General features: G+C 64.3%; 53 protein-coding genes and 2 tRNA genes (1 of these 55 only partly in view). 33 read left to right on the top strand and 22 right to left on the bottom strand.

The genetic code is table 11. The features are described from left to right. Together HYH08_RS24970 and HYH08_RS24965 are read right to left on the bottom strand one after the other, a co-directional pair. Nucleotides 1-98 carry the beginning of a sulfotransferase family protein gene (locus HYH08_RS24970; RefSeq protein WP_220012491.1) on the bottom strand. It extends 922 nt beyond the left edge of the window, so 98 of the gene's 1,020 nt are visible here — the first part of the coding sequence; it begins with the start codon at nt 96-98; the stop codon falls past the left edge of the window. Nucleotides 99-250: 152 nt separating this feature from the next. Beyond that, nucleotides 251-1,966 carry a methyl-accepting chemotaxis protein gene (locus HYH08_RS24965; protein ID WP_220012490.1) on the bottom strand — a complete coding sequence of 572 codons (1,716 nt, stop codon included), beginning with the start codon at nt 1,964-1,966 and terminating at the stop codon, nt 251-253. 650 nt (nt 1,967-2,616) lie between these two features. On the opposite strand from HYH08_RS24965, the gene HYH08_RS24960 reads away from it, so the two are divergent. Together HYH08_RS24960 and HYH08_RS24955 are read left to right on the top strand one after the other, a co-directional pair. Then, complete coding sequence (locus HYH08_RS24960; RefSeq protein WP_249782291.1) at nt 2,617-3,516, top strand: methyltransferase domain-containing protein; 900 nt, start codon at nt 2,617-2,619, stop codon at nt 3,514-3,516. A gap of 168 nt (nt 3,517-3,684) precedes the next feature. Then, nucleotides 3,685-4,275 carry a thermonuclease family protein gene (locus HYH08_RS24955; protein WP_220012487.1) on the top strand — a complete coding sequence of 197 codons (591 nt, stop codon included), beginning with the start codon at nt 3,685-3,687 and terminating at the stop codon, nt 4,273-4,275. Nucleotides 4,276-4,341: 66 nt separating this feature from the next. Here the strand turns inward: HYH08_RS24955 and HYH08_RS24950 are convergent, their stop codons facing one another. Then, a complete protein-coding gene (locus HYH08_RS24950) occupies nt 4,342-4,857 on the bottom strand; it encodes a L,D-transpeptidase (RefSeq protein ID WP_220012486.1) in 516 nt (171 codons plus the stop codon). Between the two features lie 422 nt (nt 4,858-5,279). Continuing rightward, nucleotides 5,280-7,226, bottom strand: coding sequence for an acetate--CoA ligase (acs, locus tag HYH08_RS24945; RefSeq protein WP_220012484.1), 1,947 nt, complete (start codon nt 7,224-7,226; stop codon nt 5,280-5,282). A 399-nt stretch (nt 7,227-7,625) separates the two neighbouring features. Here acs and HYH08_RS24940 point away from each other — a divergent pair, with 399 nt between their 5' ends. Then, nucleotides 7,626-8,795 (top strand): DNA topoisomerase IB, encoded by a 1,170-nt coding sequence (locus HYH08_RS24940; protein ID WP_220012483.1) that lies wholly within the window; start codon nt 7,626-7,628, stop codon nt 8,793-8,795. A gap of 85 nt (nt 8,796-8,880) precedes the next feature. On the opposite strand, the gene HYH08_RS24935 is transcribed toward HYH08_RS24940, so the two are convergent. The 4 genes from HYH08_RS24935 to tsaD form a co-directional block, all read right to left on the bottom strand. Then, on the bottom strand, nt 8,881-9,294 hold the full coding sequence (locus HYH08_RS24935) for an EVE domain-containing protein (RefSeq protein WP_220012583.1): 414 nt from the start codon (nt 9,292-9,294) through the stop codon (nt 8,881-8,883). A gap of 101 nt (nt 9,295-9,395) precedes the next feature. Beyond that, the gene (locus HYH08_RS24930; protein WP_220012482.1) at nt 9,396-10,511 is read right to left on the bottom strand and encodes an alpha/beta hydrolase; all 1,116 of its coding nucleotides are present in this window, start codon (nt 10,509-10,511) and stop codon (nt 9,396-9,398) included. Between the two features lie 109 nt (nt 10,512-10,620). Then, nucleotides 10,621-11,601 (bottom strand): NAD(P)H-dependent glycerol-3-phosphate dehydrogenase, encoded by a 981-nt coding sequence (locus tag HYH08_RS24925; RefSeq protein ID WP_220012481.1) that lies wholly within the window; start codon nt 11,599-11,601, stop codon nt 10,621-10,623. 2 nt (nt 11,602-11,603) lie between these two features. Further along, nucleotides 11,604-12,677, bottom strand: coding sequence for a tRNA (adenosine(37)-N6)-threonylcarbamoyltransferase complex transferase subunit TsaD (tsaD, locus tag HYH08_RS24920; RefSeq protein WP_220012480.1), 1,074 nt, complete (start codon nt 12,675-12,677; stop codon nt 11,604-11,606). Between the two features lie 152 nt (nt 12,678-12,829). Between tsaD and HYH08_RS24915 the strand changes: the two genes are divergently transcribed. The 6 genes from HYH08_RS24915 to HYH08_RS24890 all read left to right on the top strand — a co-directional run bounded on the left by HYH08_RS24915 (nt 12,830) and on the right by HYH08_RS24890 (nt 19,167). Beyond that, nucleotides 12,830-13,576, top strand: coding sequence for a uroporphyrinogen-III synthase (locus HYH08_RS24915; RefSeq protein ID WP_220012479.1), 747 nt, complete (start codon nt 12,830-12,832; stop codon nt 13,574-13,576). 65 nt (nt 13,577-13,641) lie between these two features. After that, nucleotides 13,642-14,874, top strand: coding sequence for a COG4223 family protein (locus HYH08_RS24910; protein WP_220012478.1), 1,233 nt, complete (start codon nt 13,642-13,644; stop codon nt 14,872-14,874). Between the two features lie 36 nt (nt 14,875-14,910). Continuing rightward, a complete protein-coding gene (locus tag HYH08_RS24905) occupies nt 14,911-16,683 on the top strand; it encodes a heme biosynthesis protein HemY (RefSeq protein WP_220012477.1) in 1,773 nt (590 codons plus the stop codon). Between the two features lie 111 nt (nt 16,684-16,794). Then, nucleotides 16,795-16,870: transfer RNA gene (locus HYH08_RS24900), tRNA-Thr, on the top strand. Nucleotides 16,871-16,985: 115 nt separating this feature from the next. Then, nucleotides 16,986-18,650: a glycosyltransferase family protein gene (locus tag HYH08_RS24895; RefSeq protein WP_220012476.1), complete on the top strand. Its 1,665-nt coding sequence runs from the start codon at nt 16,986-16,988 to the stop codon at nt 18,648-18,650. 109 nt (nt 18,651-18,759) lie between these two features. Continuing rightward, nucleotides 18,760-19,167, top strand: coding sequence for a hypothetical protein (locus HYH08_RS24890; RefSeq protein WP_220012475.1), 408 nt, complete (start codon nt 18,760-18,762; stop codon nt 19,165-19,167). A 73-nt stretch (nt 19,168-19,240) separates the two neighbouring features. Here HYH08_RS24890 and HYH08_RS24885 read toward each other — a convergent pair whose 3' ends face one another. Then, nucleotides 19,241-20,299: a polysaccharide deacetylase family protein gene (locus HYH08_RS24885; protein ID WP_220012474.1), complete on the bottom strand. Its 1,059-nt coding sequence runs from the start codon at nt 20,297-20,299 to the stop codon at nt 19,241-19,243. A gap of 254 nt (nt 20,300-20,553) precedes the next feature. Between HYH08_RS24885 and HYH08_RS24880 the strand changes: the two genes are divergently transcribed. Both HYH08_RS24880 and HYH08_RS24875 read left to right on the top strand, forming a co-directional pair. After that, entirely contained in the window at nt 20,554-20,862 is a 309-nt protein-coding gene (locus HYH08_RS24880; protein WP_220012473.1) for a hypothetical protein, read from the top strand. 192 nt (nt 20,863-21,054) lie between these two features. Next, nucleotides 21,055-21,270, top strand: coding sequence for a hypothetical protein (locus HYH08_RS24875; protein ID WP_220012472.1), 216 nt, complete (start codon nt 21,055-21,057; stop codon nt 21,268-21,270). Between the two features lie 10 nt (nt 21,271-21,280). On the opposite strand, the gene HYH08_RS24870 is transcribed toward HYH08_RS24875, so the two are convergent. Continuing rightward, nucleotides 21,281-22,975 carry an MFS transporter gene (locus HYH08_RS24870; protein WP_220012471.1) on the bottom strand — a complete coding sequence of 565 codons (1,695 nt, stop codon included), beginning with the start codon at nt 22,973-22,975 and terminating at the stop codon, nt 21,281-21,283. 139 nt (nt 22,976-23,114) lie between these two features. Between HYH08_RS24870 and HYH08_RS24865 the strand changes: the two genes are divergently transcribed. The 6 genes from HYH08_RS24865 (at nt 23,115) to HYH08_RS24840 (ending at nt 30,059) form a co-directional block, all read left to right on the top strand. Continuing rightward, on the top strand, nt 23,115-24,479 hold the full coding sequence (locus HYH08_RS24865; protein ID WP_220012470.1) for a hydrolase: 1,365 nt from the start codon (nt 23,115-23,117) through the stop codon (nt 24,477-24,479). 35 nt (nt 24,480-24,514) lie between these two features. Continuing rightward, a complete protein-coding gene (locus HYH08_RS24860) occupies nt 24,515-25,882 on the top strand; it encodes a cytochrome P450 (RefSeq protein ID WP_220012469.1) in 1,368 nt (455 codons plus the stop codon). A gap of 50 nt (nt 25,883-25,932) precedes the next feature. Continuing rightward, nucleotides 25,933-27,342, top strand: a complete 1,410-nt coding sequence (locus HYH08_RS24855) for an adenylate/guanylate cyclase domain-containing protein (protein ID WP_220012468.1) — start codon at nt 25,933-25,935, stop codon at nt 27,340-27,342. Between the two features lie 297 nt (nt 27,343-27,639). Then, nucleotides 27,640-28,128, top strand: a complete 489-nt coding sequence (locus HYH08_RS24850; RefSeq protein ID WP_220012467.1) for a tellurite resistance TerB family protein — start codon at nt 27,640-27,642, stop codon at nt 28,126-28,128. Between the two features lie 229 nt (nt 28,129-28,357). Continuing rightward, nucleotides 28,358-29,137 (top strand): SDR family NAD(P)-dependent oxidoreductase, encoded by a 780-nt coding sequence (locus tag HYH08_RS24845; RefSeq protein WP_220012466.1) that lies wholly within the window; start codon nt 28,358-28,360, stop codon nt 29,135-29,137. Between the two features lie 127 nt (nt 29,138-29,264). After that, nucleotides 29,265-30,059, top strand: coding sequence for a glutamine amidotransferase (locus tag HYH08_RS24840; protein WP_220012465.1), 795 nt, complete (start codon nt 29,265-29,267; stop codon nt 30,057-30,059). 160 nt (nt 30,060-30,219) lie between these two features. Here the strand turns inward: HYH08_RS24840 and HYH08_RS24835 are convergent. Next, a tRNA-Ala gene (locus HYH08_RS24835) sits at nt 30,220-30,295 on the bottom strand. A gap of 205 nt (nt 30,296-30,500) precedes the next feature. On the opposite strand from HYH08_RS24835, the gene HYH08_RS24830 reads away from it, so the two are divergent. The 3 genes from HYH08_RS24830 to HYH08_RS24820 are packed head-to-tail and all read left to right on the top strand — an operon-like array spanning nt 30,501 to nt 32,046. Further along, nucleotides 30,501-30,791, top strand: coding sequence for a YggT family protein (locus tag HYH08_RS24830; protein ID WP_007598721.1), 291 nt, complete (start codon nt 30,501-30,503; stop codon nt 30,789-30,791). 15 nt (nt 30,792-30,806) lie between these two features. Next, nucleotides 30,807-31,160 (top strand): DUF167 domain-containing protein, encoded by a 354-nt coding sequence (locus HYH08_RS24825; protein ID WP_220012464.1) that lies wholly within the window; start codon nt 30,807-30,809, stop codon nt 31,158-31,160. A gap of 1 nt (nt 31,161) precedes the next feature. Beyond that, nucleotides 31,162-32,046: a bifunctional methylenetetrahydrofolate dehydrogenase/methenyltetrahydrofolate cyclohydrolase gene (locus HYH08_RS24820; protein WP_220012463.1), complete on the top strand. Its 885-nt coding sequence runs from the start codon at nt 31,162-31,164 to the stop codon at nt 32,044-32,046. A 131-nt stretch (nt 32,047-32,177) separates the two neighbouring features. Here HYH08_RS24820 and ppa read toward each other — a convergent pair whose 3' ends face one another. Together ppa and HYH08_RS24810 are read right to left on the bottom strand one after the other, a co-directional pair. After that, a complete protein-coding gene (gene ppa, locus HYH08_RS24815; RefSeq protein WP_220012462.1) occupies nt 32,178-32,714 on the bottom strand; it encodes an inorganic diphosphatase in 537 nt (178 codons plus the stop codon). A 180-nt stretch (nt 32,715-32,894) separates the two neighbouring features. Next, nucleotides 32,895-33,404 (bottom strand): GNAT family N-acetyltransferase, encoded by a 510-nt coding sequence (locus HYH08_RS24810; RefSeq protein ID WP_008539229.1) that lies wholly within the window; start codon nt 33,402-33,404, stop codon nt 32,895-32,897. 266 nt (nt 33,405-33,670) lie between these two features. Between HYH08_RS24810 and HYH08_RS24805 the strand changes: the two genes are divergently transcribed. The 4 genes from HYH08_RS24805 to HYH08_RS24790 are packed head-to-tail and all read left to right on the top strand — an operon-like array spanning nt 33,671 to nt 36,760. After that, nucleotides 33,671-34,561 (top strand): alpha/beta hydrolase family protein, encoded by an 891-nt coding sequence (locus HYH08_RS24805; protein WP_220012461.1) that lies wholly within the window; start codon nt 33,671-33,673, stop codon nt 34,559-34,561. After that, entirely contained in the window at nt 34,558-35,025 is a 468-nt protein-coding gene (locus HYH08_RS24800) for a DUF2269 family protein (protein WP_220012460.1), read from the top strand. The genes HYH08_RS24805 and HYH08_RS24800 overlap by 4 nt, the downstream gene beginning before the upstream one ends. Nucleotides 35,026-35,033: 8 nt before the next feature. Further along, nucleotides 35,034-36,353, top strand: coding sequence for an SDR family oxidoreductase (locus HYH08_RS24795; protein WP_220012459.1), 1,320 nt, complete (start codon nt 35,034-35,036; stop codon nt 36,351-36,353). Next, complete coding sequence (locus HYH08_RS24790; protein WP_220012458.1) at nt 36,353-36,760, top strand: thiol-disulfide oxidoreductase DCC family protein; 408 nt, start codon at nt 36,353-36,355, stop codon at nt 36,758-36,760. Before HYH08_RS24795 ends, HYH08_RS24790 begins: the two co-directional genes overlap by 1 nt. A 6-nt stretch (nt 36,761-36,766) precedes the next feature. Here HYH08_RS24790 and HYH08_RS24785 read toward each other — a convergent pair whose 3' ends face one another. From HYH08_RS24785 to HYH08_RS24770, 4 genes are all read right to left on the bottom strand, one after another. Continuing rightward, nucleotides 36,767-37,594, bottom strand: a complete 828-nt coding sequence (locus tag HYH08_RS24785) for a protein NO VEIN domain-containing protein (RefSeq protein ID WP_220012457.1) — start codon at nt 37,592-37,594, stop codon at nt 36,767-36,769. Nucleotides 37,595-37,640: 46 nt separating this feature from the next. Next, nucleotides 37,641-38,888, bottom strand: a complete 1,248-nt coding sequence (locus tag HYH08_RS24780) for a flavin monoamine oxidase family protein (protein WP_220012456.1) — start codon at nt 38,886-38,888, stop codon at nt 37,641-37,643. A gap of 172 nt (nt 38,889-39,060) precedes the next feature. Beyond that, on the bottom strand, nt 39,061-40,887 hold the full coding sequence (gene typA, locus HYH08_RS24775) for a translational GTPase TypA (protein ID WP_220012455.1): 1,827 nt from the start codon (nt 40,885-40,887) through the stop codon (nt 39,061-39,063). Between the two features lie 289 nt (nt 40,888-41,176). After that, nucleotides 41,177-41,953, bottom strand: a complete 777-nt coding sequence (locus tag HYH08_RS24770; RefSeq protein WP_220012454.1) for a Crp/Fnr family transcriptional regulator — start codon at nt 41,951-41,953, stop codon at nt 41,177-41,179. A gap of 182 nt (nt 41,954-42,135) precedes the next feature. Between HYH08_RS24770 and HYH08_RS24765 the strand changes: the two genes are divergently transcribed. Then, nucleotides 42,136-42,516, top strand: coding sequence for a response regulator (locus tag HYH08_RS24765; protein ID WP_220012453.1), 381 nt, complete (start codon nt 42,136-42,138; stop codon nt 42,514-42,516). 4 nt (nt 42,517-42,520) lie between these two features. Here the strand turns inward: HYH08_RS24765 and HYH08_RS24760 are convergent, their stop codons facing one another. The 3 genes from HYH08_RS24760 to HYH08_RS24750 all read right to left on the bottom strand — a co-directional run bounded on the left by HYH08_RS24760 (nt 42,521) and on the right by HYH08_RS24750 (nt 46,487). Beyond that, nucleotides 42,521-43,258 carry a hypothetical protein gene (locus HYH08_RS24760; RefSeq protein ID WP_220012452.1) on the bottom strand — a complete coding sequence of 246 codons (738 nt, stop codon included), beginning with the start codon at nt 43,256-43,258 and terminating at the stop codon, nt 42,521-42,523. A gap of 115 nt (nt 43,259-43,373) precedes the next feature. Next, nucleotides 43,374-44,915 (bottom strand): alkaline phosphatase D family protein, encoded by a 1,542-nt coding sequence (locus HYH08_RS24755; protein WP_220012451.1) that lies wholly within the window; start codon nt 44,913-44,915, stop codon nt 43,374-43,376. Nucleotides 44,916-45,041: 126 nt separating this feature from the next. Beyond that, the gene (locus tag HYH08_RS24750) at nt 45,042-46,487 is read right to left on the bottom strand and encodes a TAXI family TRAP transporter solute-binding subunit (protein ID WP_220012450.1); all 1,446 of its coding nucleotides are present in this window, start codon (nt 46,485-46,487) and stop codon (nt 45,042-45,044) included. A 152-nt stretch (nt 46,488-46,639) separates the two neighbouring features. Between HYH08_RS24750 and HYH08_RS24745 the strand changes: the two genes are divergently transcribed. Together HYH08_RS24745 and HYH08_RS24740 are read left to right on the top strand one after the other, a co-directional pair. Then, a complete protein-coding gene (locus HYH08_RS24745; protein WP_220012449.1) occupies nt 46,640-46,939 on the top strand; it encodes a 4a-hydroxytetrahydrobiopterin dehydratase in 300 nt (99 codons plus the stop codon). Nucleotides 46,940-47,040: 101 nt separating this feature from the next. After that, nucleotides 47,041-47,418, top strand: coding sequence for a YkvA family protein (locus tag HYH08_RS24740; protein ID WP_220012448.1), 378 nt, complete (start codon nt 47,041-47,043; stop codon nt 47,416-47,418). A gap of 169 nt (nt 47,419-47,587) precedes the next feature. Here the strand turns inward: HYH08_RS24740 and HYH08_RS24735 are convergent, their stop codons facing one another. After that, on the bottom strand, nt 47,588-48,562 hold the full coding sequence (locus tag HYH08_RS24735) for an NADPH:quinone oxidoreductase family protein (RefSeq protein ID WP_220012446.1): 975 nt from the start codon (nt 48,560-48,562) through the stop codon (nt 47,588-47,590). 216 nt (nt 48,563-48,778) lie between these two features. On the opposite strand from HYH08_RS24735, the gene HYH08_RS24730 reads away from it, so the two are divergent. The 6 genes from HYH08_RS24730 (at nt 48,779) to argG (ending at nt 54,509) form a co-directional block, all read left to right on the top strand. Then, nucleotides 48,779-49,630, top strand: a complete 852-nt coding sequence (locus tag HYH08_RS24730) for an SDR family oxidoreductase (RefSeq protein WP_220012445.1) — start codon at nt 48,779-48,781, stop codon at nt 49,628-49,630. A gap of 98 nt (nt 49,631-49,728) precedes the next feature. After that, on the top strand, nt 49,729-50,376 hold the full coding sequence (locus HYH08_RS24725) for an invasion associated locus B family protein (protein WP_220012444.1): 648 nt from the start codon (nt 49,729-49,731) through the stop codon (nt 50,374-50,376). 147 nt (nt 50,377-50,523) lie between these two features. After that, complete coding sequence (gene rlmN / locus HYH08_RS24720) at nt 50,524-51,726, top strand: dual-specificity RNA methyltransferase RlmN (protein ID WP_220012443.1); 1,203 nt, start codon at nt 50,524-50,526, stop codon at nt 51,724-51,726. 33 nt (nt 51,727-51,759) lie between these two features. After that, nucleotides 51,760-52,254 carry a hypothetical protein gene (locus HYH08_RS24715; protein WP_220012442.1) on the top strand — a complete coding sequence of 165 codons (495 nt, stop codon included), beginning with the start codon at nt 51,760-51,762 and terminating at the stop codon, nt 52,252-52,254. Nucleotides 52,255-52,302: 48 nt separating this feature from the next. Beyond that, on the top strand, nt 52,303-53,079 hold the full coding sequence (locus HYH08_RS24710; RefSeq protein WP_220012441.1) for a phosphatase PAP2 family protein: 777 nt from the start codon (nt 52,303-52,305) through the stop codon (nt 53,077-53,079). Between the two features lie 92 nt (nt 53,080-53,171). After that, the gene (gene argG, locus HYH08_RS24705; protein WP_220012440.1) at nt 53,172-54,509 is read left to right on the top strand and encodes an argininosuccinate synthase; all 1,338 of its coding nucleotides are present in this window, start codon (nt 53,172-53,174) and stop codon (nt 54,507-54,509) included. Between the two features lie 200 nt (nt 54,510-54,709). Here the strand turns inward: argG and HYH08_RS24700 are convergent, their stop codons facing one another. Further along, complete coding sequence (locus tag HYH08_RS24700; protein ID WP_502788720.1) at nt 54,710-56,437, bottom strand: OmpA family protein; 1,728 nt, start codon at nt 56,435-56,437, stop codon at nt 54,710-54,712. Nucleotides 56,438-56,460 lie beyond the last annotated feature (23 nt).

The raw sequence follows: 56,460 nt of genomic DNA, 5'->3' as shown, positions 1-56,460 counted from the left end.
ACTGGCGAGAGCGACATGACGTCGAGCGAGCTGTGCTCCTGGCGTATCAGATCGGCCATTTGTTGCAGGGAATCGGCGAAGACCTGGTTGTTGTTCATTGGGGCTCCCTGGAACAGATACCGCTGGCGACGATGATCGCGCTTTTCGGGATGCAGCCAACCTACAGTTGTCTTCTGGTTGCCGTCAAACCCGGGCATTACCGGGGTTGCGACGGGCGAGCATCGACGCGATGCTCGCCCGTCGCCGCAAATCAAGCCGCGCGGACCGTCGCGAGGAACTTCTCGACCTCGGCTTTCAGGAGTCCGCTCTCGCTGGAGAGCGAGCGCGCCGATGACAACACCTGTCCGGACGCAGCGCCGGTGGCGCTGGCGCCCTGGCTGACCTGAGCGATCTTGTCCGCAACTTCGACGGTTCCTTTCGCTGCCTCGTTGACATTGCGCGCAATCTCGGCCGTCGCAGCACCCTGCTCTTCAATGGTTGCAGCGATGGTCGTCGAGATGTCCGAGATCCTGGCGATGGTGGCGCCGATCTCCTTGATCGCGCCAACGGAGTCTTGCGTCGCGCTCTGCATGCCGGCGATCTGCGCGCCTATTTCTTCCGTGGCCTTCGCGGTCTGTGCCGCCAGCGCCTTGACCTCGCTCGCGACCACGGCGAAGCCGCGGCCGGACTCGCCGGCGCGAGCCGCCTCGATGGTGGCGTTCAGCGCCAGCAGGTTGGTCTGCTCCGCAATCGCGGTGATCAACTTGACGACGTCGCCGATCCGGCCCGCAGCCTTGAGCAATTCGTTGATCTGCGCGTCGGTGCGCTCGGCCTGCCTCACCGCTTCGCCGGCTATGCGGCTGGAATCGTGCACCTGCCGGCCGATCTCGACAACCGACGTGCTCATCTCTTCTGCGGCGGAAGCCACAGCGCCGACATTGGCGGAGGCCTCTTCGGAAGCTGCGGCCACCATCCCGGAGAGCTGCTCGGTTTCTTCGGCGGTTCCCGACAGCGTGCCGGCTGCGGATTCGAGTTGCTTGGAGGCCGACGACACCGAGTTGATGATGCTGCCGACCGCTGCTTCGAACGCACCGGCGAGCTTCATCATCTCATCCTTGCGCCGGGCGGCGGCTGCGGCCTCCAGATCCTTCTGCTCGGCTTCCATCTGCTCGATGCGGATCAGATTGTCCTTGAAGGTACGGGCCGCACGAGCGTTGTCCCCGATTTCGTCGCCACGAGTCGTGAAGGGAATCTCGATGGCCTTGTTGCCGTCGGCGAGCTGCAGCAGCACATTGCCAATATGCCGGATCGGCCGGGCGATGTTCAAGACCGCGAAGACCGCGGAACCGATCAGCGTCAACATGACGGCTACGCCGATCATGAGCGCCAAACTGGCGGTAGAATCCAATTCCGCCAGCACCTGACTCTGACGCCTGGCCGCGTATTCGTTGGCGATGTCCACTCCTTTGTCGATGGCAGCGTTGACTTGCCCAGCCGCCGGGAACGTACGCTCGTTGAGAACGCGGGCCTTCGCCGCTTCCGCCTCGGCCTTGGCCCCCCCATTGGCGCCAATGACGCGCTTTTGCGCCTCCGCAAGCTCGATGGCGCTGGTCAGATAGACGTCGACTGCTTGCCGGGCCGCCTGATAGGCATCCTTTGTAAACTGTTGCTTGGCCCGATCGCGCGCAGCATCAATCTCCGTGTCTGCTTTGGTCACGTTGGCGCGGAGAACCTGAAGGAGTTCGTCGATTCTTGCGACTGATTGTTCGGACGCGACCTCAAGAGCGGTTGTCTGCGCCCGCGCTATCGCTGTCTGCGCCGACTGCGCATTGCCCTTGTTGAGATAGTTGAGAATCAACAAGCCGTTGGATGCAACAATCGACCGATTACCCAACGCCTGATTGACCAGCATGCCACCGACCAGCAGAATGCTGACCGCTGAGACGATACCCAGCTTTGTTCCGATACGTAATTTGAAGGATGCCATCGCGAACCCCTGTCCCAGCAATTACCCAGGCCAGTTGGCAACCAAAAATTGAAATTCACGTAAATGAATCGCAACTTTGTGCGAAGTTGGCACGGAACATTGCCACATCTGGTGGTAGAATTACGGGATCGTGCTGCTTCAGCCAATCGTGATCATCCGCAACGAGGCTGGTGAGGCGATAAGAGCGTCGTTCGGCGTGTGGATGCTGCGGCAAAAAGCAAGCCGCCCCGGAAGCGCGGCATCGACGCCGTCTGTGCTCACGACCATTGTGGTGGCGAGCGAAGCGTGGCTGCAGAGATCGGAAATGGAACCTACTTAGACGGGTATATGCATTGAATGTCGTTGACACATCTTGAGATAGCAATAGCCTATGGACAGGTGAAAGAATCTTGAGCGGAGCCGACGACCGCCGCGCCTTCGAGCTGTCGGAACCACTCGCGCCGTAACGATCTTTCCGTCGCCAACGTTGTGCGAATTCGGCTTAGCCCCGGTCTCCGAGAGAGATGCTAACGCCCCAATTGAAAGTGAAATCAACCACAGCACCCGGACTTCCATCGATGTCGACAGCCGCGAAACCCGCCCATTCCTTTCACAACCCACTCTTCTCGAGTATCACGCACGTCAGACTGCTCGCACGAGTCGATCGCACCATGGCCGTTGCACGTGCCATCGAACGACTCATCCGACCCGGAATGCGCGTGCTCGACGCCGGCTGTGGTACCGGGCTCATGTCGTTCCTCGCTGCGAAGGCGGGCGCTTCTGAGGTCGTTGCGATCGATCGCGAGAACGTGGAGCTCGCGCGCGCCCTCGCCGGGGAGAATGGTCTTTCAAACAAGATCCGCTTCGTCGAAGGCGATCTCACGACCCAGTCTCGCGACACGCTCAATGGCGGCTTCGATGCCATTATCGCCTTCGTCTATACGAATCATCTCGTTGTCGACGAGGCTCGCTCAACGCTTGTTTACGCTTTGCGCGAGCAATTCGGTGGGCCGAATTGCATCATCATACCGGACCGGGTTCGCTATTCCGGTGTTGCTTGCGAATGGCCCGGTGTCGACGCCGGTACTGAACTGGATGATCTGCGCCGCACCATTTCCGATATGGAAAAGCGGTATCAGCTTAGCTTGACGACGCTGTTCGAGGCGGCGCGCATGGAGTTACAGCACACGATGGCGCGCCCGCGCATCAGCGCTGACTACGAATGGTCTCCATCGTGGGGAAGTGGAGGTTATCGTTATCTGCGCGGCGCATTCCGCAAACTGAGCAGAGAAAGCCAGGTTGCCGACATCAACTACGGTGCTGAGCCGCAAACGGCACCTTATCCAGGCGAGTTGAGCCTCGACCTTGTCGCGCCGGGCTTATGCAATACCATCCTTTGGACACAGGAACTCTGGTCCGACAGCCATCTGCTATGGACTGCAGAGCATATGAGCACTCTTGCCACGGCCGTCGCCCTCGAAGCTAGCGACCGGCTCGTGGTAAGGCTCGATGCAGCTTGGCGTAAAACCAACTCGATCGGAGATGCCGCTCGCATAGAGCGGGTGAGTTAATCGACAACGGGAGCGTTGTGGCTGCCTATTCCGTCGTGCCTGGAATAGCGTTCTCGGCATAGGTGGAATTTACGACTGATCACGATCCGAACGATGCGCGCGTTGGCAGCAGGCCGCGCGTCCGACCGTGCCTTGCCGTCATCCCCGACTCAGCCCTAGCATCGGTTGATGCGTTTCCAGGATCGCCCAAATTCTTATCGACCGCGGTTCGGCGGCGCGCCGTTCGGTCGGCGCTTCTCCGGATTGCTGCCGTGGATGTTCGTCGTCGGCGTTGCGGTCGCGATCGTGCTCACGTTCCGGCACGGGACCAATTGGCCCATTCCGCATGCAGACGACGGACAGTCGCGGGATGCCGAGATTGTTCTCCAGCAGGCCGGCCACCCCGATAGCCGCGAGGCGGTCGACGTCATCCGCACGATCGACGGCGACACCTTTCTGGCGCGTGTTCATCCGCGCGACGGCCGGGATCTCGTCGTCCGCGTTCGCCTGCGCGGAATCGATGCACCCGAGATGAAAGCATCCTGCCAGGAGGAACTGGACAAGGCTGAAGCCGCCGGCGATGCGCTCCGCAACCTGCTCGGTCAGGGCGGCGTGACGATCTACAATCTTGGCCAGGACAAATATGGCCGCGTTCTCGCCGACGTTGCGACGAGGCGCACGGCTAACGTTTCGGCCGCATTGCTCGCAGGCGGTTACGTGCGCAGCTACAATGGCGGCCATCGTGACGGTTGGTGCGGACGCCGCTGGCGCTTCTGGTAACAAAAAGCCGCGTCTAATGAGGCGGCTTTCTTATTCCGTTCCGATTTGGCTACCAGTTCTTGGCGATCAGCGCGTCACGACCACCGTCGTGCCGACCGAGACGCGGCTGTAGAGATCGGTGATGTCGTCGTTGAGCATGCGGATGCAGCCATAGGAGACGAAGCCGCCGATCGAGCCCGGCACGTTGGTGCCGTGGATGGCGTATTCGCCGCCGGCCAGCGTCATCGCCGCAACGCCCATCGGGTTGCGGGGCGAGCCGCCGGGAATGACGTCAGGAATGCTGGGCTTGTCGCGCTTCACTTCCGCGGGCGGCGACCAGGCCGGGTTGCGATATTTGCCGTCGATGCGGGTGGTGCCGGCCCACTGCTTGCCCGACTTGCCGACGCCGACCGGGTAACGCACGGCCTGGCCGTTGCCGACGATGAGATAGAGCCGCCGTTCGCTGGTCTTCACCACGATGGTCCCCGGCGAATAGTCGGCCAGATGCGTTCCGACCATTTCCGGCCGGGCCTCGGCCGCCGTCGACATCAAGACTCCGGCCCCGATGGTGGCGGCCAGCGCCACAGCAATCCTCATCGACATCGATTTCCCCTTCCCCCGAACGGGTCGTCCATAATCTACGCAAAACCGGCAATTGCCCGCTCGTCCCGACAATCTTAACCGCGCCTGTTAACCGGATGGTTTCCACGCGCCCACGCCAAGGACGAGCCAGCAGGGGGAACAAAGGAAATGTTCAAAACAAAGTAAATGACCTGAAAACAACACTCGGCCGGAAAGATGCGGCCACACTTACTCAAGCCCTGACAAGCGCGTGAGGATGTGAATGGGGGTTGTTTTGAGGATGGCCTACAGTTGGTCTCGTGTCCCGGACGCGGCGCAGCGCGTAGCGCTGCGATGCAGAGCCGGGACCCAGGAGGCCGCACGCTCGGCCGTCAGATGGGCCCCGGCTCTGCAGCGCACCGCTGAAGGAGCGCTGCGCTGCGTCCGGGGCACGAGAGCGTGCCTCAAGCCGGTTTCTTGTTCTGCCGGTTCTTGACGAGGTCGTCGACCACGGCGGGATCGGCCAGCGTCGAGGTGTCCCCCAAGCTGCCGGGCTCGTCCTCGGCGATCTTGCGCAGGATGCGGCGCATGATCTTGCCGGAACGGGTCTTGGGCAGGCCCGGCGCGAACTGGATCTGGTCCGGCGAGGCGATCGGCCCGATCTCCTTGCGCACCCAGGTCACGAGTTCTTTGCGCAGATCGTCGGTCGGCTGCACGCCGGCCATCAGCGTGACATAGGCATAGATGCCCTGGCCCTTGATGTCGTGAGGGAAGCCGACGACGGCCGCTTCCGAGACCTTCTCGTGTGCGACCAGTGCGCTCTCGACTTCCGCGGTGCCCATGCGGTGGCCCGAGACGTTGATGACGTCGTCGACGCGGCCGGTGATCCAGTAATAACCGTCGGCATCGCGGCGGCAGCCGTCGCCCGTAAAATACTTGCCCTTGTAGGTAGAGAAGTAGGTCTGCTCGAAACGAGCATGGTCGCCATAGACCGTGCGCATCTGGCCGGGCCAGGAACGGGTGAGACACAGATTGCCGGTGGTCTCACCTTCCAGCACCTTGCCGTCGGCATCCACGATCTCGGGGACCACGCCGAAGAACGGCTGCGTCGCCGAGCCCGGCTTCAGCTTGGTCGCGCCCGGCAGCGGCGTGATCAAAATGCCGCCGGTCTCGGTCTGCCACCAGGTGTCAACGATCGGGCAGCGATCCTCGCCGACGACGCGGTGATACCACTCCCAGGCCTCGGGATTGATGGGCTCGCCGACCGAGCCGAGCAGGCGGAGCGAGGCGCGCGAGGTCTTCTTCACGGGCTCGTCGCCGCCTTGCATCAGCGCGCGGATTGCGGTCGGCGCGGTGTAGAAGATGTTGACCTTGTGCTTGTCGATGACGTTCCAGAACCGCGAATTATCCGGATAATTCGGCACGCCCTCGAACATCAGCGTGGTCGCGCCGTTCGCCAGCGGCCCGTAGAGAATGTAGCTGTGGCCGGTGACCCAGCCGACGTCGGCGGTGCACCAGTAGATGTCGCCGTCGTGATAATCGAACACGTACTGATGCGTCATCGACGCGAACACGAGATAGCCGCCCGAGGTATGCAGCACGCCCTTGGGCTGGCCGGTCGAACCTGACGTGTAGAGGATGAACAGCGGGTCCTCGGCATGCATGTGCTCGACCGGGCATTCCGTCGTCACCATCGCCGCCGCCTCGTGGTACCAGAGGTCACGGGTCGGATTCATGTCGATCTTGCCGCCGGTGCGCTTGACCACGACAACCCAGTCGACGCCGTCGGCTTTTGCCAGTGCGGCGTCGACATTGGCCTTCAGCGGCACCTTCTTGCCGCCGCGCAGGCCTTCATCCGCGGTGATGATGACCTTGGATTGGCAGTCGTTGATGCGCTGGGCGAGTGAATCAGGCGAGAAGCCCGCGAACACCACCGAGTGGATCGCGCCGATCCGCGCGCAGGCCAGCATGGCGTAGGCCGCTTCGGGGATCATCGGCAGGTAGATGGTGACGCGGTCGCCCTTCTTGACGTTGCGGGTGCGCAGGATGTTGGCCATCCGGCAGACCTCGTCGTGCAGCTCCTTGTAGGTGATGTGCTTGGACTGCGAGGGGTCGTCGCCTTCCCAGATGATCGCGGTCTGGTTGGCGCGCTTGGCGAGGTGCCGGTCAATGCAATTATGGGCGACGTTGAGGATCCCGTCCTCGAACCATTTGATCGAGATGTTGCCGGGCGCGAAGGAGACGTTCTCGATTTTGGTCGGCGCGTGCATCCAGTCGATGCGCTTGGCCTGTTCGGCCCAGAACGCGTTGGGGTCCGCGATCGAGCGGGCGTACATGTCCTTGTACTTGGCTTGGTCGACCCAGGCGCGCTTGGCCCATTCCGCGGGGACGTCGTAGATCTTCTCGGACATGTTTCCCTCCACATACGGCAAGCCGAGCACATATGACTGGCGCGCCGACTTCATCGTTGAACGATTATGCGTCGGGCTAACCGGACCCGACAAGGAGCACAAGCTGGACCTTCGGCGAGCCGCCGGCCATGCGGAGGATCAAGCCGCGCAGGCCGGCTGTCGCAAATCTGAAACAGGCAGGTCAGCGGCTTTCGGCTCTTTACCCAAATCCCCGGAAGAGGGCCGCGCAGGGCGCCCATGCGTGGCGAGAGGTATTTAGAAACCGCTTCTCACGATTCGGGACTCGCAATGGGGTTCGGAACACCCTAAGTGGCTAAGCCGGGTCCGGAAGAGGCCACGTGGAACAAACATCAGAACAGCGGCATTGAACGGTAACAGACAGGGCCAAGGCTTAACACTATGATGGATCAGCAGAATCTCGGGACGATGCGGCCCGCTTCAGCCGATCCTACGGCCATTGCGCTGGCCAAGGCCCTCGGACAATGGCCGAAACCGGCCCGTTCCACCCGTCCCAGTCCGAAAAAGGTCTTTGATTCAGCCTCCCCGGCCGCGGTCGAGGAGCTGGCCAAGGAGCTGGGCCTCCGGCTCGGCGACCAGAACGAGCTGACCATCCGCCGTATCCGCCGCGGCAAGGGCTATTCCTTCGTCCGCCCCAACGGTGCCCATATCCGCGACGCCCGCACCATCCGCCGCCTGCACGCCATGGCGGTGCCGCCGGCCTATCGCGAGGTGCGCTACTCCGCCGATCCGAACTCGCATTTGCAGGCCGTCGGCCGCGATGCCGCGGGCCGGCTGCAATATCGCTATCACGCCGATTGGGAGAAGGTCCGCGAGCACCGCAAGGCGCATCGCCTGGAGAAGCTCGTCGGCGCGCTGCCAAAAATCCGGCGCAAGGTCTCGGCGTTCCTGTCCGGCGACGAGCCGACGCGCGAATTCGCGCTCTCGGCGGTGATCGAACTGATCGCGCGCACCGCGATCCGCCCCGGCAACGAATCCTATGCCCGCCTCAACGGTACCCGCGGCGCCACCACTCTGCTGAAGTCCAACGTCACGCTGGAAGACGATTGCTTCGTACTGACCTTCAAGGCCAAGGGCGGCAAGGCGGTGCGGAAAGAGTGCGACGCCGCCAAGCTGGTGCGCGCCATCGGCATTCTGCAGGGCGTCCCGGGAAAGCGCATGTTCCAGTATCGCGATGCCTACGGCATCGTGCGTGCGGTCAGCACCACGCAGGTGAATGCGTTCCTGCGCGAGATCGCCGGCATCAAGATTTCGCTGAAGGATTTCCGTACGCTGATGGCTTCCGCCGTTGTCGTGGAATCGCTGTCGCGGATCACGCCGGCGACCAGCCAGCGCGGCCGCAAGAAGCAGGTGCTGGACGCGATCCGCGCCGCCGCCGACAAGCTCTCCAACACGCCGGCGATCTGCCGCAAGAGCTACGTCCACGACACCATCGTCACCGCGTTTGAAGAGGGCATCCTCGAGCGTTTCGCTGCGACCATGAAGGGCCAGCGCTCGCAGGCTCGGCGCGAGCAGCTGCTGGCGCAGGTGGTAGCGACCGCGGCGGTTTAGCGCGATGCCGTAAGTGGGCAAAGGCGCGAAGCGCCGTGCCCACCACCTCTCTCAGAAAAGTACGTGGGCGCTGCGTCCGCGGCTCTTAAACCCCGCCCATCTTGCAGACCAGCTTCCACTCCTCGGCCGTCACCGGCTGCACCGACAGGCGCGAATATTTCACCAGCGCCATGTCCTTGAGCTTCGTCTCAGCCTTGATCGCGGCCATCGTCACCGGGGTCTTTAACGGCTTATCGGCCTTGATGTCGACGCAGACGAATTTTTCGGTCTTGTCGGTCGGGTCGGGATAGGCCTCCTTGATGATCTCGGCGATGCCGACGATCTCCTTGCCCTCGTTGGAATGGTAGAAGAACGCCTTGTCGCCCTTCTTCATCGCCACGAGATGTTGCCGTGCGGTGTAATTGCGCACACCGGTCCAGGCCTCGCCCTTGGCACCCTTCGCGACCTGCTGGTCCCAGGACCACACCGATGGTTCGGATTTCACCAGCCAGTAGTTCATCGCCAACCTACCCATCCCCGGATGCGCCATTCACCTGACGCGATGTTTAGGGCACGCGGATGCCCGCGACAAGCGCAGGCATCCAATAGCTGCCGCAGCTCTCACTCCTTCAAATAGCGATCGAAGAATTTTGCGATATCGGTGAACGCTTCCTTCGTCTCCGGCACGTTGATGTTGAACTGATACTGCGCGTGGGACTGGCCTTCGTAGACATTCAGGTCGGCGATCACGCCGGCCCGGCGCAATTTGCGATGGGTGCGAACCGTGTTACTCAGAAAGAGGTCGCGCGTGCCCGAGGTCAGGATGGTCGGCGGAAAGCCCTTGAAGTCGCCGTAGATCGGCGAGATGTAGGGATTCTTCAGGTCCGTTCCGTTGGCATAGAGCTTTGCGGCGCGGCCGAGCCAGCCATCCCAGGTCACCAGCACATTGTCGACCCACTCATTGCTGGCATAGGTATCACCGATCTTGTCGATGTCGGACCATGGCGTGCCCGGTGCAATCGCCGCCGGCTTCGGCAGCTTCTCGTCCCTGGCGCGCAACACCATGGCCAGCGTCATCGCGCCGCCGGTCGACGTGCCGAAGATCGCCGTCCGGCGCGAGTCGTGATCCCTGGTGACCTCCTTCCAGACCGCCATGGCATCGTCCATCGCGGCGGGATAGGGGAAGTCGGGCGGCATGCGGTAGTCGACCGAGATCACCTTGAAGCCGCCAAAGCCCGCCATCATGACCGCTTCCGGCAGTGCGGCTTCGCCGGGACCGAACACATAGCCGCCGCCGTGGACATGAACCAGCAGGCGCCGCCGGTTCTCCGACGGGAACTTGTTCGGCGTGACGATGAAGCAATGCACGCCCGCGATCCTGGTCTCCTCGACCCTGACGCCGAGCTTCTCCTTCATGGCGGGAATGCCCGCGATCGCCAGTTTTGCGCGGCGGTCGATCAGTTCCTTCCATTCGGCAGGGCTTTTGGGATCTGCATTGAAGTGCGGCGGAAACGGCGCGCCGATCATGGCTTGCATGTCGAGGCTAACGTCGGTCGAGGGATTGGCAATCGATTTGGCGGGTGCGACCCGCTTGCCGTTCTCGGTATTGGCCGCAGCCTCGTTCCTGGCGAGCTCGTCATAAGAGAGCGCGGCCTGAGCGCGGACGGCGGTGGGTAGCGTCATGGCGGCGAGTGTGATGATGGCGATCGAAACGATCGCATGATGCGGTTTGCGCATGCGTTCTTCCCCTGGATCCGTTTCGTTGTTGTTGGACCGGGATCCTGCGGTGTGCCGTCAGGCTAGACCAGCATGCAAAGGCCGTGAAGTGCCGCCCGACGCGCGGGCGCTATTCCTCGGCCTTGAAGGGCCGCGTCAGCAATCCCTCGATCGCGGCGTCGATCGTCAGCCTGCCGTCGAGGATGGCGGCGACCGCCTGCGAGACCGGCATGTCGACATTTCGCGCGGCTGCGAGCTCGACCAAAACCGGCGCGGTGAACGCACCTTCCGCGAGCTTGCCCGCAGGCGCGGCCTCACCACGACCGAGCGCAATGCCGAGCGCGAAATTGCGCGATTGCGCGGTCGAACAGGTCAGGATCAGATCGCCGAGCCCGGACAGTCCGGCAAGCGTCTCGCTGCGTGCGCCGAGCGCGCGACCGAGACGCGTCAGCTCGGCAAAGCCGCGAGTCGTGAGCGCGGCCTGCGCCGAGGCGCCGAGCTTGCGTCCGACGGCGATGCCGACCGCGATCGCCAGCACGTTCTTGGCCGCGCCGCCGATCTCGACGCCGCGGACATCAGTGGAGTGATAGGGCCGGAAGGTCGGCGAGCCCAGCGCCTGCACCAGGCTGCCGGCCAGTTCCTCATCCTTTGCCGCGAGCGTCACCGCCGTCGGCAGGCCGCGCGCGACGTCGTCGGCAAAGCTCGGGCCCGACAGGATCGCCGGCTGCGCATGCGGCGCGGCCTCAGTGATCACGTCGGTCATGAATTTGTGCGTACCGTGCTCGATGCCCTTGGCACAGGCGACGACCGGCGTCGGATTTGCAATATGCGAGGCGAGCATGTTGACCGCGCCGCGCAGATGCTGCGCCGGCGTTGCGATCAGCAGCATCTGCGCGCGCGACGCCTCTGCGAGATCGTTCGTCACGGCGATCTCCGGAGCGAGTTGCACGCCGTGCAGCCGCGGATTGTCGCGCGTCGAGGCAATGCGCCCTGCATGCTCGGCGTTGCGCGCCCATAACGTCACGCGCCGTCCCGCCCGCGCTGCAACCGTCGCCAGCGCCGTGCCCCAGGCGCCCGCGCCGATCACCGCGACGGACTGGAATGCTGTCATCGCTAGTATCCCGCCCGCGTCTTGCCGTAGCCGGCCGGCGCGGTCGCATTCGCATCGAGCAGCCAGCGCGCACGAGGCTGGGCTTCCATCGTGTCGGTGATACCGAGCGCGAGACGTTCGGCGCCGGCCCAGGCAATCATTGCGCCATTGTCGGTGCAGAGCGCCGGCGGCGGCATGATCAGCTGCGTCCCGGCCTGCCGCGCGACGTCATCCAGCGCGCCCCGGATGGCCTGATTGGCGGCGACACCGCCGGCGGCGACCAGCGCGCGCGGCGCGCCGAACTGTTCGCGGAAAAGTCTGAGGCCAACGCGCAGCCGGTCAGCCGTCGAGTCCATCACGGCGGCCTGGAAGCTCGCGCAGAGATCGCTGATATCCTGCGGCGTGATCTCGGCCAGTCGGCTCGCCTCGGTGCGAACTGCCGTTTTCAATCCCGACAGCGAAAAATTGGCATCGGGGCGTCCCTGCATCGGTCTTGGAAACGCAAAGCGTGTGGCATCGCCGCCTGCCGCCGCGCGCTCGACCTGCGGGCCACCGGGATAGGGCAGGCCCAGCATCTTCGCGACCTTGTCGAAGGCTTCGCCGATCGCATCATCGACGGTAGTGCCGAGCCGCACATATTGGCCGACGCCGGTAACGGCGACGATCTGGGTGTGGCCGCCCGAGGCGAGGAAGAGGCAATAGGGAAATTCGATCCCGTCGGTGAGGCGCGGCGTCAACGCATGCGCCTCCAGATGGTTCACCGCGACCAGCGGCGTGTCGTGCACCATCGCGATCGCCTTCGCGGTGGTCAGCCCGACGATGACGCCGCCGATCAACCCCGGCCCTGCAGCGGCGGCGACGCCGCTGAGCTGGGCATAGTCGATGCCGGCCTCGTGCATGGCACGGTCGATGATGCCGTCGAGCAGTTCGACATGCGCACGTGCAGCGATCTCCGGCACCACGCCGCCGAAGCGGGCATGCTCCTCGATCTGGGATCGCACGATGTTGGACAGAATCCTGCCGCTGCCGTCCGGCGCGCGCTCGATCACCGCCGCCGCGGTCTCGTCGCAGGTGGTTTCGATGCCCAATACCAGCATTGGCGAATTGTTATCCAATTTGCGCCCTTGCGCTCATCCGGAAAGCGGAGTTCTGCTAACGCGGTAGCATTCCGGGGTCGTCTTGCGCAATCGTCACGAAGCAAGCATCCCTCGCGAATGCGTCACCGTCACGCGGTTCGGGAACACCAGCGATGTCCATTCTTGTCACACGGCCGCATCCCGACAATGAGGCGACGGCTGAAAGTCTGCGCGCGCGGGGACATGTGGTGCTGCTCGCGCCTATGCTCAAGTTCGAGCCGGTCGCCTTTCACGAGGAGAGCGAGGCGGATTACAGCGCGATCATCGTCACGTCGGCCAATGCGATCCGCGCCGTCGCGCCGCACTTGCCGAACCTTGGGCTTTTGAAGCTGCCGCTGTTTGCGGTCGGCGAGCACACGGCTGCCGCCGCGCGCGACGCCGGCTTTGCCGAGGTGATCGTCGCCGGCGGCGATGCGGCGGCGTTACGCGCCAAGGTCGTTCAAAGCGCGCGCGACAAGGTGCTGAGGAAAAAAGGCACGCTGCTTTATCTTGCCGGTGCGGATCTGTCGCGCGATCTCGGCGGGGAGCTTGGCGCCGAAGGATTCGGCGTGGTCACGCAGACCACCTATCGCATGGCGCCGGTCAAGCATCTGCCGCGCGAGGTCTGTGAGGGCTTTGCTGCTCATCGCGTCGACGCGGTGCTGCATTACTCCCGACGCAGCGCGCGGGCCTTCGTGGAGGCGGCACGGGACGAAGGTGTCGAAATCACGGCGCTGGCGATCCCGCAATGCTGCCTGTCCGAGACCGTCGCGGCGGTGCTGCGCGATGCCGGCGCGTCGCAGGTTCTGGTCGCGGCGTCGCCGGACGAAAATGCCTTATTTGGCACCTTGGAGCGTGCTTTGCGCACCCGTTTGGCGTAAGAGGTCGGGCCGAATCCGACGCAATCGGGTTCGTTTTGGGCATGTAAGTGTGAGGAACCGTCACGATGGCCGACGACAAGCCGGAAGACGCAGGCAAGCCTGAAAACGTAGGCTTGGCCCCCGAGGCCAGCCGTGCCAAGCGCACCCCGCCCACCATCGACCTCGAGGCGACCGAAGTCTCCACCCAGCCGCAGGACGTGGCGGGTGAGCCCGAGCCTCAGGCGACAACCGAGCACGCCGAGCCCCAGCAGGCCGAACCTGAACAAGCCCAACCTGAACAAGCCACCTCCGAGCCGGAGCGCACCGAGGCAGCGGCGCCCGTCGCATCCGCGCCGGTGTCGCCGTGGGTCATTGCGCCGTTCTCCGGCGCCGTTGCAGCGGCGCTCGTGATCGCAGTCGGCTGGGCACTGGGCTGGCCTGCGGTGCAGGCACCGCCCGCCGCGCCGCAAGTGACGAGCGCAACCGTCGACGCGCTGAGCGGTCGCGTTGCCGCGGTCGAAGCCAAGGCCGGCAAACCCGTCGCCGATCCAGCCCTGGCGGCGCGGATCGACGCGCTGGAAAAATCGGCGAGCGCCCTGCGCAGCGACATCGCCAGCCTGCGCGCGCAATCGGACAAGACTGCGAGCGCTCTCAACGACACGAAATCCGCACCGCGCGCCGCAGGGCCCGATCTTGCCGCTCTGAGCGACCGCGTCGCGCAGCTCGAGCGCGCCAGCAAGACGGAGCGCGCCGAGCTCGCGCAGCAGGGCGAAAAGATCGCCGATGCCAGGACAATGGACGACAAGCCGCTGCGCCATGTGGTGGCGGCAACCCTGCTCGATGTCGCGGTGCGCCACGGCGATCCCTATCAAGCGCAACTGACCGCGGCGCGCTCGCTGGCGGCCAAGCCCGAGGTGCTGAAGCCGCTCGACCTGTTTGCATCATCGGGCATCCCGACGCCGGTCGCGCTGAGCCGCGAGCTGCTCAACATCGTGCCGAAGCTCGCGCCGCCGGCGGAAGCTCCGGCCGCCGGCGCCGGCATCGTCGAGCGTCTTCAGGCAGGAGCCTCAAAGCTCGTCCGCATCGAGCGCACCGACGGCGTCGGCAATGATCGCGGCGCGATCGTCGCGCGGGTGACGGCTTTCGCGCTTCGCAACGATTTCGTCGAGGCGCGGCGCGAGCTCAAGACGCTGGCCGATGCCGATCGCGCGCCGGCGCAGGCCTGGCTCGACAAGACCGACGCCCGCGACGCCGCGCTCGCCGCCTCCCGCAAATTTGCCGACGATGCCTTGGCGGATCTCACCAAGCCTGGTCAATAAAGGTTCGCGCAACAATCCGCGCGTATAGGGTTAGCCATGCTTCGCATCGTCCTCTTCCTCGTCCTGATTGCGCTCGCTGGCGCCGGCGCGGCCTGGGTCGCCGACCAGCCCGGCAATGTCGTGATGACCTGGGGGGCTTATCGGGCCTCCCCGAGCATTCCGGTCTTCGTGCTTCTGGTCGGCCTGTTTGCCGTAGCCGTCGTGCTCGTCTGGAGCATTTTGACGATGCTCTGGCGCGCGCCGGGACGCCTGCGCCGCCGCCGTCATGAGAAGCGTCATGCGCGCGGCCGCCACGCCATCACGCAAGGATTGCTCGCGATCGGCCATGGCGATACCAGCCTCGCCCGCCGTCATGCCGATACCGCGCGGCGGCTTGCCGCAAATGACCCGCTCGCGCTGCTGCTGCATGCACAGTCGGCACAGCTCGAAGGCAATCGCGACGAAGCCCAGCGCGTCTTCCGTGCCATGGCCGAGCGCGAGGACACCCGCCTGCTCGGCCTGCGTGGCCTGTTCATCGAGGCACAGCGCGCTGACGATGCGGTCGGCGCGGTGATGATCGCCGAGGAAGCGATAAAACTGTCGCCCTCCTCGACCTGGGCCTCGCATGCGGTACTCGGCTTCCGCTGCGCCCGCGGCGACTGGAGCGGCGCGCTCGCGATCCTCGATTCGAATCTGTCCGCCGGACTGATCGACAAGGCGGCCTACCGCCGCCAGCGTGGCGTGCTGCTCACGGCGCGCGCGCTGGAATTGGAGACCATGGACCGTGACGTCGCGCGCGAGAGCGTGATGGAGGCGATCAAGCTCGCGCCGACCCTGGTGCCGGCCGCGGTGCTCGCCGCGAAATTCGAGAGCGAGGCGCATCAGGTGCGCCGCGCCATGAAGCTGGTCGAGGCCGCCTGGCTCGCCAATCCGCATCCCGATCTCGCGGAGGCCTATGCGCATGTGAAGCTCGGCGATTCCGCGCGGCAACGCCTGCAGCGGGTCGAAACGCTCGCCGCCAAGATCTCTGCCGACAAGCCCGGCCATGTCGAGGGTCAGCTCGCAATCGCACGCGCCGCGATCGACGCGTCCGAGTTTGCCCGCGCGCGCGCCGTGCTCGCGCCTTATGTCAACGATCCGACCCAGCGCGTCGCGCTGCTGATGGCCGAGATCGAGCGGACCGAGCATGGCGACGGCGGCCGGGCCCGCGCCTGGACCCTGCGCGCCGTGCGCGCCCGCCATGACCCGGCCTGGACCGCGGACGGCTATGTCAGCGACCGCTGGCGTCCGGTCTCCCCGGTCACCGGCCGCCTCGACGCCTTCCAGTGGCAGACCCCGGTCGCAAGCCTTCCGTCCGATAGGAGCACCACGATCGATTCGTCCGCCTTCGAGGAAGCAATGCTGGCGGCCCCACCGCCAAAGCGCGTGACGTCGGCGCCGAGCGAAAGCCCGGCGGAACCGGTCGTAACGGCCACGGCGCCCGTGCCGGCGGCACAGGACAATTCGCCCCCTGAGGCCAAAGAAACTGCCAAGGAAACTGCCAAGGACGTCGCCCGAGAAGAGCCAGTGATCGTGCCCGCCGAGCCGATCGAGTCGTCCCCCGTGGCGGCCGAATCATCGCCGGCGGCGGCAACCCCAGTGTTCCGGACCCGCGCTGACCTCGGCAAGCCCGCGCAGGCGCCGATTCAGGCCGTCATCCCGATCATCCGCGCCCCCGACGATCCCGGGATCGATGACGAGGGCCCAAGCGATGAATTTACGGAACAAATCGGGACGCCAAAGGCCCAGGCGGGCGGCTGGCGCGGATTCTGGTCGCGCTGGGGCGCGTGAGGCGCATTTCGCCTCCCGCTTGTCCTTCGCTTGTCCTTGCCAATTCGGGCCATGCCCGATATCAGGAGCGCGCGTATCGGGACCGGCATTGCGCAGGTCCCGGCAGGGTTCGCCGCAATAGCTCAGTCGGTAGAGCACGTCATTCGTAATGACGGGGTCGGGGGTTCGAATCCCTCTTGCGGCACCAGCGCCTGCTTCGTCTCATCGCCTTGAGGTCAGGGTCTTGCCCGGCACATCCAGCCGGTGCGGGTGCTTTGCGTGCGTCGCCGGCACCACTACGATGAGTCACGGATGAAATGCGCATGACGGGGTCCGTGGTGGGTTTGACGAACGGGGGCGGGACGACAGTTCGACGCGCGTGGCTGCGGTTCTCCGGTCTCGTCGTTTTGGCTGCATGCATTACCGCGATCGTCGCCTACAAATCGCTTCAGGCATCAAGCCTGAACGGCAGACTGTGCATACCTCCGATCTACGATGACGTGGCTTACTTCATCGATGCCGTGCGTTGGCGGGACGGTCTTGCCGGCCGGTCGTTGGCCGGCAACCTCCTGAATCTTCTGCATCAACACGCCCCCTTCTCGACCCTGGTTGCGGCTATCGGTTTCAGACTGGTTCCTGACAGCTATACCGGGCCGTACCTCGTGAACGCCGCGCTCGTCTTTGCCTTCTTGCTGGCGATTGTCTGGCTCACCTGGAAGCGGTCCTTTCATCAAATCGCGACCTGCTTGTTCGTCGCGGCATGCGTGCCAGCGCTATGGCACACCGTTGCCGAGGGGCGCCCGGATCTGCCCTGGGGCCTTGCCCTCGGGATTGCAGTCGGTGCTGTCGTGGCACGCGATGTGCTCAGCCGAAATGCCTCAGCCCTGATCGTGCTAGGCGCCGGAAGCGGTCTCGCCGCCAGTATCAAGCCGACCGCATTTCCCGCCTCCATGGCGTTTCTCGGAAGCCTGTTTGCCTTGCGCTTGTTGCTTGATTGCATGCAGACGAAAGGACTGCGGGCTTCCAGCCGCGCGGCGATTCGTGCGCTGCTTTGCTTTGCCCTACCGCTTCTTGCCGTCATCGGTCTTCTGCTCGGACCGAGCCTGGTCGACACCATCAAATACATCTTCAACGTATTCGTCACGCAGCGTGACCTCTGGACGAGCGGCGAAGGCTTCTGGGTCGGGCTGCAGTATTTCCTGGTGGGTCCAGGCGGCAAGGCCGGACTGAACTTCTGGCTCTGGATCGGGCTGCTGTTGATGACGGCGCGCATCCTGCTTGCCACGACGATGGGGCGTGGAGCGGTCCATGACGCAGCGGTGCTGCTGGCCGCCGTCGTCATCGCCTACGCCATTCCGTCGGTCGCGGAGATCAAGACTTATTTCTTCGGTGCGATCTTCTACGGCACATTCATCGTCGCGATGGTGTTGAACTTCTGCGAGGTTCAAACTCAGATCGAGTCCCGGATCATGACGAAGTGCGACGGCGTCTATCAGCGGGGGTTGATGGATGCGATTCGCTTCATGCCGCTGGCGGCGATCGCGCTGCTTTTCGTCAAGATGGTCATCATCGGCCCGGTCAGCCCCGCGCTGTGGATCAATGAGCAGCAGCAGCACGAAATTCGCACCGCAACTGAGAGCGTCTGGACTCTGGTGCGCGAGGCAACGCTGGATCAATCCGCTCCGCCGATCGTGGCGTTCTCCGGCGCCTACCCCGTGGCGCCCGGGACCATAAAGCTTTACGGCGCGCAGGCTCACATCGACCTGGATGTGCGCTCGGAGCTGTTTCATCGAACGCTCGAGCAGACGGAAAAGGCGCTTCTTGCGGCGACGATCCTCGTCATATCGAGCTCGATCCAGCACACACTGACCGGGCCGCGCCTGGGCGACGAGCTCATTCGAAAGATGGATGCCAACAAGGATGTTTGCCTACTCGCGACCCAGACCTTCCCCGACGTGACGCTGCGGGTCTACCGCCGCGGGTGCTGATCACAGCCTTGAGGGTTCGAACAGGGCGGCAGCCCATGTGATCTCGATCACATAACCCTTGTCGCGCCTCCCGTAATGTCCCGGTCACGCAAACACGGGGAGAGTTCACATGCGCAAGATCATTCTGGTTACCGCCATGGTGCTGGCTTCCGCATCTGCCCAGGCGGGCGAACGCAGCCTGTCGATGTCGGCGGCGAGCGACCACAGTGCCGCTTCGCAAGTCACGACGACCTCGGCCACCACAGCACAAATCAGCGAAGTCGCGCCCGCCGTCGAGACTCCGAAATATGTCGACCGCCCGCCAGCGATCCCGGCTCCTCCGGCTCCCGCCGCAGCGCCTGCACCCGCTCCTGCGCCCGTTGCGTCGACTGCTCCCGCCGTGACCACGACGGCTTCAGCGCCGACCGCAACCCAGCCTGCGCCGCGGACGGCAAAGGTCAGCAAGCCGAAGCCCAAGCACGCCTGGACCGAGCGCCGCATCATCAGCGAGCTGCATCGTCACGGCATCTACTGGTAAGGCGCAACGATCCTCAAAAAAGCAAATGGCCGGGCGAAAGCCCGGCCATACGCCTATTGAAACGGTCGTCGCATTACTGCGAAACCGTCTGCACGACGCTTGAGATCGGACGCGTCGTGGTGCTCGCGGTCGGCACCTTCAGGTCCTTCAGCACCGCCTCGTCATATTCCGGCAGCGACTGGAACGTGGTCTTGGCCTTGATCTGCACGATCTTGTAGCCGCCGGCCTTCAGCCGCGCGAGTAGCGTCGGCAGCGCCTCACCGGTATGCTTCTGGAAGTCGTGCATCAGGACGATGCCCTTGCCGAGCTTGTCGAGCTTGGTCATCACCGTCTCGACGATCTTTTCCGGAGTTGCGCCCTTCCTGAAGTCGAAGGAATCCAGATCCGTCGACCACATCGCGACGTTGCGGGTGCCGAGATAGGTCACCATGGCCGGATTGTGCTGAAGCTGCGGGAAGCGGAAGAACGGCGCAGGATTGGTGCCGAGTGCGAGCTTCACGGCGCTAAAGCCCTTCTCGATCTCGTCCTTGGCCTGCTGCTCAGTCATCTTCTTGCTGTTGAGATTGAGATGCGACCAGGTGTGCGTGCCGACCGTGTGGCCCTGGGCCAGCACCTGGCGCAGGATTTCCGGATGCCAGCTGGCGTGCTTGCCGACCGAGAAGAACAGGCCCTTGGTGCATTCATCCGCGAGCGCCTTCAGCACCGCGGGCGTGTTCACCGGCCAGGGGCTGTCGTCGAAGGTCAGCACGACCTCCTTGTCGGTGAGGAAGTCGAACTGCTTGAACGTCTCGAAGCCGAAGCCGGGCCCGCCTGTGGTGTCGATCTCGACCACGCGGGAGACGCCGAGCGCATTCGGATTGGCGCAGACCTGCTTCGGCTGCACCGGCATTGCCGGAGCGGGAGCAGGGGCGGCCTGAGCAAGCGGTCCCGGCTTATCCGCGATCGTCGCGGTGGTCGAGACGTCGTCCTTCGCCGCGAGCTTCGCCTGCGCCGGCAATGGATCGGCGGCACGGGCCGCAACCGTCTTGGGAGCGCCCTGATCGGCGCGTGAGGAATAATAAAACCAACCGCCGGCGGCGATCACGACCGCCGCAAGGACACTGGCCAGCATGAGGCCCAACGCATTACGCATCGCTACTCTTTCCAATTACGCAACCAAACCAGCGGAATTCCCCGCGCGACGAGCCATTAATGCGAAGGAACAGTTAACGTGACACCAACGCGACAGCGGATGCGCAGGAATTTCAGCGAGGTGCGTCAACGTGACCGACGTCACAGTTGGGGTGGGGCCCGTGACCATCATCACAGTGGAAACTGTTTTGCTGGAGCATCGTCGTTCCCATCAACAACGGGCGCTCGCCACGGCGGCGCCAATGGGAGCTTCAAATGACCACCTCGCTGAACACCAAATCGTTCTCTGCCAAGATCTGCGACGCCAGCCTGGCTCTGGGCTTTGCCGCCCTCGTCTCGATCATCTCGACGACATCGAGCTTCGCCTTCTCGGCCGAAGCGCAGCAGCAGTGCACCGGCGATGCCTTCCGCCTGTGCTCGTCGGAGATCCCCAACATCCCGAAGATCACGGCGTGCATGATGAAGCATCGCTCGGATTTGAGCGCCGGCTGCCGCGCGGTGATGGACAAGGATCTTGCCAAGGGCGCCTCGCGCAAGGTCGCTGACGCCCAGGACAACCAGTAAAGACAACCAGTAAGCACAACTCAACATCGTTGCGTCGGTGAGCTCCCTTCGCGATGTGCCCCGGCCACAAGCCGGGGCCGCGCGGCGGCGCCAATAAGCCTGGGAAGTCCGCCTGCCAACAAAGCCATTGCGGCTGAGGGATCGTCGCACTAGCTTCGCCCGCATAGTCTTCCGGGTAAGAGGCATTACGCGATGACCAGATTTCTTTTGATTCTTCCTTTGCTCCTGTGCGCGTCTGCGGCATCAGCGCAACAGCAGCCCGGTCACGATGCCTGCGCGCGCGATGTCACGCGTCACTGCCGCGCCGTGATGAACAATGGCGATGGCGCCGTACTGGCCTGCCTGAAGCAGAACCGCGCCAAGCTGAGCAAGGGCTGCGACAAGGTGCTGACCGATCACGGGCAGTAAAGATTCCTGCCTACGATCTGACGCTGCTTCCCGCCGCGGTCGCGACCACCGGCAGCACCTCGTCCTTGGTACGATCCGGCGTCTCTTCCTTCCAGCGCACCGAGCCGAACGGACGCTCCAGCATGCGGCGGATTCGCACCGGTTCGGGACCGATGTGGAAATCGATCGCCTGCTGATGCAGCGCGCGCTCGGACTGGGTCGAGCGGTTGCGTTGGCGCAAATAGTCGAACCAGGTCGGGCAATGATAGCGCTCGGTCCACAATTCCGGATCGGCGATGTCGCGCGCGATCGACCAGCCATAGGCGCCGTTGCGCTGCCGCGAGAGCTGCACATCTTGCATCACATTGTGGAAGGGGCGCGCATTCTCCTGGGCGACCCGATATTCGATCTCGACCACCAGCGGCCCGCTGCGTCCGGTGAGTGACAGCCTGACCTCCGGATCGGCGAGCACCTCGGCATCCTCGTTGCGCGCGCCCACGCGCGGCATCGTGAGCCAGATGCCGAGTAGCGGCGAGACCAGCATCAATGCGGCCGCCGTCAGCAGCGCGACCTCGACGCCGGCATAGTCGGTCAGATGGCCCCAGCCCCAGGCGCCGATCGCGATGCCACCTGAGATCGAGGCCTGGAACGCCGCCAGCGAGCGGCCCGCGACCCAGCGCGGCGCAGAGAGCTGCACGCCGATATTGAACAGCGCCACCGCCGCCATCCAGACCGCACCCGCGAGCACCAGTGCAGCCGCGGTCAGCACCGGCTCGCTGCTCACGGCAAGGGCAGCCATGGCAAACGCCATCGAGATGGTGCAGGCGCGGATCGCGGCCTCGCCGCTCATGCGCTTGCGCAATTCATGGATGTTGAGCGCGCCGATGACGGCACCCATGCCGAAGGCGCCGAGCATGATGCCATAGGTCTGCGCGCCGCCATGCAGCAGGTCGCGCGCGATCAGCGGCATCAGCGCCATGATGGCTCCGCCGATCAGGCCCATCACCAGCGTGCGCAACAGCACGATCTTGATCGGCGGCGAATTGGTGATGTAGCGGAAGCCCGAGACCATGGCGCGGTTGAGCTTCTCGCGCGGCAGGCGCGAAGGCTCGACCGAGCGGCGCCAGAGCAGCAGCACCGACAGCAGCGGCAGATAGAGGACCGCGTTGCAGGCGAACGCGGCGACCGCGCCGAGCGAGGCGACGATGACGCCGCCGACCGCGGGACCGAAGCTGCGTGCGATGTTGTAGCTGATGCCGTTCAGCGCGACCGCAGATGGCAGCGCTTCGGGCGGAACCTGCTCGCTGACCGAGGATTGCCACGCCGGGCCGAACAGCGCATTGCCGCTGCCCACCACGAAGCAGAAGACGAGCAGCAATTCCGGGGTGATCAGCTTGAGCCAGGCCAGTGCCGTCAGCGCCGTCGCGCCGGTGAGCGCGATTGCCAGCGAGATCAGCGTGACGATGCGGCGATCATACATGTCGGCGATGGCGCCGGCCGGCATCGAGATCAGCATGATCGGCAGCATCAAGGCGGTCTGCACCAGCGCGACCTTGTCAGCCGAGGCCGCCATCTGCGTCATCGCCCAGGCCGCACCCACGCCCTGGATCAACAGACCGAGATTGGAGAGCAGGCTGGCGAGCCAGATGCGCCTGAACACCGTGTATCGCAGCGGGGCGGTAATGCCGTCGCCGGCGAATGTCTGACGGTTCGGCTGCTCGGTCATATCCCCTTCCAAATGGCTGGCAGAAGTGATCCTTGGGTGATTCCGGCAGGATCAGTGATGCCCGCGAAAGTCCTTCGCTGTCCAGAGGTTAGGCCGCTATAAGCGGTGCAAAGACGCGAGTTTTGCCGGGAGGAAGCAGATGCAGCTGTCGCGACGGATGATCCTGCTCGGAGCGGGGACTTTGCCTTTCGCAGTTGCGAGCTTGCGGCCCGGGACGCTGGCCCAGACCGCGGCACAGGTCACCGAGGTGCCCCCGATCCTGTTCGTCCACGGCAATGGCGACTACGACGCGCTCTGGATGACCACGATGTGGCGGATGGAATCCAACGGCATCGCGCACGATCGCATGATGGCAATCAATTTCACCGACCCCAATGCACGGAGCGACGACAAGGTCGAGCAGTTGGGACGGTCCTCGACCGAGGACCAGCGCCGGGAGCTCGCCGTCGCCATCACGGAACTGAAGCGCCGCACCGGCGCGGCGCGCGTGGCCCTGGTCGGCAGCTCGCGCGGCGGCTATGCGATTCGCAACGTCATCAAGAATGGCGGTGCGGGCGACGTCAGCCATGCCGTGCTTTGTGGCACGCCCAATCACGGCGCGTTCGCGACCGACGATCAGCCGAACAACGAGTTCAACGGGCGTGGCTCGTTCCTGCGCGGCCTGAACGAGGGCGAGAGCGAGGTGACGCCGGGCGTCGCCTTCCTCACACTGCGCAGCGACGGCATGGACAAATACGCCCAGGCCGACGGCCGCTTCATCGGCAAGCCCGGCACGCCAACAGGTGTCACCGCCGAGGGTCCGGAACTGAAAGGCGCAACGAATCTGGTGCTCGGCGCGCTCGATCACCGCGAGCTGGCGTTCCATCCGCGCGCGTTCCGCGAGATCTACAAATTCATCGCTGGACGCGAGCCCACGCGCATTGCGATCGTGCCGGAGCAGAGCGTCAGGCTGAGTGGCCTCGTCACGGGCACGCCCGGTGGCGTCGCGACCAATCGGCCGGTTAGTGGTGCAACCGTCGATATCTTCCGCGTTGATCCTGATACCGGAGAGCGCAACGGCGAAACCGTGCACAGCGCCAAGACCGGCGCTGACGGCCGCTGGGGACCGGCGCAAGTCGAGCCGTCCTGGTCGCTCGAATTCGTCGTGGCATCGCCGGATGCACCGACCACGCACATCTACCGCTCGCCCTTCCCGCGCTCGTCCGACGTCGTCCATCTCAGGCCCGCACGCCCGCTCGGGCCCGCCGACAAGGACGCAGGTGCGGTCGTGATCATGTCACGCCCGCGCGGCTATCTCGGCCTGCCGCGCGACGTGGTGCTGTTCGACGGCAAGGAACCGGCCGACGTCAAGCCGGGCGTGCCCACGGATTCGGCAGCAACCTTGCGGCTTTCGGCCAGTGAAATCGGGCGTAACATCGTGGCTCAATTTGGCGAAGAACGGATTGTGGCACGGCCCTGGCCGGCCGCCGAGAACAGGATTGCGATTGCCGAGCTGACCTACTAGCTATTTTCCTGCCTCACACCTGTCGGGAGAGAGCCATGAATATCGCCAGCGTGCGTCGGCCCATCATCCCCCCGACCCCGCCACGTGCGCCCGACGACATGTCGTTCTTCGGCCGGGTCGCTCTGCTCAGGCAGAATATGATCGCGACCTGGGGGCAGCGCGCCTATGAGGAAGACGTTATCAAGGGGCGGTTCTTCCTCCACCACAGTTTCATCCTTAACCGGCCGGATGCGATCCGGCATGTGCTGCTCAGCAACTACGAGAACTACACACGCACGCCGGCCGGCATCCGCATGCTGCGCCCCGTCCTCGGCGAGGGCCTGCTGATTGCCGAGGGACATGACTGGACGTTCCAGCGCCGCACGCTCGCGCCGGCGTTCACGCCGCGAGCGACCGCGAATCTCGTCCCGCACATGACCGCGGTGCTCGACGAGACCATCGCCAAGCTCGATACGCAAACCGGTAGGCCGGTCGATTTGCGCGAGATCATGCAGCGCATGACGCTGGAGATCGCCGGCCGCACCATGTTCTCGTTCGGCATGGACAAGCACGGCGCCACTTTGCGCAATTTTGTGATGGAATACGGCGAGCGGCTCGGGCGGCCGCATTTCCTCGACATGCTGCTGCCGGTGTCCTGGCCGACTCCGCTGGATCGTGCCCGCGCCCGCTTCCGCACGCGCTGGATCGAATTCGTCGCGATGCTGATCGCCGAACGGCGCAAGATCGGCAAGAAGGACGGCGCGCCGCCGCGCGACCTGTTCGATCTCATGGACGAGGCGCGTGACCCCGAAACCGGCAAGGGCTTTTCCGACGAGCAACTCGTCGACGAGGTCGCGACCATGATCCTCGCGGGGCACGAGACCACGGCAACCGCACTGTTCTGGGCGCTTTATCTGCTCGCTCTCGATCCGGAGACTCAGGAAGAGGTAGCGTCCGAAACCCGCGGCGAGCATCTCGACAGCATGGCCGACATCGACCGCCAGAAATTCACCCGCGCGGTGATCGAGGAGACGATGCGACTCTATCCACCGGCCTTCCTGATCGCGCGCGCCGCACGCGAAAAGGACAATGCCGCCGGTGTCGAGATCCGCAAGGGGGACATCATCATGATCGCGCCCTGGCTGCTGCACCGGCACGAGAAGCTCTGGGACCAGCCGAACGCGTTCATTCCCAAGCGCTTCATGTCGAAGGAGCCGCCGGATCGTTTCGCCTATCTGCCGTTCGGCGCGGGTCCGCGCGTCTGCATCGGCGCGCCGTTTGCGCAAGCCGAATCCGTGCTGGCGCTGGCCCGGCTGATCGGCGCGTTCCGCGTCGAGCTCGCCGACAGGGTTCCCGTGATTCCGCATGGCGTCGTCACGACCCAGCCGGACCGTTCACCCCTCTTCAGCATCACGCGTCGATGATAGGCAAAAGCCTGACTTCTGGCGCGATCCAACAGAGATAGAGTTGCGCCATGAGCGATATCCAGGCCCAATTTTCCGTTCTGAAGCAGACTGCCGATCCCAAGGTGGTCGATGCGATCGCACGCCTTATCGAAGACGGTGAGGACCACGAGCTCAACCGCGTCAATGTGCTGGATTTCTCCAGGCAGCACGGCGTCGACGAAGAGCGTGCGATTTCCGCCTTCCTGCATTCGGCGCGACTCGGGCTGTTCGATCTCGGCTGGAACGTGCTGTGCCCGGGCTGCGGCGGTGTGCTCGGCGCGCATACGACGCTGAAGGCGCTCAAGCCGGACGACTATCACTGCGCGCTCTGTGCCTGCGGCTACAAGGCCTCCGTCGACGACCAGGTCGAGGTCTCCTTCACCGTCAACCCGCGCGTGCGACGGATCGCGGCGCACGACCCCGACACGCTTCCGGTGTGGGAGTATTTCAAGCAGGTGTTCTGGAGTTCCGGCGTCGACTTCAACAAGGAATCGTTTGCCACACTGGCCAACGAGGTGACGCTGGACACCATGGAGCTGCCGGCGGGCGAGAAGGCGACGATGTCGCTGCAACTGCCGAACGACTTCATCATCATCTTCGAGCCGGTGACGCACGCCGCGCATTTCATCGACGTCCAGGGCGAACCGACCAAGGACCGCCAGCAGCTCGCCATCATGTACAACAAGGTGCAGGCGCCGACCGGAACCACGACCATGCGTCCCGGCCCGCTGCGGCTGTCGCTGGAGAACCAGGCCGGTGTACGCGTACTGCCGTCGGTTTTCATCGCGGCCGAGGCGCTCCATCATCTGATCGGCAAGCGCAAGCCGTTCCTCACCGCGAAGCGGATGCTGTCGAACCAGACCTTTCGCGACGTGTTCAAGGCGGACAATCTCAGCCTCGACCAGCGGCTCCAGATCACCTCGCTGACCTTCCTGTTCACCGATCTGAAGGGCTCGACCGCGCTCTATGAGCGCGTCGGCGACCTCGCCGCGTTCGATCTGGTGCGCGCGCATTTCCATGCACTGCTGGAGATCATCTCCTCCGAGAAAGGCGCGGTGGTGAAGACAATCGGCGATGCCGTGATGGCGACCTTCGTTCGTCCCGAGCATGCGATCGTTGCGGGCCTGCGCATGCGCGCGGCGATGGACGAGCTCAACAAGCAGCGCGGCACCGACGATCTGATCGTCAAGATCGGCATCCATGAAGGCCCGTGCCTCGCGGTGATGCTCAACGAACGGCAGGATTATTTCGGTCAGACTGTCAACATTGCCGCCCGCGTGCAGAGCCTGTCGACCGCGCAGGAGATCCACATCACCGGCCCGGTGCTGGATGCACCGGCGGTTGTCGAAGTGCTGAAGCAACGCGAGATCAGGCCGATCCAGAAGCAGGCAGCGCTGCGCGGCATCGCCGACAAGATGGTGGTGTACGAGATTCCGTGAGGGACTCCGTCGGTGAACACCTTCTCCGTCATTGCGAGGAGCCCTTGCGACGAAGCAATCCAGATCGCCTCTGCGGATAGCCCCTGGGTTGCTTCGCTGCGCTCGCAACGACGGGGGCAGTGGGCATCTCCAGGGACAATCATAACGTGTCCCAGGCCGGTCATAACGAAACGGACATATTGCCGAAACGTAATACGCGCGCGGAACTGACGCACGTTGCGCTGGCTCAGTTTCCCGCTCATATATTGCTGGTAACGGCCGCGCCCCCGCGGCGTCATCGAATTTCGGGTGGACCTTATGCTCGACGGCCTGCGCCAATTCATCGCCGACATCGTTGCTCCCCATGCCGGGGATCGGGCGTTCGGCGATAGCGATTACCGGCTGGCTGCAACCGCGCTGCTGGTCCACGTGGTCTCGCTCGACGGCGAGCCGACCGCGGCCGAGCAGCGCAAGCTGCACAGCCTGATCGAAAGCCATTTCGGGCTCGATCGCGGCACCGCGGACCGTCTGATCGCGGATGCGACCCAGGTCGAGGGCGAGGCGGTCGATCTCTATCATTTCACCAGCGTCATCATGCGCTCGCTCGACGAAGCCGGCCGCAAGCGGATCGTCCAGATGATGTGGGAGCTGGTTTATGCCGACGGCCAGGTCTCCGAGTTCGAGGACAATGTCGTCTGGCGCGCCTCCGACCTGCTCGGAATTTCCCAGCGCGACCGGATCGACCTGAAGCATGCGGTCGCCGACCGCGCCGGCGGTCAGGTCAAGGACGGCGCGGTCGGCAGCTGAAGCCGCGACCGACGTGGCCAATTGCCGGTTGTGCGGGCCACATGACGAAACTTTAATGTAATCGCTCGCCGGCCGGGTTCCCGGATTCGCCTGTAATTCCGGAGTTTTCTGCCCTCCCTCTCCGCGCTCAGGCGGCCATGCCGCAAGCGACGCTTGCCTGTCGCGCACGGCCTATGCTCTCGTTCCGCCATTGCAGGGCCAAAAAGCTTCAATTCAAGAGACTTCGATCGTGACTGAGCGGGTAACGTTGATCACCGGTGCGTCGGCGGGCATCGGCACGGAGCTGGCGCGTGTGTTCGCCGCGAACGGACATCGCCTCGCGCTGACCGCGCGGCGGGCGGATCGTCTCGAGGCGCTCGCGAACGAGCTCGCCTCCAAGGGCGGCAAGAAGCCGATCGTGATCGCCTGCGATCTCCAAGAGGCCGACGCCGGCGAGAAGATCGCGGCCGCGCTCACGGCCGAGGGCGTCGAGCTCGACAATCTCGTCAACAATGCCGGCTTCGGCGTGTTCGGCGATGCCATCGAGCGCGACCGCGACGAGCAGGTCGGCATCGTCGATGTCAACGTCCGCGCCCTGACCGACCTGTCGCTGCGCTTTGCCGATCAGCTCATCAGGAACAAGGGCGGCCTTCTCAATGTCGGATCGGTCGCCGGCTTTCTGCCGGGCCCCGGCATGGCCGTCTATTATGCTTCCAAGGCCTATGTGATCTCCTTCACCGAAGCATTGCGGGCGGAGCTGGCGCCGCGCGGTGTTCGGGTCACCGTGCTTTGCCCGGGTCCGGTACCCACCGAATTCCAGGCACGGGCGCGCGTTGGATCCGGGCACGATACGGCCATGCTGAATGTTTCTGCTGCAGAAGTTGCTCAGCAGGCCTATCGCGGCCTGATGGCCAACAAACGGGCAGTGCTGCCGGGGCTCGGCATCAAGATTGTGCCGTTTGCTCTGCGCTTCTTCCCGCGCGGCTTCGTCCTGTCCGCGACGAGCCGGTTCCAGCGGCAGAGGCATTAGGTGGGCAAACAGCGTCCGTAGTGGCCCGGGGCTGGCTTCAGTATCGGGCCAGTGTGCGCGAACTCACGCGATGTTAACCTTCGCTTAGCTATGCTGGCGGCTTGAACCGATAGCACTCGCAGAGGCCATGTCGTTCCGGACGGACAGGTTTGGTAGCGCAGAATTGGTGCCCTTCCGAAAGAGGGCGCCCGGCGCGGCCGCCCCCGAAACGAAACTGCCGGTTCTCGTCATCCTGCATCAGGAATCCTCGACGCCCGGCCGTGTCGGCAACGCGCTGCGGGCCCTCGGCCATCGCCTCGATATCCGCCGTCCCCGCTTCGGCGATCCCTTGCCCGAGACGCTCGACCGGCACGCTGGCGCCGTGGTGTTCGGCGGCCCGATGAGCGCCAATGATCCAGACGACTACATCAGGCGCGAGATCGACTGGATCGAAATTCCCCTCCGCGAACAGCGGCCGTTCCTCGGCATCTGCCTGGGTGCGCAGATGCTGGCGGTGCAGCTCGGAGCCCGCGTTGCGCCACATGCGCAGGCGCTGACCCAGATCGGCTACTACCCGATCCGCCCGACCGCTGCAGGCCACGCACTCTGCCCGGATTGGCCGGCACAGGTCTATCACTGGCATCGCGAGGGATTTGAGCTGCCGCGAGGCGCCGAATTGCTGGCTGAGGGTGATGATTTTCCAAACCAGGCGTTCCGCGTGGGCAATGCCTTCGGCCTGCAGTTTCACCCCGACGTGACCTACGCGATGATGCATTGCTGGACCACGCGCGGCTATGACGGCCTCAGCGCGCCCGGTGCGCGCGAACGGCATCATCATTTCGCGGACCGTGCCGTGTATGATGCTGCAGAACGCGCCTGGCTCGATCATTTCATCGACGGCTGGCTCGAGCGCCGGCCGATCCTCGCGCAAGCCGCTGAATAGTAGCGTCTCGGCGCAAGTCCTTGCCTCTTCCGTGGATATGGGTTCAGGCGGATAGAGCCCGGCTTCGCCCTTTGGGCTACGCCGCGGCAGCCTTCACTCGCTTCGCTACGATGGAGCTGGGCCGGCTTGCCGAGCCGTAGCTCGCGAAGCGAGCGAAGGCTGGTGGAGCCAGGCGGGATCGAACCGCCGACCTCGTCATTGCGAACGACGCGCTCTCCCAGCTGAGCTATGGCCCCTTTGCTGGCCGCTCTGGTCAATGCGGCCGACAACCGGGCGCCATTTAAGTTCCCCGGCAGGGTCAAGTCAAGGACGGGCGTAAGGGGGTTTTAGCCATCCCGGCACCGACTTCCCTTGTTTGGGCCTGACGGAACCGATATCTAGCAAAAGGCGTCAATCCCGACTGCAGCCAGCGTTTTCAAAAAGCCAGAGTCCTCAAAAGCCATGCGTGCCGTTCTCGACATCGTCATCATCGTGCTCGACCTCTACGTCTGGCTTCTGATCGCCTCGGCGATCCTGTCCTGGCTGATCGCCTTCAACGTCGTGAACACCCGCAACCAGTTCGTTTCGGCGGTGGCGGAGTTCCTGTACCGGATCACCGAGCCGGTGCTGGCGCCGATTCGCAATTTCCTGCCCAGCCTCGGCGGCCTCGACATCTCGCCGATCATTCTGATCCTGCTCATCATGTTCATCGAGCGGGTGATCCTGTATTACATCTATCCGAACGTGATCTGAGCAGGCTGGAGCGCCTTGGTCGCGAAAGAGGCTCCTAAGGAACCCTGGCGCTACGCGGCCGCAGGAATCAGCATCGCGCTGCGGGTGACGCCGCGCGGCGGCCGCGACGATATCGACGGGATCGAGCAATTGGCCGATGGCCGCAGCGTGCTCAAGGTGCGGGTGCGTGCGATCGCCGATGGCGGCGAGGCCAACAAGGCCGTTCTGGTGCTGCTGGCGAAATCGCTTGGTGTGCCCAAGGCCAGCGTCAAGCTGCTATCCGGTGCCACCTCGCGGCTGAAGCAGATCGCGGTGGACGGCGATCCGGCGCGGCTCGGTGAGACGCTGCGCAGGCTCGCTATGGGGAAATCGAGTGATCAAGGGAACTGACATGGCCGCCAAAATCATCGATGGAAAAGTCATTGCCGCGGAACTCCGTGGCCGCGTCGCCGACGAGGTCGCCCGCGTCAAGCGTGAGCACAATCTGGTGCCGGGCCTCGCGGTGGTGCTGGTGGGCAACGATCCCGCCAGCGAGGTCTATGTCCGCTCCAAACATACCCAAACCCAGGCGGCCGGCATGGCCTCGTTCGAGCACAAGCTGCCCGCCGACGTCTCGCAAGGAGATCTGCTCGCCGTCGTTGCCAAGCTCAACCGCGATCCCGCCGTGCACGGCATTCTCGTGCAATTGCCGCTGCCGAAGGGGCTGAACACCGAGGCCGTCATCAACGCCATCGATCCCGCCAAGGACGTCGACGGCCTGCATCCGAACAATGCCGGCCGGCTCGCCGGCGGTTTCGAAGCGCTATCGCCCTGCACGCCGCTGGGCTCGATCATTTTGACCAAGAGCGTGCACGCCTCGCTCGAAGGCATGAACGCCATCGTCATCGGCCGCTCCAATCTGGTCGGCCGTCCGCTGGTGCAATTGCTGCTGAACGAGAACGCCACGGTGACCATCGCGCATTCGCGCTCGCGCGATCTGCCCGGCCTCGTGAAGCGCGCCGACCTCGTCTATGCCGCAGTCGGCAAGCCTGAGATGGTGCGCGGTGATTGGTTGAAGCCGGGTGCGACCGTGATCGACATCGGCATCAACCGCATCCCCAAAGAGGATGGCAAGACGCGGCTCGTCGGTGACGTCGCCTATCAGGAAGCGCTTGGCGTTGCCGGCGCGATCACGCCGGTGCCGGGCGGCGTCGGCCAGATGACGGTGGCCTGCCTGCTGGTGAATACGCTGCGCGCGGCGTGTGCGATTGCGGGGCTGCCGAAGCCGGCAGTGTAGTTCGAGCTCTCGTGCCCCGGACGCAGCGCAGCGTGTAACGATGCGCTGCAGAGCCGGGGCCCAGCGGCAGCATGGGTCCCGGCTCTGCGTCGCGTCATTTCATGCCGCGCCGCGTCCGGGACACGGATGCCTCAGCCCTTCTTTTTCTTCTCGCGCTCGACGCCTTCGAGAATGATCTTCTGCGCTTCTTCCGGGCCGCCCCAGCGCAAAATCTTCACCCACTTGCCCTTCTCGAGATCCTTGTAGTGCTCGAAGAAGTGCTGGATCTGCTGCAGCGTGATGTCCGGCAGGTCGGAATATGACTTCACCTTGTCGTAGCGCTGCGTCAGCTTCGACGACGGCACCGCGAGAATCTTCTCGTCGCCGCCGGCTTCGTCTTCCATGAACAGCACGCCGACCGGGCGCACGCTCATGACGGCGCCGGGGATGATGGCGCGGGTGTTGATGATCAGCACGTCGCAGGGGTCGCCGTCGTCCGACAGCGTGTGCGGGATGAAGCCGTAGTTACCGGGGTAACGCATCGGCGTGTACAGGAAGCGGTCGACCACGAGCGTGCCGGCCTCCTTGTCCATCTCGTATTTGATCGGCTCGCCGCCCACGGGAACTTCGATGACGACGTTGACGTCGTGGGGGACGTTTTTTCCGATCGAGATAGCATCGATACGCATTAAGAAAGCTCCGTTATTGCCGACGTTAAATCTCGCCCGGCAGCGATTTTGGCGCTGTCATACGCGGGCTTGCTCCGGCAATCCATCGTGTTCTTGCGAAATAATGAATCCAGCAATCACCGGCGCATACGGCAACGGTATCGGCGGATGGAACATGCTGCCCGGTTGGACTTCAGCAGCTCAATTGGTCCAAGCGAAGGCGACCTTGTCGAGCGACTTCGGCCCGAAGCGCTCGGAGGAACGCGCCACCATGCGCCCCCCGAGGGCACGGTAGAATTCGGTGGCGGGGTCGTTGTCCGAGAGCGCCCAGACCACCATGCTCTTCAGTCCGCTCTGCATCAGGTCGCGGCGGGCGGCAGCGAACAGGCGGCGGCCGAAGCCGAGCCCCTGGAATTCCGGCCGCAGGTAAAGCTCGTAGATCTCGCCGTCGAAGTGCAGGCTGCGCGCGCGGTTACGGCCGTAATTGGCGTAGCCCGCGATTTTGTCGCCGAACACCAGCACGCTGACGCGGCTGCCCTTGCGGATCGCGCTGTCCCACCATTGCGGACCGCGGCGGTTGATCAGCTTCTCCAGCTCGGAGCCGGGAATGATGCCCTGATAGGCCGAACGCCAGGCTTCATCATGAGTCGATGCCACCGCAGTTGCATCTGCAGCTTTGGCCGGCCGGACCTCGATCAGGGTTGTGCTCATGGGCGCGATCAAACCAAGTCGCCGCGTCGGCGGCAAGACCTATCGTTAATTATCGGTTAACCTGTGGACTTTCTGCATCAGTATTTTAACCATGTTGTACCGAAAAAAGACAAGAGGCCACTTCGGGAGGCACCGGCGTGCCATGAGTCGGTGCAAAACTGCGGTGCGACAGCGAATGAACTGCAATAGCAGCGCAGAAAATCCGCCTCGAATGATTCGTTCCTACTAGTGTGGGCATCGCTGTGCGTGCTCGCCTCCGGCCATTCATGCGGCTCTTCAACATCCTCTCGCTGCTGCCTCTGCTGTCCGTGCTGACTGCACCGCCTCTGTGCGCCCAGGTCACGTTCGCCGCGTCGGGTGCTGAGAGCGAGCCGTTTCGTCGGCAGGAATGGCGCGTGCCGTCGCCGGATCCCGACATTGCGTCGCATGCCCTGCTGTTTCGCCCCTCGGGCGCAGGCCCGTTCCGGCTTGCAGTGATCGCGCATGCATCGACGCAGAACGGCTTGCGTCGTGCGCAAATGCCGCAGCCGGAATACCCCGCACTGGCAGCGTTCCTCGTCGCACGTGGCTTTGCCGTGCTGGTGCCGGAGCGGCTCGGCCATGGGGCAACCGGTGGCCTCTATGTCGAAGATCAGGGCGGCTGCGACGAAGCGGACTACGCGCGTTCCGGCCGCGTGACCGCCGAGGAAATCTCGCTCGCACTGGAGTTTTTGCGAAAGCAGGATTTTGTCCGCAAGGATGCCGCGATCGTGATCGGCCATTCCGCCGGCGGCTGGGGCGCGCTCGCGCTCGCAAGCGCCGATCCGAAAACGATCTCGGCGATCATCGCCTTCGCACCGGGGCGCGGCGGCCGTGCCAATGATGAGCCGAACAAGGTTTGCGCGCCGCATACGCTTCTTGCCGCCGCGGCGGAATTCGGCAAGTCGGCGCGCATTCCCGTCACATGGCTCGTTGCCGCCAATGATACGTACTTCGCCCCGAAATTTTCATTGGCCCTGGCCGATGCATTTCGCGGCAGCGGCGGCAAGGTCGACTTCCGCAGATTGGCGGCGGTGGGCCGCGAAGGGCATTGGATGAGCGAGACTGAAGCGGGCGTCAAAGCCGCCGGCAGCGAACTCGATCGCGTGCTGAAGCCGGTGACGGTGAAGAAGCCATGACGCTGTATTTCCTGGTCAAATATCTGCATGTGCTTGGCGCCATCGTCATTCTCGGCACCGGAACCGGCATCGCCTTCTTCATGCTGATGGCGCATCGTACCAACGATGCAGGGTTCATCGCACGCACGGCATCGGTGGTGGTGACCGCGGATGCGATCTTCACGTTCTCGGCGGTGATCTTCCAGCCGGTCAGCGGTGGCTTGCTCATGATGCTCTCCAACACGCCGATCACCGAACACTGGCTGCTGGCCTCTCTCGCGCTCTACGTCTTGGCTGGCGTGTTCTGGATTCCCGTCGTCTTCATGCAGATCGAGATGCGCGATCTCGCACGCCAGGCGGCCGAGCAACACAACGCTCTTCCCGAGCGCTACTTCGTGCTATTCCGCCGCTGGTTTGCGTTCGGCTTCCCCGGCTTCGGCGCGACCATGCTCATTCTCTGGCTCATGATCGCAAAGCCTTTATGAGGAGTTCTATGGGTCAGCGAACCATTTTGGTGCTCGGCGCCTCAGGCCTGATCGGCCGCTTCGTCACCGACGATCTGCGCGCGCGGGGATTTCGCGTCGTCGGCGTCGCGCGCAGCCTACCGCCGTCACAAAAGATGAACGCGCTGGACATCGAGTTGCCGATCCTCTCGCGCGATGCAGCCGCATTGACGCGCCAGCTTAGCGAACAGGCCGTCGATGTCGTCGTCAATTGCCTCGGCGTGCTCCAGGACGGCCCCGGCAGCGACACCGGCGCCGTGCATCGCGAATTTGTCGCGCGCCTGCTTCACGCGATCGCTGACAGCGGTCGTGCGATCCGGCTGATCCATATCTCGATCCCCGGAACGGCCGCGTCCGATCGCACCGCGTTCGCCACGACCAAGCGCGAGGCCGAGCGCCTGATCGCGGCCTCCGGCATTCCCCACGCCATCCTGCGGCCCGGTTTCGTGGTCGCGCCGTCGGCCTATGGCGGCAGCGCCATGCTGCGCGCGCTGGCCGCCTTCCCGCTCGATCTGCCGATGAAGGAGATGGCGACACCATTCCAGCCCGTCGCTGTCGACGATATCGCAGCGACGATCGCCTGGCTCGCCGCACGCGATATCGACGATGCCTCCGTGAAAGCCGTGACGTGGGATCTGATGCAGACCGAACCGGTCACCATGGCCGGCGTCATCAAGCAGTTCCGCCTTGCCCTCGGCACGGCCGGCTGGCCACGTTTCACACTGCCGTCCTTCATGCTCGATCTCGGCGCAAAGATCGGCGATCTCGCCAATCATCTCGGCTGGATGCCGCCAATGCGCTCCACCGCCATCGCCGAGCTGCGCCGCGGCGTGACCGGCGACCCCACGACGTGGATCGCCGCAACGGATATCGCGCCGAAAACGCTGACGGATACGATCGGGCGCCATCCCGCCACGATCCAGGACAAATGGTTCGCGCGTCTCTTCCTGATCAAGGCGCTGATCTTCGCCAGCCTGGTCGCGTTCTGGATCGTCTCCGGCTTCATCGCGCTGGTCGTGTCCTACCGCGCCGCCGCCGGGATTTTGACCGCGCACAATTTTCCGGCCGCGCTGGTCGATCCCATCACCATCGGCACCAGCCTGATGGACATGAGCATCGGCGTGCTAATCGCGTTCCGACGCACGGCGGCTATTGGCTTGGTTGCGGGCATCTTCGCCTCCCTGGGCTACATGTTCGGTGCCGCAATCCTGACGCCGGATCTCTGGATCGAGCCGCTCGGCGCACTGGTGAAGACCGGGCCAGCGATTGTGCTGATGCTGGTGGCTTTGCTCATGCTGGACAATCGCTGATGCCAAAGTGGCCCGACGATGACGTGATTCTGTTCGACGGCGTCTGCATCTTCTGCTCACGCTGGGTCCGCTTCGTTGCCGGGCGCGACACGGCGAAACGATTCCGCTTCACGCCGATCCAGTCGGAGTACGGCGCGAAGCTCGCGCGGACGTTCGGCATCGACCCGGATGATCCCGACACCAATGCAGTGGTCCATGGTGGCGAGGTTTTCCTGAAGTCCGATGCCGCACTGACGGTGTTGTCGCGGCTGCCGGGCTGGAGCTGGGTGAGGATCCTGTTCGCCGTGCCGAAGCCACTGCGGGACCCCGTCTACAGCCTCATCGCGCGCAACCGCTATCGTATTTTTGGGAAGTACGACGCGTGTTTCGTGCCGGATGCCGATTTGCGAGCGAGGGTGATCGAATAGCGGCCGCTATGAGAACGAGGCCTCGTAGTTGAGCGGCGAAAGATGAACAAGTTTTTCCAGCGGCGGAGTTAACTCGAACATTCTAGGGTACGTCGAGAAATCAAAAATGCGGCAAAGTCGAAAGGCCTCTGGGCGTTCTGAAGCCAGGGAGAGCTCGTTCCTCGTGATGTAAAACGGCGTGATGTCTGCGCCGACCGTTGTCTTCACTTCGAGCAAACGCTCTTTGCCCTGTGCGTCGAAAGAAAGTATATCGTAGCCTGCACCATCACCAAGCTCCTCAGAAATCCATCGAATTTTCCGAGCAAGATCGGGGCGTTCAAGCTGAGTAAGCCTCTGGCGTTCGTGGTGGAAGACCAGCTCCTCTCCGTCACGACCTAATTTGCGATTGCGGAAATCGCGCTCGACGGGATTAAACTTACGAATCAGCCGCTCTATGTTTGCATTGCGCGACGAAACTGGCAGGAGCGCCGGAGGCGCTCCCACAAACAGGCCTTGTCGCTCAGCCCATCCGTCAACGACCTTCTCCGGGTGCAACGCAGTTGGGTTTTGAGAAAGGTACCGGTCAATAGCCGCAATAATTGCCGCTTGATAGTTTTCGGCCGGGAAGTAGCCCCTGATGTTGGGTAGGCCCAGTTTGACCAGCACCGCTGAAATATTCCGATGCTTGAATTCGACGGAGCTTTTGCTTCGATCGAGATTACCTCTTAAAGCCCGATTGTGTGCAGCCTTGTTATAGGGAGTGCCGGATATCTCTTCGCCGAGCATATGAAAATAGTCGGCAACGATGCGATCGAGCTCTTCGTCAGTCCAGTCTGGTTGTCCGCCGCCGGCCATATACGGAAAAATGAACCAAATGGTTCTGGGCGTCCAGTCCCAGGGCTCATGATCCGCCGAACGTTGCCGCCAGCACTTCTTTCGCCGCCCGCTCTCCACTGTCCCTCGCCCCATGCGCCGTCGTGAAGAACTCCGGCGACGTCGCTTCCCCCGCGAAGAACAGCCGCCCGTCGACCGGCGCAGCCAGCACGGCGCGATCTCCGGCGTGCCCCGGCAGCGCATGCGAGTACGACCCTCTCGCGAACGGATCCTGCGCCCAGTGCGACTCGTACAGCGGCTTCAGCTTGCGGCGGATATCGTTGCCGAGAAAGCCGGCGATCTCGTCGATGCTGTGAGCGGCGATGGCGCCCTCGCCGGCATCTTCCAGTTCGCGGGCAAAACTGCCGCCGAAAAAGCCTTCGATGCAGGGCTGGCCGAACGGGCGGATGTGATAGGTGCCCATCTCGGTACGCATGGTGGCGCCGCGCAGGTTGCCTTCCTTCGGAAAGGATTCCGCATCGGCGAGCGCCAGCGTCACCTTGTCGTCGACGCCGAGGGGCAGGCCGGCTGCGGCGCTCACCTTGGCCGCGAGCGGCGGCGAGAAACGGATCGCTTCATCCGCGATCAGATTGGTCGGCACGGTGACGATCACCTTGTCTGCCGTCAGCGCGCCCTGCGATGTCTCAAGGCGGATGCGCTTTGCCGAATGATCGATCAGCGTGACGTTGCAGTTTCGCGCGACTGGGCAGGGCGCACCATAGGCGGCGATCAGCGCGCCGTAGCCGCAGCGAACGCGCCAGTTCAGCTCGCTGTCCTCATAAGCGTCCCAGTCCAGCGTCGACATGTCCTTGAGTTCGCAGCCGTTGATGTAGGTCGAGATCGCGTCGATCATCGGATTCCAGCGATTGCCGGGCTCGAGGCTCAGGCTCGCGGGCTCGTCCTTGCCTTTTTGCGCGGCCTGCCAGAGACGCTCATAGAAGGCGTCCATCGCACGCATGAAATCGTCGCGTTCGCTTTGCGGAAAAGCATTGCCGAAGGCGCGCTCGCGCCAGGGCGGCAGGTCCTTGTTGAGCTCGAAGCCGAGTGTTCGCGCGATCGGGACGAAGGAATTCTTGTCGGCCGAGTGCAGCCAGCCGCAGCCGACATCGAATGTCACCTCAGGCGAGGCCTGCACGGTCCAGGCGCGGCCGCCGAGCCTGTCACGCGCCTCCAGCACGATCATGGAGAGGCCTGAGCCCGCAAGTCCGTGCGCGGCGCCGAGGCCGGCGGCACCCGCACCGATGATGGCGACGTCGACGGAGGAGGGGAGGGACATGGATGGGCTCTAGCACGTTCGCGACGAGTGCTGAAGCCGCCATAGGTCAGCTGTCATCACCCGCGAAAGCGGGTGATCCAGTATTCCAGAGGCAGTCGTGATAGAGCCGAGGGAGGGCGGCGTACTGGATTCCCCGCTTTCGCGGGGAATGACAGCGAGCGAGAATGGTGCCTTACGCCACCGCTTCCTTGGCCTTTTCCGCGCGCTTGCGTTCGTTGGGATCGAGGTGCTTCTTGCGCAGGCGGATCGACTTCGGGGTGATCTCGACCAGCTCGTCGTCCTCGATATAGGCCAGCGCCTTTTCCAGCGTCATGCGGATCGGCGGGGTCAGGCGCACGGCTTCGTCCTTCGAAGTCGTGCGGATGTTGGTGAGCTGCTTGCCCTTGAGAACGTTGATCTCGAGATCGTTGTCGCGGGTGTGCTCGCCGACGATCATGCCCTTGTAGACCTTCCAGCCGGGCTCGATCATCATCGGGCCGCGGTCTTCCAGCTTGAACATGGCGTAGGCCACCGCCTCGCCCTGGTCGTTGGAGATCAGCACGCCGTTGCGACGGCCCTGGATCGGGCCCTTGTAAGGCAGGTAGTCGTGGAACAGGCGGTTCATGATCGCCGTGCCCTTGGTGTCGGTCATCAGCTCGCCCTGATAGCCGATCAAGCCGCGGGTCGGCGCGTAGAACACCAGGCGCAGGCGGTTGCCGCCGGACGGCTTCATCTCGATCAGCTCGGACTTGCGCTCGCTCATCTTCTGCACGACGACGCCGGAATGCTCCTCGTCGACGTCGATCACGACCTCCTCGATCGGCTCCAGGGTCTGACCGGTGGCTTCGTCCTTCTGGAACACGACGCGCGGACGTGACACCGAGAGCTCAAAGCCTTCGCGGCGCATGGTCTCGATCAGAATCGCGAGCTGTAATTCGCCGCGGCCCGATACTTCCATCGCGTCCTTGTCCTGGGACTCGACAACGCGCAGCGCGACATTGCCTTCGGCCTCGCGGAGCAGGCGGTCGCGGATCAGGCGACTGGTGACCTTGTCGCCCTCGGTGCCGGCGAGCGGCGAGTTGTTGACGATGAAGGTCATCGACACGGTCGGCGGATCGATCGGCTGCGCCTGCAGCGGGGTCTCGACGGCGGGATCGCAGAAGGTGTCGGCCACGGTGCCCTTGGTGAGGCCCGCGATGGCGACGATGTCGCCGGCCTCGGCGAACTCGACCGGCTGGCGCTCGAGGCCGCGGAACGCCAGGATCTTGGTGATGCGGCCGGTCTCGATCAGCTTGCCTTCACGCGACAGCACCTTGACCGCCTGGTTCGGCTTCACAGAACCCGACGCGATACGGCCGGTGATGATGCGGCCGAGATAGGGATTGGCCTCGATGATGGTGCCGAGCAGCCGGAACGGGCCTTCCTGGACCACGGGGGGCGCCACATGCTTGAGCACGAGCTCGAACAGCGGCTTCATGCCAACATCATGGGAGGCGTCGGGCGAGTTCGCCATCCAGCCGTTCTTGCCCGAGCCGTAGAGGATCGGGAAGTCGAGCTGCTCGTCGGTGGCGTCGAGCGCCGCGAACAGGTCGAACACCTCGTTGACGACCTCGGAGATGCGCGCGTCGGGACGATCGACCTTGTTGATGGCGACGATCGGCTTCAGGCCGAGCTTGAGCGCCTTGCCGACCACGAATTTGGTCTGCGGCATGGGGCCTTCGGCCGCGTCGACCAGCACGATCACGCCGTCGACCATCGACAGGATACGCTCGACCTCGCCGCCGAAATCGGCGTGGCCGGGAGTGTCGACGATGTTGATCTGGGTGTCTTGCCAAGTCACCGAGGTGCACTTGGCGAGAATGGTGATGCCGCGCTCGCGCTCCAGATCGTTGGAGTCCATGGCGCGCTCGGCGACCTTCTGGTTGTCACGATAGGTGCCGGATTGCTGCAGCAACTTGTCGACCAGGGTGGTTTTTCCGTGGTCGACGTGGGCGATGATGGCAATATTGCGAAGGTTCATGAGTGAGCTTCTTTGCGGTCGAACAATGGGTTAAGCGCGATCTCGCCGGTCGGACCGGGACCTCTTCTCGAAACAACGCTGGAAGACTGGAAACGGGGCGCTTTCCGCCCAAAAAGGAAGCCCGGCCATATCAGACCGGGCGCCCTGCGCGTTGCGGCGCAATATATGCAAAAACCGCCAAAAAACAATGCGTTCTTTGGGCCTTGGTTGACTGAATTTTGTCCGGGAATCTCCGGGGCTTAAGGGCGATCCGGCATCAAACCGGCCCTTGTTCGGGCGCCCTCGCGGCTCACCCCTGAGCCGCGTTGGGGCTCGCCTCCTCGGTCGGGTAGACCCCGCGGAGCACCTCTTCGAAATGCAATTTCACGGCATCGTTGCAGAGGCAGGCGCGCAGCCGCAGACCATCGCGGTTGCGGACCAGGATCGAGCCGCGCCGCGTGTCGAGCACGCCTTCCGCCCTGAACGACTGGAGCACGCGGCTCGCATAGCTGCGCCCCACTCCGAGCAGCGTCGCGAGCTGCTCATGGGTCAGCGGCACGCTGCTCTCGTCCCCGGTCCGCTCCATCGCCGCCAGGATCCATTTGGCCGTGCGCTGCTCGATCGAGTGGATCGCATTGCAGGCGGTGGACTGGAATATCTGTGCCAGCATGCAGTCGGCGTAGCGGGCAAAGACATTGCGCAGCGACAGCGAGCGCTGCTTGGCTGCTTCCAGCTTGGCGACGTTGATGCGCGCGAACGGCCCGCCGAATTTCACGCAGATGCGGGTATAGGCCGGCAAAAATCCCTCGCTGACGATGCCGCCGACTGCACCCTCCCGGCCGACCAGAATGGTCTCGACATCGCGGCCGTCCTCGTTGGGGACCAGAAACGTCGCAAGCGATGGCCCGCAGGGGAAGTGGACGATCTGGACATCGTCGCCGGGATTGTAGAGCAGGTGGTTCGCCGCGGTGTTCTCGACGATGACGTGGGGCGCCAGCAGGGCGTAATCGGCCTGGCTCAAGCGCCGAAGCAGGTTATTGGCCGGCCGGCTATCGACCTCGTTTGCCTTGCTGATACGCGCATCCATCGTGACCCCCCGCCATCTGCTCCCTACACTAGCGAGTTCCATCCAAACCTTGTGTGCACAAGTGGACAGACTGAAGAACTGTGATGTGGTGGGTTTCGTTCCGGGAACCCTCCGATGCGCTGGGCGCAGGCATCGTGTCGCGGCAGTCCTGATCCGAAAACCCTCACGCTCAAGATACGATCATGGCACCCGCACGTCCCGACGGCTCAGGCCCGCCTTCCGATGTTCTGATTGTCGAGGACGATCCGATCATTGCGATCGATTTCGAGGACCGTCTCATCGGATTCGGCGTGACGAGCGTGCGGACCGTCGGGTCGGTGGCGCAGGCGCTGGACGCGATCGCCAAGCGTGCTCCCGACTTCGCATTGCTCGACGTCGAGCTGATCCGCGAGAAGAGCTTTGCGATCGCCGAGCGGCTGGTTGCGCTCAAGATCCCGTTCGTCTTCGTCACCGGCTACGGCGCGGACGCGCGGATTCCGCCGCAATTCGCCAGCCTGCCACGCCTGCAGAAGCCCTGCTCGAGCGACGCGCTCGAGGCTGCGCTCCAGGCGCGGGGCACCTGACGACCTATTTGCCGGAGCGGATGCAGAGTTCGGCGAGGTCGGTTTCGACACCATTGAAGAAGGTGTCCGGAAGCGGCGGCGGTGGCGCTATCTGCTTGATCGCAAGGGCCTGCGCGGCGTCCGCCTGCTCCGACAACTGCAGAAAACGCTTCAGCGCTTTCGATCGGCTCTTGCCGGCGAACGCGTCCAGCTTCTCCTCCGTGGCATCGGCCGGATTGAGACGGAGCAGGGCCTCGTTGCCCGTGCCCAACGGAGACACCGGCCTCAGCTTGACGCGACTGATCAAATTATGACGGTCAAAATGCTCGAAGATCAAATCCAGGATCTTGGCCTGGCGCATCGGCTCTTCCATCGCCAGGTAGCGCTTCACATCCGCATTGCTCTTTAGGCTCTCCAATTCGGCGGCCCCTGCGAACGGGTGCTCCGAGGTCTGCCGGTCGATCAGCGCGGATGTGCCTTCCAGCATGCGCGTGCCCCATGTGATGAGGATGTCGCGGCCGCGCGGCTCGAGCTGGTCTACGGCAAGCCCCTTGTCCGTCACGCATGCCGGGTCGGCGCTTGCGCGCAGTGACTTGCCAAGCTCGGCAGTCAGTGCCTCGCCATAAGGCGACGCGAAGGCCTCGCGCACCAGCGTGGCTTTGTCTTTCGCTTTGTCCTGCGCTTTCTGCTGGATCTGCGCCCATGTGGGGGACCCAGCGCTCAGCAGAAGCGCGATGATGATAATTCGGCGGCTGAACAGCACGGCTTCAACTCGAAAATAGCTCGGACGACAATTGCAGGTCCGCGAAAATGCACGGTCCTGCAACTGTCGTCCGAGCCGGCCCGATGGTTCACCGCCATCGGCGCTGAACCGCGTGTTACGCGAGTTTCGGATCGAGCATCGTTGACCACAGCGCGACATCGGCGCGGTCGCGCAGCGTCACGGTCATCTGGCCCGAGGCGCCGTCAATCTTGACGTGACCAAAGAACTGCATGCCGGCCGAGGGCGGCAGGTTCTGGCTGTCCTTGCCCGGCGCCTTGACGAAGCGCACCTCGGGTCCAAACGTGTTGTCGAGCGCGTTCGGACCGAATGTACCGGCGTGCAGCGGGCCCGACACGAATTCCCAGAACGGCTCGAATTCCTGGAATTGCGCCTTGTTCGGATCGTAATAGTGCGCGGCAGCGTAGTGCACGTCCGCGGTCAGCCACACCGTGTTGCTGATCGGCGCCATCTTGATGAAGCGCAGGATGTCGGCGATCTCGAACTCGCGGCCGCGCACCGGGCCGTCGCCTTGGGCAATGGCTTCCGAGCCGCCCTTCGGCGTGTCCGGCACGACGAGGCTGATCGGCATGTCGGAGGCGATCACCTTCCAGGTCGCGCGCGAATTCAACAAGCCGCGCTTGAGCCAGGCGATCTGGTCGGGGCCGAGGAAGTAGCTGGCCGGGCCGTAAGCGGTTTCGAGATTGGCGCCGTTCGGGCCGCGATAGCTGCGTTCGTCGAGCACGAACACGTCGAGGTGGGGGCCATAGGAAATCTGGCGATAGACCCGGCCCGGCTCATTGATGCTCTCCCGCATCGGGTACATCTCGTGGAAGGCGCGGCCTGCGCGGGCCGCCAGCAGCGAGATGTCGCGCACCTTGTAGGCCGCCGGCAGCTCCTTCGACAGCGACCAGTTGTTGGTCACCTCATGGTCGTCCCACTGCACGAAGATGGGGACTTCGGCATTGAAGGCGCGGACATTCTCGTCGGTGAAATTGTATTTGTGCGCGGCGCGGTACTCGTCCAGCGTTTCCGCGACCTTGGCTTTCTCGGGGATCGTGACGTTCTTCCAGATCTTGCCGTCGGGCAGCTTCACCTCGGACTCGATCGGTCCGTCGGCATAAATGGTGTCGCCGGAATGCAGGAAGAAATCCGGACGGTGCTTGCGCATGGCGGAGAAGCTGACCATGCCGCCGTCATCGGGATTGATGCCCCAGCCCTGCCCCGCGACATCGCCGCCCCAGACGAAGCTGACGTCACGGCGGTCGGCGGGCGCCGTGCGGAAGCGGCCGACCACCGGCTCGCCTTCGATTGCGGTATGCGCGAGATCGCGGAAACGGACGCGATAGAAGATATCCTGCCCGCCTGGCAGGTTCTCGATCAGCATCTTTGCGGTGAAGTCGCTCTCAGGCAGCGCTGCGATCGGCGGCAGCACACGGGCATCCTTGAAGGATTCCGTCGTGGCGACCTCGACCAGCATCTGCGAGGGACGATCGGCACGCGCCCACACCACGCCGCCATCGACGCTGACGTCGCCCGACTGCACGCCATGGGTCACCGCCGGCCGGTCGGCCGCGCGCGAGAGGTGAGGCATCGCGATGGCGCCGAGCGCGCCCGCGCTGGTGGTGAGGAAGCGGCGGCGGGAGAATTTGATCTTCATGGGCTGGCTCGCTGGCTGTCCTGCGCGCAGGTCGCGCCGTGATTCCGGGCGATGCCGATGCATCGCTCCGGATGACAGCGGAGCTATATTGAGACAATGTGACGCAGCAATTACGCCCGCAAGCGCTTACGCGTTGCCGGCGGCCCTGAACTGCGCGCCGGCGCGTTGCAGGTTTTGCGGCATGCTGAACAGCACGGCCTTGCGGTCGGCAACCGCGGCGTGGAACTGGTCGAGCACGATGTTGATGGCAGTGAGCCCGCCCTCTTCGATGGCGCCGTGATCGAAACAGCGCAGCGTGTCGCGCAGGATCTCGTCGGCCTCGGCCTGCATCTGGTCGAGCTCCTCGGTCGTCTCGCTCTTGCGGGCCGCCGTGATCATGTCGAACAGCCGGTCGCGCAGATGGCTGTTGTTGTCGCGCTCGTCCTTTTTCAGATAGCCCGCAAACCACGCGCCGATCGAGCCCATGGCGGAGAGTGCCATCAGGCCCCACCAGATGTAATCGCTGTATTTGTCGAGGAAGGTCTTTTCCTCACCATCGACGAAGGCGGCGGCGCCCGGATGCACCGGGATCACCGCATCCTTGTCGGTGTCGGGCGTCTCGATCTTCGCGGCCAGTGGGAATTCCGTCACCAATTGCTGCCGCACGGCGAACAGCTGCCGCGTGAACGCCGCAATGGTGGTTTCGGAGATGCCCTTGCGCGCCACGATATGGTGCGAGAAGCTGATGGTCTTGACCTCGTCATCGGGGCGATCGGGCGAACCGCCGTAGGTGCCGGCTGGAATCTCCGAGGCCTCGTAGACCGGATGGTTCTGTGCGATCGCATCGGCGGAATCGATCGCAAGGAAGACCGGCGTGCCGCCTTCCCTGGCGGTCGCTGCGATCGCATCCGACGTGATCTTGCTGTTGACGGGGCCGGCGGCGAGATAGGCATCGGCCTTCTGCGTCTTGATCGCCTCGGCGGCCTCGTTGGCCGGGAATTGGATGATCTCGACCTTGGCGGGATCGACGCCGTATTGCTGCAGGATCACCTTGAGTAGATTGACGTTGGCCTGGGTGCGGCCGACCACGCCGACTTTGTGGCCGGCGAGCTGCGCGATCTTGGTGATCTTGGCGCCCTTCTTCTTGCCCTTGCCGGGCACCGACCACAGTACCACGACGTTCTTGCGCAAGGTCGCGACCGCTTGCGCGTTCTTGGGCACATCGACGTCGCCTCGCACGATGGCGAGGTCGGCCTTGCCTTCCGCGAGCAGATCGGCGCTGGCGGTGGCGCCATCGGTCTGGATCGGCCGCAGCCGCACCTGGCTCTTGTTCTGCGTGAAAGCCTGCGTCAGCGCCTGCACGACCTTGAGATCATCGCTGTTGGCCGGACCAACCGCGATCTTCAGCGTCACCGGACGCATCGCGAAATAATAGCCGCCGGCGAGCGCGCCGATGATGGCCAGCACCAGCGCCAGAGACACGAGCGCGGTCTTCCGCGCCGCGGATCGCGGCGAAGGCGGAGTGGGCGCTTCGGCCAGGTCCAATCCCCCGGTCATCGATCTCCCAAACAGGCGCTTGAGGCTCAGTTTCATCTTGGCCGGCGATTTACGCCCGCAATTGTAGCAAATTTGTTGTCCGGCGGGGTTACATCTCCGTCATGGTTAGCGGATGGACGAAATCCCGTATGGACCCGGAGCGTAAGCACGGTGTTAGGGTAAAGTTCCCCTGAAGGACGGAGGCGATCATGGCAGAGCGGCTGACGGCGGAGACACGCAAGCAGGCGCTGGGCGGTATCCCCGGCTGGGCCGAGGTTTCGGGCCGTGACGCGATCGGGAAAACCTTTGTCTTCAAGGATTTCAACGAGGCGTTCGGCTTCATGACCCGCGCGGCGCTGGTGGCCGAGAAGATGGATCACCACCCCGAATGGCGGAACGTCTACAAGACGGTGGAGGTGGTGCTGTCGACCCATGATGCCGGCGGCGTCACCGCCCTCGATATCGAGCTCGCCAAGGCGATGAACGCGATCGCCAAGCTGACAGCTTAGCTGACATTTGGCTGACATCTTGCGAGGCGCCGCTGCATCCCCATGTTGTGATCGGCAGGAGATGCGGCCATCGGCCGCGCTGAGCGGGGAGTTTATCGAACATGGCTGCCGAACACAGCGTCGGCTTCGAGCCGGCCGATCGGCTCGCGGAAGACCGTGAGAGCGTGCGCCGCCGCTTCTGGCGCAAGCTGAAGCGTGTCGCCGCGCAACTGCCGTTCGCCGAAGATCTGGTCGCCGCCTATTACTGTGCGTTCGACCGGCAGACACCGCGTCACGTCCAGGCTTCGCTGTTAGGTGCCATCGCCTATTTCATTCTGCCGTTCGACTTCATTCCCGACGTGATGCCGGTCCTCGGCTTCACCGATGACGCCGCCGTGCTCGCCACCGCCATCCGCATGGTCGCCAGCCACATCACGAATGAGCATCGTGAGGCTGCGCGTGCGGTGCTCAAGCGTGGGGTGGACGAGGCTGAGCAATAGCGGAGCCTCGTATTCCGCTGTCATTCCCCGCGAAAGCGGGGAATCCAGTACGCCGCGGCTTCTCGGCCAAGTCTCTGCTGTCTCTGGAATACTGGGTCGTCCGGTCAAGCCGGACGACGACAGTTTCATGCGTGGCGAGCGTCCGTGCAACGTCGCGCCGCCAACATCCTCACGGATGCAGGATCACCTTGCCCATGGCCTGACGGCCCGCGAGCACCTTCAGCGCGTCCGCGGTTTGAGCCAGCGGGAAGGTACGATCGACATGCGATGAAATCTTTCCATCCGCGGTCCACTTCACGAGCTTCTCGAGATTGGCGCGGTTCTTCTCCGGGTTGAGCCGGGTCCAGGCTCCCCAGAACACGCCGCGGATGTCGCAGCCTTTCAGCAGCGCGAGGTTCAGCGGCATCTTTGGAATCTCGCCGGCGGCAAAGCCGATGACGAGGAAACGGCCTTCCCAGGCGATCGAGCGCAAGGCTTGCTCGGCATAGGCGCCGCCCACCGGATCGAAGATGATGTCGACGCCCTTGCCGCCGGTGAGTTTGCGTAAACCTTCCTTCAGATCTTCCTTGCCGTAGTTCAGCGTCAGCTCGGCGCCGTGGGCCTTGGCGAATTCGAGCTTCTCGTCGGACGAGGCGCAGGCGATCACCTTCAGGCCCATCAGCTTGCCGAGCTCGCACGCGGCAAGGCCGGTGCCGCCGGCCGCGCCAAGCACGGCGAGCGTCTCGCCCGGCTTCGGGCTCGCACGGTCTTCCAGCGCATGCAGCGCGGTGCCGTAGATGATGATGATGCCGGCCGCGCGGTCATAGTCGAGATTATCGGGGATCTTGACGATCGATGCCGCCGGCAGCGCGATCTTCTCGCGCGCGCCGTTATGGCCGCAGGAGGCGACGACGCGATCGCCGACTTTCAAATCGGTGACACCGGGGCCGATGCTCTCGATCACGCCCGCGACTTCGGCGGCCGGCGAGAACGGGAACGGCGGCTTCACCTGATACTTGCCCTGGATCATCAGGATGTCGAAAAAATTCAGCGCCGCCGCCTTGATCGCAATCACGGCCTCGCCGGGACCGGCCACCGGATCCGGCACTTCAGTGAGCGCGAGATCGTCGGGCTGGCAATATTGCGAGCAGAGGATGGCTTTCATGGCGGCACCTGGAGCGTTTCGAGTGGAGTTATAGTTGGACCGGTTTTGCCGGATTTACTGAGGCCCGACAATCCGGATTCTTTGTCCGAGGCCATGCACTGGACTATCCTCGTCATTGCGAGCGCAGCGAAGCAATCCGGAGTCCGTCCTGCGGAAATAATCTGGATCGCTTCGCTGCGCTCGCAATGACGAAACAAGAAAAGGGAGGATCAAACGATGTTTGAAACAGGTCTGCTCAAGGACAAGCGCATCCTCGTCACCGGCGGCGGCTCGGGCCTCGGCGCTGCGATGGGGCGCCGCTTTCTCAGCTTGGGTGCCGAGCTCGTGATCTGCGGCCGCAAGCTCGATCGGCTCGACGCAACGGCGGCCGAGATGCGCGCGCAGACCGGCGGCAAGGTCACCAGCATCGCCTGCGATATCCGCGACGGCGCTGCGGTGGACGGCATGATGGATCAGATCTGGCGCGAGGCGCCGCTCGATATTCTCGTCAACAATGCTGCTGCGACCTTCATCGCACAGAGCGAGCATCTCTCCTTCCGCGCCGCGGATGCGATCCTGGCGCCGACACTGCATGGCGCGATGTATTGCACGCTCGCCGCCGGCAAGCGCTGGATCGACGGCAGGCACAACGGTGTCGTGCTCTCGATCCTCTCGACCTCGACCATCACGGGCCGCGCCTTCACGGTGCCATCGGCCATGGCGAAATCCGCGGTGCTGGCGATGACCAAAAGCCTCGCGGTCGAGTGGGGCCCGAAGGGCATCCGCACCGTCGCGATCGCGCCGGGGCCGTTCCCGACATCAGGCGCATCGGGCCAGCTCCGCCCCGAGGGGCGCGATGAGGGATGGACCGCGCGCAACCCGCTTGGCCGCACCGGCGAGCACAGCGAGCTTGCCGATCTCGCCAGCTTCCTGGTCTCGGACCGCGCTGGTTACATCAATGGCGAGATGGTGGTGATCGACGGCGGCGCGCATCTGCGCAGCTCCGGCGCCGAGGATCTGCTCGGCTGGACCGACGCGCAATGGGCCGACCAGCGCGCCGCGCGATCCCGGGGGCAGCCAAGCCGCTAACTGCCTTCCCAAATTGGACTTTCCCGGCTATCCCTGCTGCGGGGACAAAGCGCGGCCGGGCCATCTTCCAGTCACAATATTGAGGGAACCACTCCAGCATGTGGCGGGTGCTATCTTTGGCTTTGATGACTGGCGTTGCGGCGTGGGGAATCAGCGATTCCGCGCGGGCACAGACGGCGCAACCGGCGCCGAAGGCTGCACCAAAACCAGCAGCGCCGGCCGCCAATACGGGGGCAAAAACGGCCGCAAAGCCCGAGAGTAAACCTGCGACTTCGCCCGCGGCGGTTGCAGGTGGCGCCGAGCCGACCCTGATCGGCCAGTTCGGCACCTGGGGCGCATATTCGGCGACGCCCAACGGCAAGAAGGTCTGCTTCGCCCTGGCAAAACCCTCGTCGTCGAAGACCAATCCGCCGAATCGGCCGCGCGATCCCGCCTATGCATTCGTATCGACCCGGCCGGCGGAGAAGGTGAACAACGAAGTCTCGGTCATGATCGGCTATGCGCTGAAGCCGGGCTCGGAATCCTCGGTCGAGGTCGGCGGCGCCTCCTTTGCGATGTACACGCAGGGTGACGGCCTCTGGATCAAGAACGCGGCCGAGGAGGAGCGGATGGTTGAAGCCATGCGCAAATCCGCCGATCTCGTGGTCAAGGGCGTCTCGGCCAAGGGCACGGAGACGACCGACACGTTTTCGCTGAAGGGCCTCGCCCAGGCGCTCGACAAGATCGCCCAGGATTGCAGGCGGTAACGCCTGGTCGTTAAGGCTGCAGGCGAGAAGGTCGCAATCGGCGGTTCCGATTGCTATATAGGGGCGGTTCCAGATTTTTTCGCCGTCATGGATGCCCGGGTCGAGCCTGGACATGGCGAGTTTAGACAGCAGATCCCAGGCCCATCAATGCAACCGACGACCGAGCCGCACAACGCAATCCTGGTGGAGAAAACTCCGCTCGAAACCTATGTGCCGCCGGCCAAGCCCTCGCTGATCGGCCTGTCGCGCACCGAGCTTGCCGGTCGCCTCGGTGAAATCGGCGTCGCACCGGCACAGCGCAAGATGCGCGTGCAGCAGCTCTGGCACTGGCTCTACTTCCGCGGCGCCCAGAGTTTCGACGACATGACTTCGATCTCGAAGGGCATTCGCGCCGAGCTCGCCCAGCATTTCACGGTCGACCGTCCCGAGGTCGTGGCCGAGCAGATCTCCAACGACGGCACCCGCAAATGGCTGCTGCGTCTGCCGAGCGGCGACAACGTACAGAAGGCGCATGAAGTCGAGTGCGTCTACATCCCCGAGACCGATCGCGGCACGCTCTGCGTCTCCTCGCAGGTCGGCTGCACCTTGAACTGCTCGTTCTGTCACACCGGCACGCAGCGCCTGGTGCGCAACCTCACCGCCGGCGAGATCGTCGGCCAGATCATGGTCGCCCGCGATCGCCTGAACGACTGGGCCGATCGCGAGGACGGCACGCGCCGCGTCACCAACATCGTGATGATGGGCATGGGCGAGCCGCTCTACAATTTCGACGCGGTGCGCGATGCGCTGCTGATCGTCGGAGACAATGAGGGCATCGGCATCTCCCGCCGCCGCATCACGCTGTCGACTTCGGGCGTGGTGCCGAACATCGTGCGCGCCGGCGAGGAGATCGGCGTGATGCTCGCGATCTCGCTGCATGCCGTGCGCGACGAGCTGCGCAACGAGCTGGTGCCGCTCAACCGCAAATATCCGATCAAGGAGCTGCTGCAGGCCTGCCGTGACTATCCCGGCGCCTCGAACGCACGCCGCATCACCTTCGAATATGTGATGCTCAAGGGCGTCAACGATTCGCTCGACGATGCAAAGCTGCTGGTGAAGCTGCTCAAGGGCATTCACGCCAAGATCAATCTGATCCCGTTCAATCCCTGGCCCGGCACGGCTTATGAATGCTCGGATTGGGACCAGATCGAAAAGTTCTCCGAATACATCTTCAATGCCGGCTATTCCTCGCCGGTGCGCACCCCGCGCGGCCGCGACATCCTCGCCGCTTGCGGCCAGCTGAAGTCGGAGACCGAGAAGCTCAGCGCCCGCGAGCGCCAGGCGTTGCGCGCGATGGCGATGACGGATTGAGATGCGTGACTGCCCTACGGTGAGAGTGGCATCATGTCCCTGATCGGCCGCCTCATCGTCATCTTCATCGGCTTTCTCGCCGCCTGCTTCGTCGGCGGCATGATCGTCGTCATCGCGCTGCTGTTTCCAGAGTTCTCCGATCTCGGCGCCGGCCCTGTCGACCAGGGCGTGATCAACATCCTGCTCGGCTTCGGCTTCATCTTCGTCTCGGGTTTTGCGCTGGTACCGGCGGCGGTGATCGTCGCCATCACGGAGGCGCTCTACATCCGCAGCGCACTTGCGTATGCTGTCGGTGGCGGTCTCGTCGGGCTCGCCTGCTATCTCGGTCTCGTCCCGTTTAATCCGGACACGTTGCATTTCGAGGGCATTGTACGGCGTCACCTGGAGATCATGACCGGCGCCGGCATCGTCGCCGGCGTGGTCTACTGGCTGATCGCCGGTCGCAATGCCGGCGCCTGGCGCAACCCGCCACCCCCACGCCGGCCGCCTCCGCCGCTGCCGTCGAATTCAAGGCCGGAAGCTCGCTAGTTCATTCCGGGGTTTTCATCCCCGCCCCACTCCGCTAAACCGCGCGCCATGAACCGGACTGGACTCTTCATCGCCCTGGCGCTGTGGCTCGTGATCGGCGTCGTTTTCGGCCTCTATCCCGAGCTCGATCTCAAACTCGCCGCACTGTTCTTCGACCCCGCGACGAAGACGTTTCCGATCAAGCTGAACGAGTGGGCCGGCTTCGCGCGCGACGCTGCGATGTGGGTCTCTTGGGCGTTCGTGCTGCCGTCGCTGGTGGCGCTCGTGGTCAAGATGATCCGGCCCGACCGTCCCTTGATGGTCTCGGGACGTGCGATCGTGTTCCTGCTGGTCACCATCATCCTTTCGGCCGGCATCCTCACCAACCTCACCTTCAAGACCTATTGGGGCCGGCCGCGCCCGGTGGTGGTGACGCAGTTCGCCGGCGAGCAGCAATTCGTGCCGTGGTGGGATCCGCGCGGCGGCTGCGCGCGCAATTGCTCGTTCTTCTCGGGCGAGGGCGCGACCGCGTTCTGGACGCTGGCGCCGGCCGCGCTCGCGCCGCCGGCATGGCGGCCGCTCGCCTATGCCGGCGCGGTCGTCTTCGGCGCCATCACCAGCGGACTGCGGATGGCGTTCGGCGGGCACTTCTTCACGGACGTTTCGATTGCCGGTCTCGTCACCTTCGTGGTGATCTGGTTCGCCTACGCGCTGATTTACCGCTGGCCGCGGACCCAGTTCTCTGACGAGGCGGTCGACGCTGCCCTGACCAGCCTGAACATGCCCGCCTACCGGCTGCGCCAGCGCCTGTTCGCTCGCAAGACGGGCCCCGAGCCCTCGGTTTGAGCCATTAAATGCGTGCCGACCCCTGCGAAATTTGATATTCGCCCGGTCAAACCCGCCCTGACATCAGCCCCCGAGACCCGATTGGAAGCCCCATGACCACGATCCTGAAAAGCCTGCCCAAGGGTGAGAAAGTCGGCATCGCTTTTTCGGGCGGCCTCGACACCTCAGCTGCGCTGCTCTGGATGAAGCAGAAGGGTGCACGCTGCTACGCTTACACCGCGAATCTCGGCCAGCCCGACGAGGCCGACTACAACGAGATCCCGCGCAAGGCGGAGGCATTCGGTGCCGAGAAGGCCGTGCTGGTCGATTGCCGCACGCAGCTGGTGCACGAAGGCATTGCCGCGATCCAGTCCGGCGCTTTCCACATCTCGACGGGCGGCATCACCTATTTCAACACCACGCCGCTGGGGCGCGCCGTCACAGGCACCATGCTGGTCGCGGCGATGAAGGAAGACGGCGTCAACATCTGGGGCGACGGCTCGACCTTCAAGGGCAACGACATCGAGCGCTTCTACCGTTACGGCCTGCTGACCAATCCGTCCTTGCGCATCTACAAGCCCTGGCTCGACCAGCAATTCATCGACGAGCTCGGCGGCCGCGCCGAGATGTCGGCGTTCATGACGGCGCAGGGCTTCGCCTACAAGATGAGCGCCGAGAAGGCGTATTCGACCGACAGCAACCTGCTCGGCGCCACGCATGAAGCAAAGGATCTCGAGAGCCTCGACAGCGGCATCAAGATCGTCAACCCGATCATGGGCGTTCCGTTCTGGCGCGACGATTGCGCTGTGAAGGCCGAGGAGGTCGTGGTGCGCTTCGAGGAAGGCCAGCCTGTCGCGCTGAACGGCAAGACCTTCTCCGATCCCGTCGCGCTGTTCCTCGAAGCCAACGCCATCGGCGGCCGTCACGGCCTCGGTATGAGCGACCAGATCGAGAACCGCATCATCGAGGCCAAGAGCCGCGGCATCTACGAAGCGCCCGGCATGGCGCTGCTGCACATCGCCTATGAGCGTCTCGTCACCGGCATCCACAACGAAGACACCATCGAGCAGTACCGCATCAGCGGCATGCGCCTCGGACGTCTGCTCTATCAGGGCCGCTGGTTCGACTCGCAGGCGCTGATGCTGCGCGAGACCGCGCAGCGCTGGGTCGCGCGCGCCGTTACCGGCGAGGTCACGCTGGAGCTGCGCCGCGGCAACGATTACTCGATCCTCAACACCGAGAGCCCGAACCTCACCTACGCGCCCGAAAGACTCAGCATGGAGAAGGTCGAGGACGCCGCCTTCACACCGGCCGATCGCATCGGCCAGCTGACCATGCGCAATCTCGACATCGCCGATACGCGGACGAAGCTCGGTCTCTATTCAAAGACGGGCCTGCTGTCGGGCAGCGAAGGCTCGCAGATCTTCAAGCTCGAGAGCGACAAGGGTTAGCGCTTCTGCTGGTGTCCCGGACGCGATGCAGCGCGAAGCGGTGCATCGCAGCGCCGGGACCCATGCCACGTCAACCGCGTCGATAAAGTGGGCCCCGGCTCAGCAGCGCATCACCGCGTGCTGCGCTGCGTCCGAGGCACGAGACTATCAACTAAAAAATGGCCGGGATCGCTCCCGGCCATTTGCGTTCGTGCATGCCGTTACCGCGGCGGCGCGGTGCCGGGCGGGGGCGGCGGCAGCGAGGCCTGACCGCCGTTGAGCAGCGGCGTGATGTTGCGGATGGTGACACGCCGGTTAATCGCGCTCGGTCCTTGCGTCTGCTCCTTCAGATACTGCTCGCCGTAGCCCTGCGACGTCAGGTTCTCCGCGGGCACACCGAACTGCTGCGTCAGCAATTCGGCTGCAGCCTGCGCGCGGCGATCCGACAATGACAAATTGTCGACGTCGTTGCCGACCGCATCGGTGTGGCCTTCGATCAGGAACACGACACGCGGGTTGGCCTGGATCGCACGGTTGAGGCCGTCGGCGATCACTTGCAGTTTCGCCGCCTGATCCGGTGGGATGGTCCACGACCCCGTCTCGAAGTTGATCGTGTTGACGTCAATGCTCGGCATCTGCATGCGAACATTGGGGCTGTAGCGGATCTCGTCGAGCGTATAGCGGCGATCGATCCGTTGCACCGGCGGTGCCACCATCGTCTGGTAGATCACATCAGGCGGCGCCTCCTGGGCGTCGACGATGTAGCGATCGTAGGGAATGTTCACGACCGGCGGCGGCACGTCGACATAGAAGCCGCCGACCGACTGCGGGTCACGATAGCTGTTGTCGATGATGATGATCTCGCGCCCGCCGGGATCCCGGCGGATTCGCCGCAGCAACCGGCCGTCCGGACCGACCACGGTGACGATCTCGCTGCCATCGGGACGGACCACGACGGTGCGGGTATCGCCGCCCTCGTTGAAGGTCCGGATGTCTCGCGCGCCGTAACGGAAGCGATAAAGATCGTTGCCGCGGACATAGGCCTGCCCGCCCGGATCGCGGATGATGATGCGATCCGGTTCGGTGTAGACGGTGCGGCCACCTTCCACGGTCTCCTGCCGCTGGTTGCGGTAGTCGGCGATGGTGGCGCCGATCACGGCTCCGGCGACGACGCCTGCGCCGATCGCGAGCGGCGTCAGGTCACGCTGCTGCGGACGCGGCGGTGGCGGCAACGGTGCTGCGACGGTCGGTGCGGCTCGGAAGGCAGGTGCAACCGTCGGCGGCCTGTACTGCGCCCTGTCGGGCGGCGGCGCAGCGGCCGGCGTGCCGGGGACGACGGTCGGAGCTGCGGCGCCCGGGGGAGGCGTCGGCCGCGGCGGGACGCCCGCCTGCGGCGGCGCGGCCGGCGGAGCTCCGGCAGCGGGCGCTCCCGCGGCGGGCGGCGCACCGCCCTGACGTCCCGGCGGCGGCGTCACCGCGCCACCTGGGGCCGGTGTTGCTGTCGGCAGCGGGGTTGCGCCCGGTGCAGGCGTGGGGGGCGGAGCGGTCGCCGCACCCGGTGTTGCGCCCGGGGCCGGCGATGGCGATCCAGCCGCTGGAGGCGTGCCGGGACGTCCGCCGGGCAGCGGTCCACCAGGGCGGCCCGGCGGCGGTGCAGCGGGCGTATGGCCGGGAGCCGGGGTCGCCGTCGGCGCGGGCGTTGTTGTCGGCGCTGGCGTGGTTGCAGGTGTCGGTGCCGGGACAGGTGCATTCGGCCGAGCCGCGGGCGCTGCCGTCGGAGCAGGGGGTGTCGCCGTGGGCGCAGGCGCCGGCCGCCCTGCGGGTCCCGCTGCCGGGGGCGGCGGAGGTGTCGGAGTCGGATGAACCGCGGCGGGCGGGGGCGTCGGCGCATGCTGCGGAGCCGCAGCGGGAGGCGGCGCGGGCGTGTGTTGCGGCTGTCTCTTATACACATCTGACGCTGCCGACGACTAGT

The sequence above is a fragment of the Bradyrhizobium sp. BR 10289 genome, assembly GCF_019455385.1.
Taxonomy (GTDB): Bacteria; Pseudomonadota; Alphaproteobacteria; order Rhizobiales; family Xanthobacteraceae; genus Bradyrhizobium.
Note: the sequence above shows the minus strand (reverse complement) of the source record. Positions and strands in the feature narration are given on the sequence as shown.

Coding starts and splice junctions, on each gene's coding strand:
- HYH08_RS24965 (WP_220012490.1), bottom strand. CDS start 1,966: ATGGCATCCTTCAAATTACGTATCGGAACAAAGCTGGGTATCGTCTCA.
- HYH08_RS24960 (WP_249782291.1), top strand. CDS start 2,617: ATGGCCGTTGCACGTGCCATCGAACGACTCATCCGACCCGGAATGCGC.
- HYH08_RS24955 (WP_220012487.1), top strand. CDS start 3,685: ATGCGTTTCCAGGATCGCCCAAATTCTTATCGACCGCGGTTCGGCGGC.
- HYH08_RS24950 (WP_220012486.1), bottom strand. CDS start 4,857: ATGTCGATGAGGATTGCTGTGGCGCTGGCCGCCACCATCGGGGCCGGA.
- acs (WP_220012484.1), bottom strand. CDS start 7,226: ATGTCCGAGAAGATCTACGACGTCCCCGCGGAATGGGCCAAGCGCGCC.
- HYH08_RS24940 (WP_220012483.1), top strand. CDS start 7,626: ATGATGGATCAGCAGAATCTCGGGACGATGCGGCCCGCTTCAGCCGAT.
- HYH08_RS24935 (WP_220012583.1), bottom strand. CDS start 9,294: ATGAACTACTGGCTGGTGAAATCCGAACCATCGGTGTGGTCCTGGGAC.
- HYH08_RS24930 (WP_220012482.1), bottom strand. CDS start 10,511: ATGCGCAAACCGCATCATGCGATCGTTTCGATCGCCATCATCACACTC.
- HYH08_RS24925 (WP_220012481.1), bottom strand. CDS start 11,601: ATGACAGCATTCCAGTCCGTCGCGGTGATCGGCGCGGGCGCCTGGGGC.
- tsaD (WP_220012480.1), bottom strand. CDS start 12,677: ATGCTGGTATTGGGCATCGAAACCACCTGCGACGAGACCGCGGCGGCG.
- HYH08_RS24915 (WP_220012479.1), top strand. CDS start 12,830: ATGTCCATTCTTGTCACACGGCCGCATCCCGACAATGAGGCGACGGCT.
- HYH08_RS24910 (WP_220012478.1), top strand. CDS start 13,642: ATGGCCGACGACAAGCCGGAAGACGCAGGCAAGCCTGAAAACGTAGGC.
- HYH08_RS24905 (WP_220012477.1), top strand. CDS start 14,911: ATGCTTCGCATCGTCCTCTTCCTCGTCCTGATTGCGCTCGCTGGCGCC.
- HYH08_RS24895 (WP_220012476.1), top strand. CDS start 16,986: ATGACGGGGTCCGTGGTGGGTTTGACGAACGGGGGCGGGACGACAGTT.
- HYH08_RS24890 (WP_220012475.1), top strand. CDS start 18,760: ATGCGCAAGATCATTCTGGTTACCGCCATGGTGCTGGCTTCCGCATCT.
- HYH08_RS24885 (WP_220012474.1), bottom strand. CDS start 20,299: ATGCGTAATGCGTTGGGCCTCATGCTGGCCAGTGTCCTTGCGGCGGTC.
- HYH08_RS24880 (WP_220012473.1), top strand. CDS start 20,554: ATGACCACCTCGCTGAACACCAAATCGTTCTCTGCCAAGATCTGCGAC.
- HYH08_RS24875 (WP_220012472.1), top strand. CDS start 21,055: ATGACCAGATTTCTTTTGATTCTTCCTTTGCTCCTGTGCGCGTCTGCG.
- HYH08_RS24870 (WP_220012471.1), bottom strand. CDS start 22,975: ATGACCGAGCAGCCGAACCGTCAGACATTCGCCGGCGACGGCATTACC.
- HYH08_RS24865 (WP_220012470.1), top strand. CDS start 23,115: ATGCAGCTGTCGCGACGGATGATCCTGCTCGGAGCGGGGACTTTGCCT.
- HYH08_RS24860 (WP_220012469.1), top strand. CDS start 24,515: ATGAATATCGCCAGCGTGCGTCGGCCCATCATCCCCCCGACCCCGCCA.
- HYH08_RS24855 (WP_220012468.1), top strand. CDS start 25,933: ATGAGCGATATCCAGGCCCAATTTTCCGTTCTGAAGCAGACTGCCGAT.
- HYH08_RS24850 (WP_220012467.1), top strand. CDS start 27,640: ATGCTCGACGGCCTGCGCCAATTCATCGCCGACATCGTTGCTCCCCAT.
- HYH08_RS24840 (WP_220012465.1), top strand. CDS start 29,265: ATGTCGTTCCGGACGGACAGGTTTGGTAGCGCAGAATTGGTGCCCTTC.
- HYH08_RS24830 (WP_007598721.1), top strand. CDS start 30,501: ATGCGTGCCGTTCTCGACATCGTCATCATCGTGCTCGACCTCTACGTC.
- HYH08_RS24820 (WP_220012463.1), top strand. CDS start 31,162: ATGGCCGCCAAAATCATCGATGGAAAAGTCATTGCCGCGGAACTCCGT.
- ppa (WP_220012462.1), bottom strand. CDS start 32,714: ATGCGTATCGATGCTATCTCGATCGGAAAAAACGTCCCCCACGACGTC.
- HYH08_RS24810 (WP_008539229.1), bottom strand. CDS start 33,404: ATGAGCACAACCCTGATCGAGGTCCGGCCGGCCAAAGCTGCAGATGCA.
- HYH08_RS24805 (WP_220012461.1), top strand. CDS start 33,671: ATGCGGCTCTTCAACATCCTCTCGCTGCTGCCTCTGCTGTCCGTGCTG.
- HYH08_RS24800 (WP_220012460.1), top strand. CDS start 34,558: ATGACGCTGTATTTCCTGGTCAAATATCTGCATGTGCTTGGCGCCATC.
- HYH08_RS24795 (WP_220012459.1), top strand. CDS start 35,034: ATGGGTCAGCGAACCATTTTGGTGCTCGGCGCCTCAGGCCTGATCGGC.
- HYH08_RS24790 (WP_220012458.1), top strand. CDS start 36,353: ATGCCAAAGTGGCCCGACGATGACGTGATTCTGTTCGACGGCGTCTGC.
- HYH08_RS24785 (WP_220012457.1), bottom strand. CDS start 37,594: ATGGCCGGCGGCGGACAACCAGACTGGACTGACGAAGAGCTCGATCGC.
- HYH08_RS24780 (WP_220012456.1), bottom strand. CDS start 38,888: ATGTCCCTCCCCTCCTCCGTCGACGTCGCCATCATCGGTGCGGGTGCC.
- typA (WP_220012455.1), bottom strand. CDS start 40,887: ATGAACCTTCGCAATATTGCCATCATCGCCCACGTCGACCACGGAAAA.
- HYH08_RS24770 (WP_220012454.1), bottom strand. CDS start 41,953: ATGGATGCGCGTATCAGCAAGGCAAACGAGGTCGATAGCCGGCCGGCC.
- HYH08_RS24765 (WP_220012453.1), top strand. CDS start 42,136: ATGGCACCCGCACGTCCCGACGGCTCAGGCCCGCCTTCCGATGTTCTG.
- HYH08_RS24755 (WP_220012451.1), bottom strand. CDS start 44,915: ATGAAGATCAAATTCTCCCGCCGCCGCTTCCTCACCACCAGCGCGGGC.
- HYH08_RS24750 (WP_220012450.1), bottom strand. CDS start 46,487: ATGAAACTGAGCCTCAAGCGCCTGTTTGGGAGATCGATGACCGGGGGA.
- HYH08_RS24745 (WP_220012449.1), top strand. CDS start 46,640: ATGGCAGAGCGGCTGACGGCGGAGACACGCAAGCAGGCGCTGGGCGGT.
- HYH08_RS24740 (WP_220012448.1), top strand. CDS start 47,041: ATGGCTGCCGAACACAGCGTCGGCTTCGAGCCGGCCGATCGGCTCGCG.
- HYH08_RS24735 (WP_220012446.1), bottom strand. CDS start 48,562: ATGAAAGCCATCCTCTGCTCGCAATATTGCCAGCCCGACGATCTCGCG.
- HYH08_RS24730 (WP_220012445.1), top strand. CDS start 48,779: ATGTTTGAAACAGGTCTGCTCAAGGACAAGCGCATCCTCGTCACCGGC.
- HYH08_RS24725 (WP_220012444.1), top strand. CDS start 49,729: ATGTGGCGGGTGCTATCTTTGGCTTTGATGACTGGCGTTGCGGCGTGG.
- rlmN (WP_220012443.1), top strand. CDS start 50,524: ATGCAACCGACGACCGAGCCGCACAACGCAATCCTGGTGGAGAAAACT.
- HYH08_RS24715 (WP_220012442.1), top strand. CDS start 51,760: ATGTCCCTGATCGGCCGCCTCATCGTCATCTTCATCGGCTTTCTCGCC.
- HYH08_RS24710 (WP_220012441.1), top strand. CDS start 52,303: ATGAACCGGACTGGACTCTTCATCGCCCTGGCGCTGTGGCTCGTGATC.
- argG (WP_220012440.1), top strand. CDS start 53,172: ATGACCACGATCCTGAAAAGCCTGCCCAAGGGTGAGAAAGTCGGCATC.